We start from the raw sequence: 57,671 nt of genomic DNA, 5'->3' as shown, positions 1-57,671 counted from the left end.
TCCAGCCCGGCCGGTAGACGCCCCGGCTTTCGCCGATGAAGGCGCGGGCGACCCGCCCGGCAATCGACACCAGCATCTCGCCGCTGACGGGGCAGCTTTCATGCGCCAGCCAGCCGACGACGGGTGCGACAAGGTCCGGACCCATGGGCGGATAGGCCGACACGTCGATGCCCTCGGCCATGCGCGTGACCGCGCCGGGGACGATGATGTTCGACTTGACGCCTTCCGCCGCACCCTCGATCGCGACGACATTGTTGAGGCCGATCATGCCGGCCTTGGCCATAGCATAGTTGACGACGCCCTGATTACCGTAAAGGCCGCCGATCGAGGAGGTCAGCACCACCCGGCCATAGCCCGCCGCGCACATGCGGGGAAAGGCGGGCCGCACGACATGGAAGGCCCCGCGCAGATGGACGTCGAGCACCGCGTCGAAATCCTCCTGGCTCAAGTCCTTGAGCGAGCCGTATCGCACATTGCCTGCATTGTGGATGAGAATGTCGATCCGGCCAAATTGGTCGAGCGCGGCATCGATGATCGCCTGCCCCCCATGCGGTGTCGCGACAGACTCGGTGCAGGCCATGGCCTCACCCCCGGCAGCGCGGATCTCGCGGACCACCTCCTCGGCGGGGCCGACATCTCCGCCCTCTCCGCTCATCAGGCCGCCCGGATCGTTGACAATCACCCTGGCGCCGCGCTCGGCGAGCAGCAGCGCGTAGGCGCGCCCCAGACCGCGCCCCGCTCCCGTGATGACGGCCACGCGATCATCGAATCTCAACAGCGACATGGACAGTTCCTTGGCATGAATAGGTCCATGATCGGTGCGCTCCGGCGGGCGTGTCGGCAAGTCTCCCGCCAGCAGGCATCGCCCCCGCGTCATTTGCGGCCGGAGGGTCACTCCGCCCTGCGACTTTGGCTATGACCGCAGCATGACAGGAGAGGATTGGGAAGCGGGATGCAGGTAGCGATCATCACCGGGGCGGGCAGCGGCATCGGCCTATGTACGGCCAGGATGCTGCACGATGCCGGCATGGCGATCGTCGGCGTCGGGCGCGACCCCGGCAAGCTGGCGCAACTGGAGCAGGACATCGCCGACCCGTCGCGGCTGGCGACGCTGTCGGTCGATGTGACCGATGATGATGCGCCGGCGCGGATCGTAGCGCTGGCGCTGGAGCGGTTCGGGCGGATCGACTTCCTGATCAACAATGCCGGGGCGGGCAGCCCCAAGCCCCTGCACGAGACCGACGACGCGACACTCGACGCGTTCCTGAACCTGATGCTGCGCGCGCCCTTCCGCCTCTGTCGCGAAGTGATCGGCCATATGGGCGATGGCTGCGGCATCGTGAACGTCACCTCCACCTATGCGGTGGTCGGTGGCCGGCGCGGGGGCGCCTATTCGGCGTCGAAGGGCGGCCTCGACGCGCTGACCAAGCATATCGCCTGCGACTATGGCCCGCGCGGCATCCGCGCCAATTGCGTGGCGCCGGGCGTCACCATGACCGACATGGTGCGGCACCGGTTCGACGACGAGATGTTCAAGCGGGTGAATGTGGAGACGACGCCCTATCCGCGCCTGGGCGAGGTCGAGGATGTGGCGAGCACCATTGCCTTTCTCTGTTCTCCGGGCGCCGCATTCATCAACGGGCAGACGATCGTGGTCGATGGTGGCTGGACGTCGACCAAATATCTTTCGCCGCGTGCGCTCACCTCCACCTGGGTCGAGGCCGAATAGGGGGTGGCGCGGAGGCGGCGGTGGCGCCGTCTCCGGTCAGGCGAGCTGGGGTTCGCGTACCAGCATTGCGGCGAGCCGGCCGCTGATGATGTCCTCCGCCTCCGCCACGATCCGCGCGACCAGATCCTGGCAGGTCGGGATGTCGCGGATCAGCCCCTGCACCTGGCCGGCCCAGACCAGGCCGGCGTCGATGTCGCCGCTTTCGAGCGCCTGCCGCCCCTTGAGGCCCGACACGAGCGGCCGGATATCCTCGAATACCGCGCCATCGCGGGTGCTGATCTCCACCACCTGATCCGAGACGCTGTTCTTGGCGACGCGGCCGGTATTGTGGAACTTGCGGAAGATGAGGTTGGTCGAGCGCTCGTCATTGTCGACGAGGAACTGCTTGACCTTCTGGTGGATCGGCGCTTCCACCGTGGCGCAGAAGCGGGTGCCCATGTTGATGCCATCGGCGCCCAGCGCCAGCGCGGCGGCCAGGCCCCGGCCGTCGCCGAAACCGCCGCTGGCGATCATCGGGATGCTGAGCTGGTCGGCCGCTGCCGGAATGAGGATCAGGCCCGGAATATCATCCTCGCCCGGATGGCCCGCACATTCGAAACCATCGATGGAGATCGCGTCCACGCCCATCCGCTCGGCCGACAGCGCGTGGCGGACGGCAGTGCATTTGTGGATCACCTTGATCCCGTGTGCCTTGAAATCATCGACATGTTCCTGCGGCTTGTGGCCGGCGGTTTCGACGACGGTGATGCCGCTATCGATGATCGCCCGGCGATAGTCCGCATAAGGCGGCGGGCTGACCGAGGGCAGGATGGTGAGATTCACGCCGAAGGCCTTGTCGGTCATCGCCCGGCAGCGGTCGATTTCGCGACGCAGGTCGTCCGGCGTCGGCTGGGTGAGCGCGGTCAACATGCCCAGCCCGCCGGCATTGGAGACGGCGGCGGCCAGCTCGGCCCGGCCTACCCACATCATGCCGCCCTGGACGATCGGATGTTCGATCCCGACAAGATCGGTGAAGCGCGTCCGCATGGCCATCAGAGCGCCTCCACGATCGTGACGTTGGCGATGCCGCCGCCCTCGCACATGGTTTGCAGGCCATAGCGCTTGCCGCGCGCGCGCAGGGCGTGGATCATCGTCGCCATCAGCTTTGTGCCGCTGGCGCCGAGCGGATGGCCGAGCGCGATCGCGCCGCCATGGACGTTGAGCTTGTCCGGGTCCGCGCCGATCGCCTGGAGCCAGGCCATGGGGATGGCGGCGAAGGCCTCGTTGACCTCGAACAGGTCGATATCGTCCAGCTTCAGGCCTGCTCGCTCCAGCGCCCGGCGGGTGGCCGGGATCGGCTCCTCAAGCATGATGACCGGATCGCCCGCCGTTACCGTAAGATTGTGGATGCGCGCCAACGGGGTCAGGTTGAAGCGCTTGAGCGCCGCTTCGCTGGCCACCAGCACGGCTGACGCCCCGTCGGTCATCTGACTGGCGTTGCCTGCGGTGATGGTGCCGCCTTCGGCCAATGTCTTGAGGCCGGCCAGCGCCTCCATCGAGCTGTCGGCGCGCACGCCCTCATCCTGGACGAAGGGCCCCTGAAGTGTTTCGACCGGCACGATTTCCCGATCGAAGGCACCAGCAGCGATCGCGGCGGCGGCCTTGTGATGGCTGCGCATGGCGAAGCCGTCCATATCCTCGCGGGTGAAGCCATATTTGTCGGCGATCGCCTGGGCACCATGGAACTGGCTGAATTCCGCGATGCCGAAGCGCTGCTGGATGCTGTGAGGCCATGGCCCATCGCCCATGCCGGCCTGGGCATGAAGGGTGAAGTTCGACATCATCGGCACGCGGGTCATGCTTTCGGCCCCTGCGGCAACCACCAGGTCCTGCGTGCCGGACATGACCGCCTGCGCCGCGAAATGCAGAGCCTGTTGCGACGAGCCGCACTGCCTGTCGATGGTGACGGCAGGAACGCTCTGCGGCAGTTTCGATGCGAGGACGACATTGCGGCCGAAGGCGAAGGCTTGCTCCCCCGCCTGGGTGACGCAGCCCAGGATCACATCGTCGATCGCGGCAGGATCGACGCCGGTGCGATCGACCAGCGCATTGAGCACGACCGCGCCGATGTCGGCCGGATGGGAGCCGGCCAGCGCACCCTTGCGCTTGCCGCCGGGCGTGCGGACGGCTTCGACGATATAGGCTTGTGCCATGGATCAAACTCCCCTGAAATCGGGCCTGCGCTTTTCCAGCAGCGCGGCCAGCCCCTCTTCGCTTTCGGTCGCGGCGCCCGCTGTCGCCATGGACCGCAATTCCCGGTCGAGCTGGGTTTCAAGGCCCGTCTCGAAACTGTCGTAGAGCAACGCGCGGGCGGCGCTGAGCGCGCGCACCGGCCCGTCGGCCAGCGCCGTGGCCACGCGCAATCCTTCATCCGTCAGCGCGTCATCATCGACCATGCGGGTGATGAGGCCAATGGCTTCGGCCTCGTCCGCCTTGATGCGGCGGTTGGTCAGGATGATCTCCTGCGCCTTGCGCAACCCGACGAGACGCGGCAGGAGCCAGCTGAGGCCGCCATCTGCCGTCAGGCCGATCGCGCCATAGGCGGCGGTGAAATGCGCCGACCGGGCAGCAACGACCACGTCGCCGAGCAGCGCCAGGCTGAAGCCGGCGCCAGCCGCCGGCCCGTTGACCATGGTGACCAGCGGTTTGGACCCGCGAACGAGACGTTGGATTGCGGCATGGAGGGTGGCGATAAGTTCGCTCAGCACTTCAGGGCGGCGATCGCCCGCCCCGGCGAGCAGCGGGAGATCGCCGCCCGCGCAGAAGAGGCGGCCATTGCCGGTAATCAGGATGCAGCGCACCGCGGGATCATTCTCGCACCGGATCGCCGCCGCCAGCATCGCCTGCGCCAGCGGCAGGGTGATGGCATTGCCCGCGTCCGGCCGGTCGAGCGTGATCCGGGCGATGCCGTCCTCGACCGTAAAGGCGATGCCCGCCCCGCTCACCGGGGCGCCATGCGGATGGCGCCGTCGAGACGGATGACTTCCCCGTTGAGCATGGGATTGCGGACGATGGATTCGACCAGCTGCGCATATTCAGCCGGCTTGCCAAGACGGCTGGGGTGCGGCACCTGCGCGCCCAGCGCATCCTGCACATTCTGGGGAAATGCCTCCAGCATGGGGGTGAGGAAAATGCCGGGCGCGATCGTCATGACGCGGATCTTGTGCTGGGCGAGGTCGCGGGCCACCGGCAGGGTCATGCCGACCACGCCGCCCTTAGACGCCGAATAGGCGGCCTGGCCGATCTGGCCGTCAAAGGCCGCGACCGAAGCGGTGTTGACGATGACGCCGCGCTCCCCGTCCAGTTCGTCGGCCGCCGCCGCGCGGGCGGCGAATTTGGAGATGACGTTGAAGGTGCCGACCAGATTGACCGCGATCGTCCTGGCGAAGCTGTCGAGCGGATGAGCAACATTCTCCTTCCCCACCGTCTTGACCGCCGGTGCGATGCCAGCGCAGTTGACGAGGATGCGGGGGACGCCATGGGCCTGCTCGGCGGCGTCGAGGCCGGCGGCGACGCTGGCGTCATCCGCGACGTTGACGGCGACATGGACGCCTCCGATCTCGGCGGCCACGGACTTGCCCGCTTCCTCGTTCAGGTCGAAGATCGTAACCTTCGCGCCGTTGGCGGCCAGCATCTGCGCCGTCGCCTTGCCCAGGCCCGAAGCACCGCCGGTAACGATGGCGGCCAGTCCCTTGATGTCCATGTTCTTTCCCTCTCCGAAATCAGACGAGTTCGACCGCCATGGCCGTCGCCTCGCCGCCGCCGATGCAGAGGCTGGCAACGCCGCGCTTGAGCCCCCGATGCTCCAGCGCGCCGATCAGCGTCGCCAGGATGCGGGCGCCCGATGCGCCGATCGGATGGCCGAGCGCTGTCGCGCCGCCGTTCACGTTCAGCTTGTCCGCCGGGATGTCCAGTTCGCGGGCGGCGATCATGGCGACGACGGCGAAGGCTTCGTTCACCTCGAATAGATCGACATCCTCGACCGACCAGCCTGCCTTTTCCAACAGCTTGCGCATGGCAGGGACGGGTGCGGTGGTGAATTTCGCAGGTTCATGGGCATGGGCGGCCGTGGCGACGACGCGGGCGACGACCGGCAGGCCCAGCCTGTCTGCCACGCTCTGCCGCGTCATCACCAGGGCGGCGGCGCCGTCGGAGATGGAGGAGGCGTTGGCGGCGGTGATGGTGCCGTCCTTGACGAAGGCGGGCTTGAGCGAAGGTATCTTGTCCGGCCGCGCCTTGCCGGGCTGCTCATCGGTGTCGATCACACTGTCGCCGCCCCGGCCCGACACCGTCACCGGCACGATTTCGCGTGCGAAGGCGCCCGAGGCGATCGCTTCATTGGCGCGGGCGAGCGAGCGGATGGCATAGTCGTCCTGGTCGCCGCGCGTGAACTGATAGTCGCGCACTGCCTCCTCGGCGAAGACACCCATCGCCTTGCCGGGTTCATAGGCGTCCTCCAGACCGTCCATCATCATCGTGTCGATGATCCTGTCATGGCCGATCCGCGCGCCGGCGCGGTGCTTGGGCAGGGCATAGGGGGCGTTTGTCATGCTTTCCATGCCGCCCGCTACGACCAGGTCGGCGGTTCCGGCGACGAGCGCCTCGTGCGCCATGATCGCCGCCTGCATCCCCGATCCGCACATCTTGTTGACGGTGGTCGCTTGCGTGTTGAGGCCAAGGCCCGCACCCAGCGCCGCCTGGCGCGCAGGCGCCTGACCAAGGCCCGCAGGCAGGACGCAGCCCATATAGATGCGGTCGATCGCGTCGGCGGCGACCCCGGCGCGCGCGACCGCCGCCTTCACCGCCGCCGCGCCCAGATCGGTGGCCTTGAGCGGCGAGAGCACGCCCTGGAACCCGCCCATGGGGGTGCGGGCATAGCCCGCGATGACGACCGGATCATGTTCCATGATGGATTCCCTTCAAAGACTGCGCGCGATGACCATGCGCTGGATGTCGGATGTGCCCTCGTAAATCTGGCAGACGCGCACATCGCGGTAGATTTTGGCGACGCCATATTCCTCCAGATAGCCATAGCCGCCCAGCGTCTGGAGCGCGCCGGACACGATTGCCTCGGCGCTTTCGGAGGCGAAGAGCTTGGCCATGGACGCCTGGGTCAGGGCGGGTTGCCCTGCATCCTTGAGCACGGCGGCGGAGAGGACGAGTTGCCGCGCAGCCTCCAGCCGGGTGGCGAGGTCGGCGAGGCGGAAGCCGACCGCCTGATGATCGATGATCGCCTTGCCCATCGAGCGGCGATCCCTTGCATAGCCGACCGCGATCTCCAGCGCGGCCTGCGCCATGCCGACGCATTGCGCGGCGATGCCGATCCGCCCCGTCTCCAGATTGGCGAGTGCGATGCGATAGCCCTGCCCCGGCTCCCCGATCAGCAGGTCGTCCTCGACGAACAGATCGTCGAAGCGCAGGGCACAGGTGTCCGACGCGCCCTGCCCCATCTTGTGCTCGACCTTGTCGACAACATAGCCGGGACGGTCGGTGGGGACGAGGAAGGCGGACAGCCCCTTCTTGCCGGCCTGCGGGTCGGTGACAGCAATGACCATGGTGAGGCCGCCGATCCGGCCCGAGGTGATGAACTGCTTGGAACCGTTGAGGCGCCAGCCCCCTTCCACCTTCTCCGCCCGAGTGCGGATCGCGGCGGCGTCCGACCCGGCGTCGGCTTCGGTCAGGGCGAAGGCGCCGATGGTCCGGCCGGCGATCAGGTCGGGCAGGAAGCGCCGTTGTTGCGCGGGGCTGCCGTCCTTGAGCAGGCCGCCGACCATGATGCTGTTCTGGATCGACACGATCGTAGAGAGCGCGCCGTCGGCCGCCGCGATCTCCATCAGCGCGAGCGCATAGGACACCGAATCCGCCTCCGCCCCGCCAAAGGATTCCGGTGCGGTCATGCCCCACAGGCCCAGCCCGCCCATCTCCTCGAACAGGGCGGGCGGATAGCCGCCCTCCGCCTCGAATCCGGCGCTGTGGGGGCGGATCCGATCCTGCGCAAATCCTCTCACCATGTCCCGGATCGACAGCTGAATTTCGGTCAGCATAAACTCACTCGTCGTTTATATACTGATGAGTAGATTGCTTATGGCCGCGTTTTTTGTCAAGAGGAGGGCGAAGGAGTTTTCATTGTCCACCGCGTCCGCTTCGCAAGCCCCCTCCCCCTTTCGCACACGCGCCGAAAAGATCCGGGACCGCGAGGAAAAGCGCGAGGCGGTGCTGCGGGCGGCGGTGCGGATGTTCAATGCGCGCGGCTATCACGCAACCTCCCTGGACGATGTGGCGGCGTCGCTGGGGATCAGCAAACCGACCATCTATCATTATCTTGGCAACAAGGAGCAGGTGCTGATCGAGTGTGTGACGCGCGGGCTGGAGCCGCTGCGCCTCGCGGCGGAAGCAGCCAGGCACGAGCCGGGCAGCGGCCTTGACCGGCTGCGCAAGTTCCTGCGTCATTATGCGCAGATCAACATGGATGATTTCGGCCGTTGCGTGGTTCGCACCGGCGATGAGTCCCTCTCGCCCGATGGCGCGGCGCTGTTCCGCGCGGGGAAACGCGACATCGACCTGGCGCTGCGCGGGTTGATCGAGGCGGGAGTCGCTGACGGATCGATCGCGCCGGTCGACGTGAAGATGGCGGCCTTCGCCCTGGCGGGCGCGCTCAACTGGCCGGCCCGCTGGCATGATCCGGCTGGGCCGATGACTGTCGACGCCATCGCCGATGCGCTGGTCGACACGCTGATCGGCGGACTCGCGCCCCGGCCGTAGCCGGGACGCGTCGCCCGTCATCCCATGGTCGGGATGACGAAGCTCTGGTCGACCACAGCGCCGCCCGAGGGCCAGCGCTGGGTGATCTTCTTGGTGCGGGTGTAGAAGCGCACGCCGTCCATGCCATATTGATCCAGGTCGCCGAAGCCCGACCGCTTCCAGCCGCCGAAGCTGTGATAGGCGACCGGCACCGGGATCGGCACGTTGATGCCGACCATGCCGACCTCCACTTGGGCCGCGAACTTGCGTGCATAGTCGCCGTTGCGGGTGAAGATGGCGACGCCGTTGCCATATTGATGGTTGGTGGGGTAGCTGAGCGCTTCCTCGAACGTATCGGCGCGCAGGATCTGAAGCACGGGGCCGAAAATCTCCTCCTGATAGCTTTTCATCTGCGGTGTCACGCGGTCGATCAGCGTGGGCGCAAGGAAGAAGCCCTGCTCATAGCCCTGGAGCGAGAAGCCGCGGCCGTCGACGACGATCTCCGCGCCCTCATCGGCCGCCATCTGGATGTAGTTTTCGATCCGCGCCTTATGCTGGGCGGTGACGACGGGACCATAATGGGCATCGGGATCGGTCGAGATGCCGACGCGCAACCCCTCGATCGCCGTCACCAGCTTGGCGCGCAATATCTCTGCCGTCGCTTCGCCCACCGGGGTCACGACCGGCAGCGCCATGCAGCGTTCGCCCGCGCTGCCATAGGCCGCGCCGATGATGTCGGCCACCGCCTGGTCCATGTCCGCGTCCGGCAGGATGATGCCGTGATTCTTGGCGCCGCCCATGCACTGCACCCGCTTGCCGTTCTGCGCGCCCCGGCCATAGACATAGTTGGCGATGTCGGACGAGCCGACGAAGCTGACCGCCTTGATGTCCGGATGGTCCAGGATGGCGTCGACAATCTCCTTGTCGCCATGGAGGACATTGAGGATGCCCGCCGGCAGGCCGGCCTCCATCGCCAGTTCCGCGAGCCGGACTGGCACCGACGGATCGCGTTCGGACGGCTTGAGGATGAAGGCGTTGCCGCAGGCGATGGCCGGCGCGGCCATCCAGAGCGGGATCATCGCCGGGAAGTTGAACGGCGTGATACCCGCCGCGATGCCGATCGGCTGGCGCATCGACCAGACGTCGATGCCCGGCCCTGCGCCTTCGCTATATTCGCCCTTCAGCAGATGGGGGATGCCGCAGGCGAACTCCACCACTTCCAGGCCCCGCTGGATGTCGCCCTTCGAGTCGGCCACGACCTTGCCATGTTCGGACGAGAGAAGATGGGCGAGATCGTCCATATTTTGTTCGATCAATTCCTTGAACCGGAACATGACGCGCGCCCGACGCTGCGGGTTCATGGCGGCCCAGGCCGGCTGAGCGGCGCGGGCGGAGTCCACCGCCTGTTGCAGATCGACGGCGCGCGCCAACCGTACCTGCGCCTGAACCGCCCCGGTAGAAGGGTCCAGTACGTCCGCCGCGCGACCGCCCGAAAGCGCCAGTTGTTCCCCATGGATGAAATGATTGACCGTCCGCATGACACTCTCCTCACACCAATTCGCTGCGGCGGGACTAGACGATCCTGATTGGTGATTATACGGTAATCAACCCACAATCATTGTGTAGAAATACATATGCTGAACCCGGATGACCTGCGCCTGTTCCTGACCATCCTGCGGGAAGGCAACATGCTGGCGGCGGCCCGCCGGGTCGGGATGGACCATAGCACGGTAGCGCGAAGGATCGGCCAGCTGGAGACGGCGCTGGCCGTGCGCCTGTTCGATCGGTCGCCGCGCGGGGTGACGCCGACGCAGGCCGCCTTCGCGCTGCAACCCCATGCCGAACGGATCGAAAGCGAGCTGCTGGCCGCCGCCGCCAGCGTGCGCGATCGCGACCGGGCGGTCGACGGCACGGTGCGGCTGGCGACGCCAGAGGCCTTCGCCAGCCATTTGCTGGCCCCCAGGGCCGCCCAGCTGCGGGACCGGCATCCGGGGCTGGTGCTGGAGTTGGCGTCGGAAAGCCGGACGAACAGCCTGTCGCGGCGAGAGGCCGACATGGCGGTGATGCTGAAGCCGCCGCCGCGCGGCCGGCTGGTGACGCGGAAGCTGGCCGATTACCAGCTGGGCCTGTTCGCCTCGCGCGCCTATCTGGACCGGCATGGCGCGCCCGAGACGCGGGCGCAGCTCTACGACCATGTTTTCATTTCCTATATCGAGGAACTGGCCGGCTTCCCGGAGATGATCGCGCTCAATCAGTTGCTGCCCGGCGCCACCATCGGCTTTCGCGCCAGTTCGAGCGCCGCGCAACAGGCCGCCGCCGCCGCGGGCCTCGGCCTTGCCTTCCTGCATGTTTTCGCTGCCAAGGATGACGATCGGCTGGTGCAGCTGATGCCCGACGAAATGCAGTTGTCGCGCAGCTACTGGCTGGTGATGCACGCCGATCTTCAGCGCCTGCCGCGCGTGCGGGCGGTCGCCGATTTCATCGGGGAGGTTGTTCGCGCGGCGCGCGATCGCCTCTGAATAGGGGTCAGAGCGCGCGCGGGAGGAGAGAGAGAAGCTGGTCGCTGACTGCCGAAACAACCGGACTGGCATCGTCCTCCGGCTGGCAGCCGGAAGAACGCAAGACACCCATCATCGCGCTGGAATAAACGGCAGCCAGCAGATCGAAGGCCTCGCCCCGCAGGGCCACGCGATCGACCAGCGCCTGGCGGCTGGTGATGCCGCGCAGATAGCGCAACTGCAAAGTCAGCGCCGCATCGGTGCGGCCGCGTGCGACGGCCAGGATGAGTTCATCGATCGCGCGCAACTGGAGCCGTGCCGGCAGGTCTGAAACCGGCGCGACCGACGGCCCGTCCCTGTCCGACATCTCCTCCCGCTCGCTGGTCAGGCTGCGATAGACCTCGCCATAGGCGAGGCGCAGCAGATCGTCTGTTCGCCGGCAATTGTGCGAAACGACGCCCAGCGTCAGGCCGGTCGCCGCCGCCACGGCGCGATGGGTGATCGCGCCCACGCCCCCGTCGGCGAGCAGCGCCGCCGCGGCGCGCGCGATGTCGAGACGCAGGCCGTCAGGCTTGTCCAACCCGCCCGAACCAATGGCGCGCGCCATCAGCGACCGTCGCCATGGGGCGTGGCGGGGCAGTTCGCCCATCAGCCAACCCACCCAGGCCGCCGCCATTTCATCCAGGCTGGCGCGGTCGGCCGCACGGTTCCAGCGCATCAGGTGCAGGCCGCTTTCTCCATCGAAAAAATGGCGGCACAGTTCGGCCTTGTCCGCCATGTCGAAGTGCGCGCAGACCTGTTGCCAGAAATGCCGCCATACCGCGTCCCAGCGTTCGCTGAGGGTAGCGAAGCGCGCGGATCGTCCGGCCAGCATCTGGCATTCGCGCCAGGCGAAGGCGGTCATGCGCTCCTGGGTGCAGAAATCGTCGATCAGCGCGGCGAGTACTGGGCCCAGCGCATCGGCGGAAGGTGCATCGGCGCCGCACGCCTCGTCCAGCATGGCCAGTTTGGCGTCGCACCATGACTGGCCCATCGCCACAGCACGCTCTTGCGCGGCTTCATACAATCGTTCAATATCATCGAAGTGATAATAGAGAGCGGATGGACTGAAGCCGGCAGCGCTGCCGATGCTGCGCGCGGACATCTCCCCCGTCCCGCGCTCCATCCAGATGGCCAGGACCGTGTCGACCAGCAGTTGCGCCTTCATCGAAAGGCCGGAAAATTCGGAATTTGTCGCTGACATCCTGGCAGTCGCTTTGTTGGGGCTGATGCAAATCTACCAGATCATTCGCCACCGCCAACCCCCGCCGGTTGCACAAAACTGCAACTGTCCCGTCACTCCTGTTACATACAGACGTTCTAACCGCGCCCCGACTCACCATGACATCGGGGGAATATATGACGGTTCACAGGTCGCAGCGGACGCAGGTTCGCATCATGATGTTCGCAGGCGCGGCGTTGCTGGCGCTGGCGGCGACGAGCAGGGCTGAGGCGCAGCAGATGGCAACGCCCGCCGCCATGGAGGAAGATGCGTTTGACGGCGAGGCGATCGTCGTCACCGGTTCGATCGCGACGGCGCAGGCCGCCTCGGTCGAACTCAAGCGCAAGGCCGACAATCTGATCGACATCGTGGCGGCGGATTCGGTCGGCCGTTTCGCCGACCAGAACAGCGCCGCCGCCCTGTCACGACTCCCCGCCGTCGCTGTGCAGCGTGACCAGGGTCAGGAACGCTATATCCAGGTGCGCGGCGCGCCGAACCGCTGGACATCGGTCAGCATCGACGGCGTGCCTATGATCGGCGTCGATGAAGGCGGCACGACCCGCGCCTATCGGTTCGACGCGGTGCCCGCCGTGCTGCTGAGCGCGATGGCAGTGAACAAGTCGCTGACGTCGAACCTCCAGGCCGAGGCGATCGTCGCCAATATCGACCTGCGCACCTATTCGCCGCTGGCCAAGACCGGCTTCGACCTGCAGGGCGATGTCGGCTACGGCTTCATGGAGCTGGGTGACAAGGACCAGCGCCAGGCGTCGCTGCGCGCCAGCTGGTCCGACGGTACGTTCGGCGTCGTGGTCGGCGGATCGCATTATCGCCGAAAGCAGACGACCGACAATCGCGAGGTGGGCGCCTATGACGCCAAGGGGCCGACCGAGTTCGACATCCGCTCCTACCAGCTGGAGCGCGAGAATAATGGGCTGTTCGGCGCGATCGAATATGAGCCGGTCGAGGGGCAGCGCTTCTTCATCCGCTCCATCTACACCGAATTCAAGGATGACGAGCAGCGCAACCAGTATGAGTTCGACCTGGACAGCAGCAGCGCGATCGGTACGCGCGGCTTTGCCAGCGGCGACCTGGTCGGCGTGCCGGTCGTGTCGACCTTCAACTATGGCGAATATCGCACCCGCAACTATATCAACACGATCGGCGGCGAATATGAGAGCGAGGACGGGCTGAAGGCGTCGGTCAACCTCAACTATACCCGCACGGAAAATACCACTTACCTGCCGCTGACCCAGCTGCGCACGTCGGGCAATGCGTCGCCCTCGATCCATTATGACGCCAGCGATCCGCGTTTTCCGATCATCAGCCTCTACAGCACAGTCGGCACCGGTGCGAGCCGCACGCGCGGCGCGTCGCTGACCGCCATCGACCAGACGACGGTCAGCTCCAGCGGCATCGTCATTCCGGGGATGCAGGACACATTCTCCGACAGCTACACGGTGAAGGCCGACTTTTCCAAGGCGCTGGGCGCCGCCACCTTGTCAGGCGGCTTCCTCTACGCCGATCGGGACATCAGCGGCTTCACCTTCGCCACGTCGAACATCGTCTCGCTCGCCAGCGGCGCGAGCGTGGGCCAGCCCTTCAATATCGGCAAATATGTGACCAGCAAGCCGTGGGATACGAATTTCCCGCTCGGTTTCAGCTTCAACCAGATCGACAATGTCGCGATGCGCCGCGACGTCGACTCGCTGCTCGCGGCGTTGCAGGCCGCCGGCCTCTATGATCCGGCCAAGAATGTGCCCGCCGCCAACCGCTACCGCCTGAATGAAAAGACGCTGGCCGGCTATGTCATGGGCAAGGTCGAGTTCGAAGGCGGGCAGGTGGTCGCGGGCGTGCGCGTCGAACATTTCCGACTGGACAATGTCGGTACCGCCGTCACCGCGGCGGGCACCGTGCCGCTCTCCGCGCAACAGAGCTACACCGACTTCTTCCCCAGCATCAACGCCCGCTTCGACCTGACCCCGGACCTGGTATTCCGCATCGCCGGCCAGCGCGGCATCGCGCGCCCCTCCTTCGGCGAGATTCGCGTCGGCAGCTCCATCAACGACACCAATTCGCCCGGCACGATTTCCGGCGGCAATCCCGATCTGAAGCCCGAATATACCTGGGGCGTGGATGCCAGCCTGGAATATTATCTGTCCGGCGGCGGGCTGGCTTCGGTCTCGGCCTTCCATCGCTGGGTCGACAATGTTCTCTACCAGAACCAGCAGGCGGTGGGCAGCGACCTGTATGACAGCAACGGTGTCGACCGGTCCGGCTATCTGCTGACTTCGACCTTCAACGGGACGAGCGGCAGGCTCTATGGCGTCGAGTTCAATTATCAGCAGCAGTTCAGCTTCCTGCCGTCGCCGCTGGACGGCTTTGGCGTGCAGGGCAATATCGCGCTGCTGGGCGGTCATTTCGACACGTCGACGGCGAAGAAACTGCCCTTCCAGGGGCTGTCCGACACCGTGCTCAATGGCTCCTTCTACTATGAGAAATATGGCCTGTCGGCGCGCGTCAGCTATCAGTGGCGCAGCGACTGGCTCGACACGCTGGGCGGCCTGGGCAGCGGCGAATATCGCAAGGGCTATGACAATCTGGACGTGTCGGTCCGCTATGCGGTCAATGACAATCTGACTCTGTTCGCCGACGCCACCAACCTCACCGACGCCATCTACATGGCTTATGAGGATGATGAGTCCAAACCCACCGAAGTCGAACAGGTCGGCCGCCGCTACATGTTCGGCATCCGCTTCGCGCTCTGAACCAGAAGGACCAATGTGATGCGCTTTTTCCGTTGTTTACCGCTTCTGGCGATCGGGTTGGCCATGGCGGTTCCCGCCTTCGGCCAGTCCCAGGCCGCGCCCGTTCCTGCCATCGCGATGCCCGCGCACGACCGGCTTCTGCCACTGGAGGGCGGGCAGAATTTCCGGGATCTGGGCGGCTATCGCACCGCCGATGGGCGGGTGGTGAAATGGGACAGGATCTACCGGTCGGGCGCAATGTCGCGCCTGACCGAAAAGGACTTCGCCTGGCTCGCCGCGCATGACCTCAAGACGGTGGTAGACTTTCGCGACACCCGCGAACGCACCGCCGAGCCGGTGAACTGGCCCGCGACAGCAAAGCCGACCGTGCTGTCGCGCGACTATGCGATGGAGCATGGCATGTTCATGAACGCCTTGCTCAAGCCCGACCAGACCGGTGAGGAAGTAAGCAAGGTGATGGCCACGCTCTATCGGGACATCCCCAACCTGTTCGCCGACCAGTATCGCACGCTGTTCGAGCAGCTGCTCGCGACCGACGGGGCGGTGGCGTTCAACTGCTCGGCGGGCAAGGACCGAACGGGGGTCGCCGCCGCCATCCTGCTGTCGGTGCTGGGCGTCGATCGGGAAACGGTGATCCAGGACTATCTTCTGTCCAACGCCCATTTCCGGCCGCAGGCGATGAAGGCGGATGATCCCAACATGGCCATGTTCCGCAAGCTGCCGCCAGAGGCGGTCAAGGCGTTGATGGGCGTCGACCGCCATTATATCGAGGCCGCCTTCGCCACGATGGAAGCCTATCCCGGCGGCATGAAAGGCTATTATCGCGAGAAGCTGGGCCTGGACGATGTGAAGATCGCCAGCCTGCGGGCGAAATATCTGACCAGGGCCGGTGCCTGATCCGGCCTTCCGGGCGGGCGGGGCGTCATGCCCCGCCCGCTCCGTTTCATTGCGCCGGTGCCTGCACCGGAATGGCGAAGGACAAATGCGGCGGCTGGTTGTAGGCGCTGTTCTGCCAGGCGATGCCGAGCCGATAGACCGGATCGTGCATCAGCGTGGCGAGGCGGATCGCGGTCGGCCAGGGCGTGGTGTAGAGGCGCAACTCGCTGCTGTCGCTACTGCGCACCAGCAGTTCCTCGCGCCAGTCGCCGACGATGTCAGCCGACAGGGCCGGGTTCTGCTTGGTGCCGTTGTTGGATCCCACGGCGTCGGGCGTCAGCAGGGGTAGTTCCCGGCTCGCCCGCCAGTCCCATTTGCCGATGCGCGTGCCATCCAGCAGCTCGCGCAGGCCATCGCCGTCCCACCAGATGGCGAAATTGGCCGCGCGGGGATGGCCGCCAGGGATGACATTGCCCTTCGCATCCCAGAGGTCGGGCGAATTGGAGGCCCATGCTTCGGCGCCGGGGTGGCGCGGATCGATGTCCACGGCGATGCCGCGTCCGGTGTCGCGATCGGCCGGCTTGGTCCAGAGCCGTTCCCCGGTCCGCGCGTCGAGCATGGCGGCCCCGATATTGCCGTTGCTACGCATATCCTCATGCACGCCGAATTTCTCCAGGCCGGGGCGAGCGGGATCGAGGTCCGACACATGCATGGCGTCGCCATGGAAGAGACGCGCCGACCATAGCCCCCGGCCATCGTCATCCACGACCATCGATCCGTAGAAGATTTCGTCGCGGCCATCGCCGTCGACATCCGCCACCGACATCTGGTGATTGCCCTGCCCGCCATAGTCGCCATTACCCGGAACGGCGCTGTCGAACAGCCAGCGCTGCGTCAGCTTGCCGTCGCGCCAATCCCAGGCGGCGATGGTAGAGCGGCCATAATAGCCGCGCGCGAAGATCAGGCTGGCGCGCTGCCCGTCGAGCATGGCGACGCTCGCGAGATAGCGTTCCGATCGGTTGCCATAGGCATCGCCCCAGCTGGCGCTCATCTCCTCGGCCGCCGGGTTGTCGCCGCTGGGCCCACGCGAGGGAGCATAGGGCGCGGTGGCGAGCGCCTTTCCGGTCATCCCGTCGAACAGGGTCAGATATTCCGGGCCGCGCAGTATCCGCCCTTTGAGCCGCGCCACCTTGCGTCCGTCCGGGAGCACGGTCGCCCCGGTGCGATCGGCCTGCGGCGCTTCCCCATCATGCTCGCGCCAGTCCGCGCTGGCGTCGCCGATCGTCTTGCCCGCGCCGTCGATCGTGCCGTCGGCGGTCTTCATTGCCACCTCTGCGCGGCCATCGCCATCCAGGTCGAACACCATGAACTGCGTATAATGCGCGCCCGAGCGGATGTTGCGGCCAAGGTCGATCCGCCATAGCCGCTTGCCGTCGAGCGTATAGGCGTCCAGCAGCGTCTCGCCCGTATAGCCGCCAAAGGCATTGTCCTTGGCGATCGACGGATACCATTTGACGATGATTTCATAACGGCCATCGCCGTCAAGATCGCCCACGCTCGCATCATTGGCGGTATAGCTGTAGCGCTCGCCGTCTGGCGTCATCCGGTCTGCCGGCCGGTCGAGCGGGACAGGAAGATAGCCCGTGGCCCAGGGCGTAGCAGTCGCCACTGTCCGACCAGTCGCATCACGTAGGCTGTAGCGGCTCTGCGCGGTACCGGCGGGATCGGTGACGCTGCTCGCATCCTTCGCGCCGATGCGCTTGATAAGCCTGCCGTCGCGCAGCAGAGTGAAGCGCAGATCGGCCGCATCAGTGCGGAGAAGGCGCCAACTGACATGAATTCCCTGCCCCGCCGCCAGCGGGACGGCCACGAGGGCGCGATCGAGCCGCTCCATGTGGCGCGCAGCGGGCGCCGCCGCCTGGATCGCCGCGGTTCCCAGCAAAAGTCCCGCCATGCCGCCCAAACCTGCCAACGCATCTGCCAACCGCATAGCCGCTCCTCTCTCCTCTTTGGTGGCAGCTATAGATCGAGTACATGGACGCAGCAATAGCGTTCCATATTTACATATATCATCCCGCATTATGGGATATATATGACCTTCCCAGGCCGGGGACTGGCGATTAGGCTGGCCATAGCCATAAGAGGAGAGGATGGTCATGAGGCGCAAAAAGGCGATGGCGTTGCTGCTGGCTGCGTGGGGCTTGAGCTTGTTGCCGTTCAAGGCAGCGCAGGCCGCAGCGATCGACTGCCCGTTTCGCGATGCGCCTTTTTCGCAAGCGTTGCCGATCGTCGACATCCTGCTCAGCCCTCAGGCAAAGGCGGTCCTGGAACGCGATGTTCCCGATCTTTTCAAGGCGCTGCCGCCACGCTTCTTTACTACCCAGGCGCCAACCTTCGCCGCGATCCTGACTCTGGACGAGATGGTGGCTTCCGGGCGGGTGCCCGCCGCTCAGGTCGCGCGCGCCGATGCGGCGCTACGGCGGCTACCGGTAACGGCACAGGACGGGCAGGTCCGCTGCGCCCGCTATGATGACGACCGGCCGACCTTCACGCTGCCGGCGGGTCGGCCCCGCCTGCTTTTGTTCGAGAAGATGACCGGCTTTCGCGATGGTCCGTCGGTGGAGGCGGCGCGATCGGCATTTGTCGACCTTGCGGCGCGCCGGGGATGGGCGATCGCCGTCACCGACAAGGGCGGGGCGATGAATGCGCAGACTCTGCGGCAGTTCGACGCGGTCATCTGGAACAATGTCAGCGGCGACGTCCTCACTCTGTCTCAGCGGCAGGCGTTTCGGGACTATATCGAGCAAGGCGGCGGCTTCGTGGGCGTGCATGGCTCCTCGGGCGATCCCGCGACCTTCTGGCCCTGGTATGCGGACACGCTAATCGGCGCACGCTTCGCCGGCCACCCGATGAACCCGCAGTTCCAGGATGGGCGGATCATGATCGAGGACGGTTCCCATCCGGTCGCGCAGGGATTGCCCGATCAATGGATCATGAAGGATGAATGGTATAGTTTCCGCGCCAACCCCCGCGCGACCGGCGCGCGGATCGTCGCGACGCTTGACGAGAAAAGCTATCAGCCGGGCGCGGCGCTCATCATGGGCGACCATCCGATCGCGTGGAGCCGCTGCGTCGGCAAGGGCCGGGTCTTCTACTCAGCGATCGGACATCGGCCCGAAACCTACACCGATCCGAGATATAGTCGGATGCTGGACAATGCGCTGGCCTGGGTGGCGGCACCCCGGAGGAAGGGCCCGCGTTGCGACTGATCAGTCGATCAGGCGGAACGCCATTTCGACACGCAGTCCCAGCACCCAGGCATCGTCGATCGTCGGATCGGCAGACGGATTGCGGACATATTGCAGGTTCGGCTGGACCGTCAGCCAGGACGTCAGTGGCGCACGATAGGTCGCCTCCGCTACCATCTCCGCCCGCTCGGAGTCATTCGCGCGGCGATATTCGGGCGAGGTGAAGGCGCCTATAACGGCAAAGCCGATCTCGTCGTCCGGCCGCCCGCCGACCCAGCCGCCCAGCTTGATCCCTGCGCTGGCGAAGCGATCGAACATGTTGAATTTCTTGTCGGCGATGCCGAGGCGGAAGAAGCCGTCGACCTTCCGATCACCATCCTCGGCCAGCGTCTTTTCGCCCCGCAGATAGAAGCCGTCGTTGCCGTCGGCCGTCACGCCGTCGAACCGTTCGAAGGAGGATGTGTAGCGCCAATGGCCGATGAGCAGACGACCGCCGGCGACCGGCGCTTCCACTTCGCCGATCAGCAGCGCGCCCTCCCCCTTGCCAAGCCGGATGCTGGTGCGGGACGGATGGTCGGGGTTGCCGGGCACGCCATCGAGCACCGCCGCTCGCACCGCCCAGCCCTCCGCCGGCCGGTAGAGGACGCGCGCGGCAAGGCCCGTTGCGGGGAAGATCGAGGGGCCGTTGCGGCCCGACATGCCGATGTCGCTGCCCATGCCATGCGCGCCGCCGACGAAAAGGGTTGCCGTTTCCAGCATATCGAATTCGGAATTGAGGTCATAGATGCCCGCGCGCACCGACAGGTTGGGCGCCAGCATCTGGTCGATCCAGGCTTCGTAGAGCTTGAACGCCTGGGCATTGGCCTCCATTTCGCTGACCATCTGGGCGTCGCCCACCACCTCCGAAATGGACTGGCCATTATTGTAGAGGCCGTAGACATGCATCTCGGCTCCGCGCCAGCCGACCAATTCCTCCAGGTCGACTTCCATTACAAGGTCGAGATTGTCGAGATAGCGGGCGCGCCGCTTCAATCCGCCCGCCACCGTGCCCATGATGTCGCTGCTATAGCTGAGGTCGAAGACGATCGGCCCCTCACCGGGCGCATGTTCCCCGGCATGGATATGCGAATGTGGCCGGATCGGCGTGATCCGCGGGCTGATTGCGCCGGCGTCCATCGTTGCCTCGGTCGCGGGCGCGGCGGCCGCAGCGGCCAGCAGTAGTGCCGCGCCGATCATGTCAGTCGCTCCATGGGCGGGACGGGGTTGTGGGCCTTCGACATCATGGTGACGTACAGTAGGCGGGCGCTATCCGATCGGATAGCGCGGATTTCAGGCCCGGCACGCCATGGATGATCGAATTTCCGTGGCGGTTCAGCAGGAAACGCCGCAGCGACAGGCTGCCGGCCTGGCCCATCGGGCGGCCGGCATGACAAGGCGAGGACGGAAGCATTTGACGCCGGCGGGCCGAACGCATAGGCGCGGCGGCACAGCCAACCCACGGGGTGTCCTGGCGCAGTCAGGGCTGAGACGCGGATCGGGCGCAGGGGGCGTCTAGGCCGCGGACCCGAGAACCTGATCCGGTTCACACCGGCGGAGGAATAGGGACCATGAAGCGTTACGTCACCACTGCATCCATTTGCGCGATCTCCCTTGCCTGCGCCATGCCGTCCACAACCCGTGCCGCGGACGCGAGCATCACCGTGACGGCGCGCGGGCGCGAGGAAGCGGCGATCGCCGTGCCGGACAGCGTCACCGTCTTCGGCCCAGCCGACATCATCGCGCGCAAGCTCACCACGATCGATGATATTATCGCAGCAACGCCCGGCATCTTCCTGATAAACGACCAAGACCCCGGAACCAACCTGATCTCGATTCGCGGCGTGTCCACCAATCGCAACCAGTCGCCCTCCATTGCGATGATCGTCGACGGGCTGGCGCTGCCGGATTCAGAGCTCTTCACCTTGCGTCCCTATGACATGGCCCGGATCGAGATATTGAAGGGTCCGCAAGGCGCCCTGTTCGGCCGCTCGGCCTCGGGCGGCGCGATCAACGTCGCGACCAATGATCCGGGACCGGACTGGGGCGGCGAAGCGGCGATCGGGATCGGCAATGGCTTCACCTGGACTGCCGACGGAGTGGTCAATGCGCCGGTTTCCGAGCAGGTGCAACTGCGCCTTTCCGGCTCCTACCGCAACAGCGATGGCTTCATCCGAAACAGCTATCTGGACAAGAAGGTCGACGGCGCGATCAGCCGCAACCTGCGGCTGAAGGCGAAGGTGGCGCTGACCGAAACGGCGACGCTGAAGCTGCGCCTCGGCTGGGCCGATGAGGAAGGCGGCGCGGCCTATATTTCATCCGGCAATGTCACCGGCCTTTATGGCGGTCGCCTCTCGGGCAAGGCGCTGACCAATCCCTTCGGCGATTTCGAAGGGCGCGCCGATCGGCAGTGGTGGGGCGCGCAGGCCAGCTATGAGCAGGAACTGGGCGATACCCTTCTGCTCAGCTGGACTGGCGGCTATGATGAATATCACAAGGATTTTGTTGAGGAACTGGATTTCCGCAATGACACGCCGATCACGCTGAACGGCGTACCCTTCTTCCCGGACGGTATTCAACCCATCGTCCAACCGGTTGATATCAAGGCCTGGACCAGCGAATTGCGCCTGACATCGCGCGCTGCGTCGCCGTTACGCTGGCATGTCGGCCTTTTCTTCCAGCGGCTGGAGCGCGACCGGACCGACGATTTCGGACCGCTGCTGTTCGGCGGCGAGCCCCTGCGGGCGGAAACCCGGTCCAGCCAGGTCGGGATTTTCGGCCAGGCAAGCTACGACCTGCTGCCCCGCGTCGAACTCACGGCCGCGTTGCGCTACGACCGCGACCGGCGCAGGGAGGACACGGTGGGCACGGCCAGCGGCGCGCTGCTGGCGGCCCGCGCCCGCACCTTCGACAAATGGCAGCCAAAGCTGTCGATTGCCTGGCGCCCTTCGGCAGACCTGACCGCCTATGTGACCGGCGCGGTGGGCTTCAAGGCGGGCGGCTTCAATCCCCTGCCCGGCCCGACGGATGTGTGGCAGGCGGACTTCAAGGCCGAAACCACCCGGTCGGTCGAGGCTGGCATCAAGGCACAGAGCAGCGACGGCCGTGTTCGTGCGACGCTGGCGGGCTTCGTCACCGACTATGACAATTTCCAGAATACCGTATTCCTCGGCAATTCTGTGGTGCTGTCCGTCCCGCAGGTCAATGTCCATGGAATCGAGGCGTCGGCCGATGTGGCGCTGGGCGCGGGCTTCCGCGTCGACGGCGGGCTGGCCTGGACCCACAGCCGCACCGGGCGTTACCTGACCCCCAATCCCACCCTCGAGCCGGGCGAACCGGCGATCGTCGACATGAGCGGCAAGCGCACGCCCAACGCGCCCGACTGGACGGCGAATGGGGGCGTCGGCTGGCGCGGAGCGGCCGGTGCGGCCACGGTCGATGCGCGCTTGTCCGCCACCTACGTCTCCCGAGTGGATTTCGAGATCGACAATATCCTATACTCACCCGGTTATATATCGGTTGACGGCCGGGTCGGGGTGAGCGTGCAGGACTGGACGCTGGAACTCTGGGCGAAAAATCTGTTCGACCGCCGCTGGGCGATCTCCGCCTTCGGCCAGCAGCAATTGCCGCTGCTGCTGGGGCTGGGGCCGGGCGGTCCCTATGACAGTTTCACGATCAATAGCGGGCGTCAGTTCGGCGCCAGCGCCAGCCTGCGCTTCTGAAGGAGCACGCCATGGGATTTTGCGACGAAATCTGGGCCGATGTGGCGCCGCTGCGCCAGGCGATCCTGACGCAGCCCTTCCTGGAGGAACTGGCGCAGGGCACGCTGCCACCCGAAAGTTTCCGCCATTATATCGTGCAGGACAGCCTCTATCTCGCCGAATATGCGCGGGTGCTGGCGATCGCCGCCGCGCGCGCGCCGACGGCCACAGGCCGCCTGGAATTTTCCGACGGCGCCAAGGTCGCGGTGCAGGTGGAGGAAGCGCTGCACCAGGCCTTTTTCGCGCAGTTCGGCGTCACACCCGACATGGCACGGGCCAGCGCGCCCAGCCCGGCCTGCCAGAATTATACCGGCTATCTGATGACGCTGGCGGCGACGCGCAGTTACGAGGAACTGATTGCCGGTATTCTTCCCTGTTTCTGGGTCTATTGGGAGGTTGGCTGCGCCATCAAGCCGCGCGCCGCCAGCCCCAATCCCTATGCGCCCTGGATCGATACCTATGCCGATCCGGGTTTTGGCGAGGCGACCGCCCGCGTCCGCGCGCTGGTCGACCAGGCGGCGGAAACAGCGCCCGCTCTGCTGCGTGACGCCATGGCGCAGGCCTTCCGCATGGCGACCCGCTATGAATGGATGTTCTGGGATTCCGCCTATCGGCGCGAAAGCTGGCCGATCTAGAGCGCGCTGCATTAAATTGAACGCAGGACGCGCGCTCTAGATGTTTGTTGTCGCATCGGTTTTTCGCAAAACCGGTGCCCACTTTTGCGCAAGATGCTCTAGCCGCGAAAGCCCGCCAGATGGAGCGCCCCGTCCAGCGGGTCGCCCAGCATAGGGCTGAGCCGCGCCACCGTCCGCGCCTTGAGCCAGGGGCGCATTCGCGGGGCAAGGCCGCCGACCAGCGTGCAGCGGCTCGCGCCGCGCTCGAAGATCGTCTCGATGAAGCGCTCGACATGCGCCACCGCATCCTCGACGATCGATCGCGCGATGGCGTCACCCGCTTCGGCATAATCCATCACCAACGGCGCGAAGCTGCCATAATCCCTCGGGCTTGCCTGATCCATCCAGCCGATGGCCTGCGCCGTGTCATGGCCGAAGCGGTCCGTCACGGCGCGGCTCAACGGCGTCGCCTGCGTCCGCCCGTCGAGCGCGCGCAGCGCATGGCGCATGGCGCTGAGGCCCAGCGCCGCGCCGCTCCCTTCGTCGGAGATAGGAAAGCCATAGCCGCCGATGGTGAAATCCCGACCGCCTGCGCGCACCTGAGCGATGCTGCCGGTGCCCAGGATCAGGATCGCGCCGTCCGCACCGCCATGGGCACCCAGATTGGCGATGAAGGCGTCGGTTTCATAAGTGACCGAGGCGAAGGGAAACGCGAAGTCCCGCAGCGCATCACGCACGCCGGGGCGCGAGATGCCGGCGATGCCCATGCCCGCACGAATGGTTGCAACCTGCTCCGTCGATAGCCCGGCTGCGGTCGTCGCCTGTTCGGACACAGCGCGCAACGTCTCGTATAGCGCCTCCAGCCCGATCCGCGCATTGGCGGTCCCGCCCTGTCCCGTGCCGATCACCGTGCCATCCGCCGCGATCAGGCGCGCCCGGCAATTGCTGCCGCCAGCGTCGATGCCCAGGTAAAAGGTCATGAACCGGCCATCTCCTTCTGTTCGTCGCCCCAGTGACGATCGCGCGTCGTGTGGCCGATCCCCGGATTGCACTGGTTGCGCGGATCGATATGTCGATAGAAACCCTCCAGCGCAGGCTTGGCCCGGTAGAGATGGCCGACATTATGCTCCGCGGGATATTCCGCGCCGCGCTCGTCGAGCAGCGCCCATAGCCGATGCTCGAACGCCAACGGATCGACGCCCTTGCGGACGATATAGTCCTGATGGAACACATGGCAAAGGAAATGGCCGTAATAGAGGCTGTGGATGCTCTGCGCCGCGAGGTCGGGGGGCAAGACCTCCTGCCAGTCCAGCATGTTGCGCGGCAGGGCTACGTCCAGCGGGACGATGTCTGCCACCTGTTCGGGATGCACCGCGCGATAGCGCACCGCGGCTCCTGCGGTCACGAAGCGATGGAGGAATGCCTTGGCCGCCAATTCGGGCGTACATTCGAAATAATCGCCCTCGCCCTCGGCCAGCAGATTTGACAAGAGTGCGCGCGTTTCCGCCAAAGCCAGTCGCGGCATCTTGAGCAGCAGATGATGGGCGAAGCGGTCGCGATAGTGCCGCATCTCTGGCGGCAGATGATCGGGCAGAAGCCGTCCGATCCGCTGCATCATCCGATCGCTGAAACCCTCGCCCAGAAAGCGCATCCCGTCCACGCGCGACTTTAGCGCGAAAAGCGTCGGCAACCGGTCCGTTCCCAGCCGCTCGATCGCGACGAACATATCCTTGCCATAACGGTCGGCGATGTCGAACGCATCCCGGTGCATATATTCGCCCGCGATCGGTAGCGTGGCGAAATGGCCCAGGATCGCGCGGCGGATCGCCGTCAGTTCCGCCGGATCATTGGTGCCGATATAGAAGGTCGCCGCCCCTTCCTCCTTCGCGAAGCTATCAAGCCGCACGGCAAAGACGATCAGCTTGCCCGCACTGCCCGCCGCCTCGAACAGGCAGCGGCTGTCGGCGTTGAAGCGGGCCGGCGTCTCGCTGTCTATGTCGCGGACATGCGTGGCGTAGGCGCGATCATGCGCCCAGCGATCCACCGCCGGGTCCACGTCCCCTTCGTCGAAATCGCCCTGTTCCAGCCGCCGCAGCATCTCTTCGGGATCATTGCCCAGCGCAACGCCCAGATGGTTGACCAGCCGCAGCGTCCCGTCCCCGCCGACCACGGCATGAAGGCTCAACTGGGTGAAGGCCGGCCCCCGCTGCACCAGCGAACCGCCCGAATTGTTGCACACGCCGCCGACCACCGATGCGCCGAAGCAGGAGGAGCCGATCACTGAATGCGGCTCCCGGCCCAGCGGCGCCAGCGCCTTTTCCAGGGAATGGAGCGTGGTGCCCGGCAGGCAGATCGCCTGCCGCCCGTCGCCGATCAGGTGCAGCCCGGCGATCCGCGTGGTGCTGATGATGACGCAGCCGCCGGGATAATCCTCGCCATCGGGGGTCGACCCTCCGGTCAGTCCGGTGTTGGACGCCTGCATGATGATCGACACGTCGGCGGCCACGCAGGCCTGCGCCACGCGCCATTGTTCGACGAGACTGCCCGGTCGCACGACCGCCAGCGCCGCGCCCGAGCCGGTGCGATAGCCATGGCGATAGCGCGCCGTCGCCTGCGTGCCCGTCAGCACATGGCGCGGCCCGACGATCACGCGCAGCGCGGCGATCAGGTCGCTCATTCGCCGGCCTCGCTCAACTGTCCGCCGATCCAGGTGCGCCGCACCCGCCGGTCCGCGTCGAGATGCACCAGGTCTGCGCGCAGCCCCGGCGCGATGGCTCCCGTCTCCCCGTCAAGCCGCAGGAAGCGCGCCGGATTGCCGCTCGCCAGGCGTGACGCCTCGACCATCGAGCAGCCCATCAGGTCCATCGCATTGCGGAAGGCCTGCGCCATGCTGAGCGCCGATCCGGCCAGCGTGCCGTCCGGTCCCCGGCAGGTTCCGTCCACCACATGGATGGGCTGGCCCATCAGGGTAAAGCTATCCCGCTCCCCTCCGACCGGCGGCATGGCGTCGGTCACCAGCATCGCGCCTTCCAACCCCCGCGCGGCCAGCGCGACGCGGAGGGCGGCGGGATGCACATGCAGCCCATCGACAATCAGGCCGAAATAGCTCCCCCGGTCCAGCAGCGCGGCCGCAACCATGCCCGGCTCCCTGCTCCCCATCTGCGTCATCGCGTTGAACAAATGGGTGAAGCCGGCCAGCCCCTCGGCGAGCGCCGCGACCGTCTGCGCATAGTCGGCCAAGCTGTGCCCCGCGGCAACCAGCACACCCGCCTCGGTGAGGGCGCGGATCGCGCCGGGCGGGGCCAGTTCAGGCGCCAGCGTGACGATCCGCCGCCCGATGGTGGGCCGCGTCAGTCGCTCCAGCACCGCTGGATCGATGGCGGTGAATTTGGCCGCGTCATGAATGCCCTTCTTTCCGGGATTGAGATGCGGCCCCTCGATATGGACGCCCAGCACGCCCGGCACACCCTGCCTCAGCGCCTCCTCCCCCGCCGCGATCGTCGCATCCACGACATCGGCATCGTCGCTGATGAGGGTCGGCAACAGGCCAGTGGTGCCAAAGCGCCTATGCGCCTGCGCAATCGTGCGGATGCCGTCCACGTCCGGCCGGTCATTCAGCAGCACGTCTCCGCCGCCGTTGACTTGCGTATCGATGAAGCCCGGCAGCAGCCAGCCGCCATCCAGGTCTACTTCCACGCACCCGGCCGGCAGCGAGCCGCGCGGTACGACCGGCCCTATGCGCGCGCCGTCGATCAACAGCGCATCGTCAGGCGCTATCCCGTCCGGCAGCACGATGGCCGCGCCGACCAGCGCCTGGATCGTCATAGCGTCCGCGTCACCTTGGCCAGATGCGGGGGCGTGTCGGGATTGCGCCCGCGCGCCAGCGCCAGGGCGTTGGCGAGGCCATAGAAGCTCTGGATCTGGGCGATGGCGCCCAGTACCGGATGGACCTCCCAGCGACTGGGCAACGCCAGCGTCGCGGCAACGACATCGTCGGGATGGCCCGCGGCGATCACCTGCGCGCCGCGCGCGCGGAAATCCTCCAGCCGCTCGCGCAGCCCCGCCCGCGCCGCGTCCGTCGGCCCGAGCGCCAGCACGGGGTCGCCCGCCCCGACCAGGGTCATCGGACCATGCGCGACCTCGGCGATGCTGAAGGCCTCCGCGTGCAGATTGGATGTTTCCTTGAATTTCAGCGCCGCCTCGCCGGCGATCGGCAGGGTCGGGCCGCGCCCCAGCACGAGCATGGTGCGCGCGTCGCGCAGCAGCGGCACCGCCTCGCCCCAGTCTGCCGCCGCCGCCGCGCGCAGCGTATCGCCCACGACGGGCAGCGCCTCGCCCAGGGCTTCGTCGCCGCTCCATTCGGCAACCAGATGCGTGATCGCGACCAAGGTGGCGATGAAACTCTTGGTCGCCGCCACGCTGGTTTCGGGTCCGGCATGGATGGGGATGCAGATGTCTGCCATCGCCGCCAGCGGGGAGGCTTCGTCGTTGACGACCGCAACCACCAGCGCACCCTGCCGCTGCGCGTCCTGCGCCGCCGCGATCAGGTCCGGGCTTCGGCCCGATTGCGAGATGGCGATCAGCGGCACACCCCGGAAGCGCGGAGATGTCGCATGGTAGAGCGATCCGATCGAAGGCGCATGGCTGAGCGTCGGTATGCCCGCACGCGTTTCCAGCAAGAACTTGGCGAAAGAGGCCGCTTGGTCCGAACTGCCCCGCGCCAACGTCGCGGCAAAGGGCGGCGCCAGTGCCCGCAGCCGCTGTCCCGCCTGCCGCATGAGGCCGGCATTGCGTGCGACCTGCGCTTCGCAGCGGCCGGGCGCTTCCGCAGCCTCGCGCGCCATCAGCGTGGCGATCCGCTCGTCTCGGTGGTCGATCATGCCGAAACAATACCAAATGCCGCTGAAAGGGCAATTGGAATTAATTTGGTTGCATCAGACCAAAGGAGGGATAATACCAGATCAACGAACGGCTGCGCGCGCCCGTCGTGTCCCGGCCGCTCGTCGATGAACCGACCACACCGCCGGCGCCAATGCCCCGTCCCGGAGTATCCATGAGTACCGAAGCCATCGATCCGCGCTATGTCGATATCGACCAATGGCCGACCATCCGCGCGGTCGAGGCGATGCTGGAAGGGCAGATGGCCGCCATCGCCGCGATCGGATCGCAGACCGGCCGGATCGCGCAGGCCGCGGAGGCCGCCGCCCTGCGATTGGGCGCGCGGGGACGATTGGTCTATGTCGGCGCCGGCACCTCCGGCCGGATCGCGGTGCAGGACGGCGTGGAACTTTACCCGACCTATAACTGGCCGCAGGAACGGCTGATCTTCCTGATGGCGGGTGGCCTCGCCGCGCTGACCGAGGCGGCCGAAGGCGCCGAAGATGATGCGGACGCCGCGCGCGCCGAAATCCACGCCGCTGAAATCGGCGCGCAGGATGTGGTGATCGGCGTCGCCGCGAGCGGTCGCACCCCCTATACGCTCGCCGCCATCGCCGCCGCGCGGGAAGCCGGGGCGCTCACCATCGGCATCGCCAATAATGCCGGCACCGCCCTGCTCGACGCCGCCGACCATGGGCTGGTCGCGGAAACCGGGACGGAGATCGTCGCCGGCTCCACCCGGATGAAGGCCGGGACCGCGCAGAAGGCGATGCTCAACATGCTGTCGACCGCAATCATGCTGCGCATGGGCCTCGTCTATCGCGGCCGCATGGTCAACATGCGAATCTCCAACGAAAAGCTGCGCTTGCGCGGCCAGGCGATGGTGCGCGACATTGCCGATGTCGACCTGGGAACGGCGGCGCGCGCGCTGGACTCGGTCGGGCAGGACATCAAGCAGGCGGTGCTTGTCGCCATGGGCATAGCGGCGGAAGAGGCGCAACGGCTGCTGGAGGCGCATGGCCAGAATCTGCCGGACGCAATGCGGGCCGTGCAACAGGGGGGATAGCGGAGATGCGGGAAAAACTGGTTCCTCGCAGCGAGGACGGCACGCCGCTCTACCTGCAACTGGCGCGCAACCTGCGCGATCATATCGAAAGCGGGGCCATCACCCCCGGCAACGCGCTGCCGTCGGAGCGCGACCTCAGCGAAATGGCCGGCATATCCCGCGTCACCGTGCGCAAGGCGATCGAGCAGCTGATCGAGGAAGGCGTGCTGTTCCGCAAGCAGGGATCGGGCACTTTCGTGGCCCGACGGATCGAGGCGCCCGCCTCCGTCCTCTCCAGCTTCACCAGCGACGCCCGATCGCGCGGCGAGGATCCCGGCGTCATATGGATGATGAAGAATTACGCCCAGCCCACCGAGGAGGAAGCCGCCATGCTCGCCATCTCCACGTCCGCCCGTGTCGCCCGGCTCGGCCGGGTGCGGCTGTCGGGCGGGGAGCCGCTGGCGATCGAACATGCGGTCGTGCCCGCCGACTGCCTGCCCGATCTCTCGACCATCGGCGACTCTCTCTACGAGGCGATGGGGCGCAGCGGCTTTCGCCCCACTTCCGGCACCCAGCGCGTCCGCGCCTCGCTCGCCACTCCCACCGAAGCGGGGCTGCTAAGCGTCCGCCAGAATAGCGAGGTGCTACGGATCGAGCGGCTGACCCGCATCCCCGGCGGCCGGGCGGTGGAATTCACCCGGTCCGTCTATCGCGGCGACCGCTATGACTTCGTGACCGAACTCAAGGAAATCGGCTGATGACCGCCACGATCGCCGCCGAGGCACATGATCTGGGCGAAGGACCGCAGGCCAGGCGGCCACCACTGCGCACGCTGGGCCTCTATCTGCTGCTCGGCTTTTCGGCCGGCCTGCCCTTCTACATGTTCAACGCGGTACTAACCCTGCGGCTCGCCCGGCACGGCGTCGACATCGTCATCATCGGCTTCTTCGCCTGGATCGCGCTGCTGCCGACGTTCAAGTTCGTCTGGGCGCCGTTGCTGGACCGCTACAGCGTCCCCGGCTTCTCCCGCTTCTGGGGCAGGCGGCGCGGCTGGATCATGCTGTCGCAACTCGGCATCTTCTTCTCGATGGTCGCGATGGCCTTCACCTCCAGCGACCAGAGCCTGCCGCTCACCGCCCTGTTCGCGATTCTGCTCGCCTTCTGGACGACCACGCTGGAGGTCGCCGCCGACGGCTGGCGTATCGAACTGGCGCCCACGCAGGCCGAACAGGGACCGATCGTCGCCGCCAATCTCTGGGGCTATCGCAGCGCCATGGTCGCGGCGGGGAGCGGCGCTGTGCTGGTCGCGGCCTGGGCCGACTGGACATGGGCCTATCTGGCCATCGCCATCGCTGCCTTCCTGCCCTTCCCCATGCTCGCGGCGATGCGACCCGAGCAGGAGGGCGCGAAGGGGCGGGCAAGCGCGCTCGCCAGCGGCACCCTTGTCAGCCTCACCATCCTCGCCGTCACCGGCGTCGCCACCGCCCTGATCGGCTGGGCGCTTCTTTCCGCCGTGCAGGGCGCGGGCTTCTCCGCCCAGACCAACGTGACGCCGATCGTTCTGGCCGTGGCGCTGCTGCCCTTTGTCGCGCTCGCCATCGCCCTGCCCCGCATCCGCCGACTGCCCGCCGACGCCCCCTCGAAAATGCCGGGCTTCATCGCCCCCTATGTCGAGATTTTCTGGCGCTACGGCTATGCCGTGCTGCCGGTGCTGGCCTTCGTTTCCTTCTACCGCATGGGCGATGTGCTGACGCTCACCCTCTCGCATCCGCTCTGGAATGCGGCGGGCTACAGTCTCGAACAGATCAGCATGGCGGACGGCGTCGTCGCGCTCACCTGCTCCATGGCCGGCGTGGCGCTGGGCGGACTTTGCGCCGCGCGACTTCCGATGACGGTCGCGCTCATCATAGGGGCCTGCGCGTCGGCGATCGGCAACTGGGTGTTCGTCTGGCTCTGGTATGCCGAACCCTCCTCCTTCGTCCTCTATGTCGCCGCCGGTGTAGACCAGTTCGGCCATGGGCTGGAGGGCGCCGTGTTCGTCGTCTATCTTTCCATGCTGGTCAGCCCCCGCTATCCCGGCACCCAATATGCGTTTCTTTCGGGCTTCGCCTTCCTGTTGCCGCGCCTGATCGGGGGCGCGGCCGGGGCGATCCAGAAGCAGATCGGCTATGACGGCTTCTTCATCCTGTCGGGCGCGCTCAGCTTCGCCGCCATTTTCTTCCTGCCGATCGTGATGCGCGTTCGGGCCAGAACTGCTTAGAGGCCAATGATGATCGAGCAAATCTGCGAAGCCGCCTTCGCCCCGGCCGCAGCCGCCGTGAACAGCGGCCGCATCCCCGGCGCGACGCTGGGCGTGGTAAGCATCGATGGCCGCAGCGCCGTCCGCTTCGCCGGAGCGGCGGCGATCGTGCCGGACCGGGAGCCATTGACCCGCGACCACTGGTTCGACCTTGCCTCCGTGTCGAAGGTGATCGCCACCACCACCATGATCCTGCACCTGGCGGAGCAGGGCCGGCTCAACCTTGACCGGCCGCTGACCGATGCCATCCCTGACCTGCGCCAATATGATGTGGCGAACGCCGCGGAACGCAGACTGACCTTCCGCGATTGCCTTGCCCACCGCAGCTTCCTGCCGGCGGTCGAGCCCATCTACACCTATGGCGACGATCCCGCCCGGCTGCGTGCCTTCGTCCTGCAACGGGAATGGCGCCATGGCCCGCCGGTCTATTCCGACATCAACTTCATCCTGCTCGGCATCGCGATCGAGCGCATCACTGGCGCGCCGCTTTCCGCATGGCCGCTGGGTGAAGGCCTGTCCTACGGGCCGCCCCCCGGCCCCGCCGTCGCAACCGAAGCGTGCAGCTGGCGCGGCCGGGTGCTGAAGGGCGAGGTGCATGACGAAAACGCGTTCGCGCTCGGCGGGGCACCGGGCCACGCCGGGCTGTTCGGCACGGTCGATGGCGTACTCGGCTTTGCCCGGGCGATGGTCGACGGATCGATCCTGTCCCCAGCGATGCTGGCGGAGGCCCGGACGGCGCAGGAAGGGCACCGCACCTGTGGCTGGGAGCGGGCATTCGACGGCTGGTCGGGGGGCGACGCCTGCTCAGCCGAAACCATCGGCCACACCGGCTTTACCGGCACGGGCCTCTGGATCGATTTCGAACGCGGTCTCGCCTGGACCCTGCTCACCAACCGCGTCCACCCCACCCGCCACGCCGATAGCGGCATCTTCGCCCTCCGCCCGGCGGTGGGCGACGCGCTGATCCGGGCTTGGGAGGCGCAGTGAAGGGGATGTAAGCGCGCGAAACTGCGCCAATTTGTCGCCAAGCCCCCTCTCCACCTTATTGCCGCAGGTTATGGGTTGCGGCCTTCGTGCCTCTGTTTCACCGGTCTGGTTGCGGTCTATAGTCCGCCTCATGCGCCTTGCCTTCCCCCTGCTCGCTCTCGTCCTTCCCCTGACCGGTGTCGCCGCGCAGGAAGCTGCGCCGCCGCTACAGGTCCGGATCGAACGGCAATTGGCCCAGGGTCCGGCCGGCGCCCGATACGGCCTGCTGGTCGCCACGCTGGAGGGAGAGCCGATCATCGCGATCGCGCCGGACCAGCGTTTCATTCCCGCATCCAACACCAAGATGTTCACCACCGCAGCGGCCTATGCGGATCTCCCGGCGCTGGACCGAGCCGCGCAGGGGACAGGCGTCCGCATCGAGCAGGGCGATCTCATCCTGGAAGGTCGCGGGGACGCACGCCTGTCCAGCGCGGAGGATTGCGCGAGCGACTGCCTCCAGACGCTCGCCGATGCGATCGCCGCAAAAATCCGGCAAGTCCGCCACATCGTAGGCGACGACAGCTGGTTTCCCGATGAGCGTTGGGGACCGGGAATGAGCTGGAACAATATCCAGTCGCGTTATGGCACCGGCATTTCCGCGCTCACGCTGGACGACAATGAATTAGCCGCCACAGTGATCCCCGGTGCAATCGGCGCTCGTCCGGCGATTAAGGCGTCCACTTATTATGCGATCGACAATCGCATCACGACCGTCCCAGGCAAGGTCGCGGCGATCGTCGCCGACCGCGCGCCCAACAGCCGCCTCCTGCGTCTGACCGGCACGATCGGTGCGGAGGCGCAGCCCGTTTCGCTCCATTTCGGTGTCGACGATCCCGCGCATCATGCCGCCTGGCGCCTGAGCGAACTGCTCCGTGCCCGCGGCGTGCGCGTCGACGGCGATATCCAGACCCGCCATCGCCCGCTTGCGCCTGCCGATGACCCGACGATCCGCAAGGGCGCGCCCGCTGCCCGGCCGCCCGCACCGGATATGGTGGCCCAGCTTCCCGCCCTGCCGCTGGCCGACGACATGCGTATCATCAACAAGCAGAGCCAGAATCTGCACGCCGAGTTGATGCTGCGCCGTGTGTCGCGCGCGACGGGCAGCGGCTCGATCTCTGATGGACAGGCTGCGCTGCACCGGCTGATGGCGCAGGCGGGCCTGACCGAAGGCAGCTACAGCTTCGCCGACGGCTCGGGGATGTCCTCCTACAACCGTATGACCCCGCGCGCCGCCGTTACCTTGCTGGCATGGATTGCGCGTCAACCCTGGGGCATGGCCTGGCGCGAGACGCTGCCCATAGCCGGGCAGGACGGGACGTTGCGTAACCGGTTCAAGGGTACGACGCTGGAAGGCAGGCTGTTCGCCAAGACCGGCTCGCTCAACGCGTCACGCGCACTGTCGGGCTATCTGGTGACGAAAAGCGGCCGGACGCTGGTCTTTTCCGCGCTCGCGAACGACATGCCCGACGGCACCGATGCGCAGGCCAGCGACGCCGTCGACCGCATATTGGTGGAGATTGCCGGGGCGTTCTGACCCTCGTCAGATCACGCCGGCACAATCTCCATCCGCCCGGCCGCGTGTCGATCCACCGCCTCCCGGCTGAACCAGAGCGGCTGCATCTCGCCCGCCACCCAGCGCGGATAGAAGTCGCGATAGCGCGCCGAGCGAGGGTCGCCCGACTGGCCGGGCAGCAGCAGGAAGCGGCTATTGTCCCACGCGCCGACATCCGCCACCAGCAGATAGCTGGCACCGTGCGACACCTGATAGCCCCGCTTCCCATTGAACCCACGCGCCATCGGCGTATAACCGTCGCCGCCCGACCGGCCGCCGTCGATTTTGGGGAAGGCCGCACCGATCCCCGGCAGCGACGAGAGCGGATGGGCGATCGTGACCCGGTGCAGGTCGCCCCAGCGCCATTGCGCCGGATCGGGACCGCCCTGCTCCAGCGCCTTGTTCCAACCCGCCACCAGCGACCGCTCGATCAGCGCGTCGCGCGCCAGATTCGGCACCGGACCGAGGCGCTTGTCCGGTGTCGCGAGAATACGCAGCATCTCGAACAGGTTGACCGACGGTATGAACTCTCGCGCGGCGGCGGGCACGACGAGATCGCGGAAGCCCGCCTGCAATTCCGGCATCACCATTTCATAAAGCAGGGCTGCCGCGCTGTCGGCCTCCAGCCCGCAATCCCAGCGCTTGAGCATCGCTGCGGCCGGAGCGGCCTCCGGCAGCAGCTTGTCCGGGATCAGCTTCACGAGCGCGCGCGCCGGAAGCGACCGAACATCATGCTGGAGCGCGATGCTGTCCTCGATGCGATGCCTGGGCTGGCTGCGCAGCACGTCGGAAATGCGGTCGTAGCGGAAGGGGTCGCTCCAGTCGAAGCTGATGACGTTGCTGGCGTGGGGATAGTCGGGAGGGATGTTCAACTGGTTGGCCGACGCGAACCAGCCTTCCTTGGGGTTGTATACATGGGGCATCTCCTCGACCGGCATGATGCCCGTCCAGTCGAAATCGCCGTCGCCCGGCGCCGGGAACAGCCCGTCATGCCGGGGCCGCCGGGGGGTGAAGCCGATCGTCTGCCACCCGGTATTGCCGTCCACATCGGCATAATGGAAATTGGTCGGCGACACATGGATTTTGAACGCCTGCCGCAGCGACGTCCAGTCCCTCGCCAGGTTGATCGCGATGATCGCGAAGCGCATGTTGGCGCCGGGCAACATGCTGACCGTGGCGAATGCGCTGGCCCGCTGGCGCGCTGCGTCCTGCGCCACGATTGGCCGCCCCTGTGCATAACGCAAGCTCACGCGCTGCGCCGGCCCGTCCTTGACCGCAATCTCGTCCTCGAACGTCTCGAACCGCCTCCATCGCCCCTTGTGCCAGTATCGCTCCGGATCGTCCTCGTCGGTGCGCAGGATGAACAGGTCTGTCTGGTCGATGTGGAAATTGGTCCGGCCGAAGGCGAAGCGATCCGTGTGCCCCTGCATGATGCCCGGCAGGCCGGGTGCCCCCGCACCGATCACGTCCAGCCCCGGCGCGGTCAGATGGACCATGTGGCGGGGACTGAATCCGCCGATGCCCAGATGCGGATCGTTGGCAAGGATCGGTCGCCCGGTCGCGCTGCGGGACGGCGCGATCGTCCAGGCATTGCTGCCCTGGGCAAAACGATCGGCGCGGCGCTCGGCACGATCGAGCGATGCCTCCTGGATGGCGTCAAAGGGCACGGGCCGCGCCGATGGGTCCAATATTCCCAAATCCGCATCGCTCACCGCAGCGCAGTCCAGCCCCTCCGGCACGGTGAATGACCAGGCCGGGCGCAGCGGCGCCATCAACTGATCCGCATCCAGCAGCCCTAGCGCCTGCATCTGCGCGCGGCGCACCTCATCATCGGCATCGCCCATGCCGATGCCCCTGTTGCGCACCAGGTCGCGCACGTCCCAGCGCAGCGGCTGAAGGTTCAATATCCCATATTCGAGCGGCAGTTGCGTCGGATCGGCCGCCAGTTCGGAGATCCGCGCATTCACGCCGGCGACATAGCCCTTTGCACAGTCCAGCACGCCGGGCGGCAATGCCGCCAGTTCCGCGTCAATGTCGCCGCGATAGAGGAACAGCCGCGCCGCCTTGTCCGCCGCCACGAAACGTGGGCCGAAGGCTTCGGCCATGCGCCCCATGTCGCGGCGATACTCCATGTCGATCTGGAACAGCCGGTCGCGCGCCACCAGATAGCCTTGCCCGAAATAGGCGTCATGCGGCGACCGTGCCCGCACATGGGGCACGCCCAGCTCGTCCTCGATGATCTCGATCGGCGCCCTCGCCCCTTTCGCCCTGAGCTGCGAGGCCTTGCCGCCCTTTACCAGCGACTTCGCCATCACCTTGCCCGGCAGGGCCAGGGCGGCCACGGAGGCCAGAAGAAACGCTCGACGCTGAATCAACTCAGCCTCCTTGACTAGGGGATTGTTATGCGACGATTATCGCAGGATGGCCGGCCGCACATATAGCAAGCCGCCCAGCGCCCATAACTGCAAGCTATCAACCAGCGTGATGGCCGTTGCGGTTCGCCGCCATTCCCTCAGGCTATACCTTTATACGATCAAAGTAATACCAAATCTATTGACCAGCCGCGACCACCCTGTAACCTCCCCGTCATGGAACCGGCGTCTGCCCCCGTCAAGTGAGGGGCGCGGCGGGGATCGTGATGACGGCAGGGCGGGGATCGGCAGAAGGCTTGAGCCCGCCCTGCGGTCATGTGGTGAAGGGAAGGGTCGGGCCAGATCGGCGCTCTGACGCCGCGCGTGCAATCACTGCGCGCAGCCCTGTCCCGTGACAAGGGGGTTCTGTACATGCGTGATTTCAGGCGAATTCGTCGGTCGTTCGGCCGCTCGCACGGCCTTGGTCTGGCGATGACCGCGCTGGCTCTGGTCCATGGCGCGCCCGCCCTGGCGCAGGATTCGGCCGCCCCGCAGCAGGGCGTCGAAGCGGATGCGCCCGACAGCCAGATCGTCGTCACCGGCACTCGCATCATCCGCAACGGCTTCCAGTCTCCTACCCCTCTGACAGTCATGACGCAGGAGGACATAGAGAACCAGTCGCCGACCAATAATATCGCCGACTTTGTCAATCAGATCCCGGCGCTGGCGGGCAGCACCCGTCCGTCCAACTCACGGCTCGCGATCAGTTCGGGTCTGGCGGGCGTCAACACGATGAACCTTCGCAATCTGGGTGAGGTGCGTACGCTCGTGCTGCTCGACGGCCGCCGCTCGGTCGGATCGACCATCACCGGGCTGGTCGATATCAACACCTTCCCCCAGTCGCTGGTGAAGAGCGTCGAGATCGTGACCGGCGGCGCTTCGGCCGCCTATGGCTCCGACGCCGTCGCCGGCGTCGTCAACTATGTGCTCGACAAGACGTTCGAAGGCCTCAAGGTGGAGGCCGACAGCGGCATCACCGACAAGGGTGACGGCTTCAACTACAGCTTCTCCGGCGCGGTGGGCAAGAGCTTCGCCGGCGGGCGCGGCCGCATCCTTCTGGCTGGCGAATATGCCCATCGCGACGGCATTTTCGAAGTGGATCGCGACTGGAACCAGCTAGGGTATCGGACCGTGGCGAATACCGCAGCCGCCATTGCCGCTGGCGGCCCGGCCAATCTGGTGGTTCGCGGCGCGGGCACATGGAACGCCACGCCCGGCAGCATCATCCGCTCGCAGGTCGGCGGATCGACAGCGCTGCGCGGCACCTATTTCGACCAAGGCGGCGTCGCGCGGCAATATCAGTTCGGTTCGCTGACCGACAGTTCGCAGACGGTCGGCGGCGACTGGGCGATCAACGACACATCGCGTCGCATCGGCCTCGATGCCACGGACGATCGGCGCGGCGTCTATGGCCGCCTCAGCTACGAACTGGCCGACTGGATCGGGGTCTATGGCGAAGCGTCCTACAACTGGAACAAGACGCTGTTCAATTCCGGGCCGCAGGCGGCGACCTTCACCCTGACCGCCGACAATGCCTATCTGATCCAGGCGCTGGGCAGCGCCGCGCTGGCGGGCGTGACGAACGTCACGCTGGGCACGTCGGCAGCCGATATGCCCTATCGCAAGAACAACAGCAGCCGCGAGGTGCAGCGCTACACCATCGGTGCGGGCGGTGAATTCCAGATGTTCGGCAACAAGGCGATATGGGATGCCTATGCCCAATATGGCCAGACCGACACGCATGAACTGCTGCGCGACATCATGAACACGTCGCGCCTGGCCCTGGCGACCGACGCCGTGTTCGCCCCGGCGGGCAATGCGCTGGGCGTGGCGGCGGGCACGATCGTCTGCCGGTCCACCCTGACCAGCCCGACCAATGGCTGCATTCCGCTGAACCGCCTCGGCGTCGGCGTCGCGAATCCGGCGGCGGTCGAATGGGTGCTGGGCGATCCCTATCGCGACCAACGGTTCAAGCAGACGGTGGCGGGCGTCAACCTGTCCATGACGCCCTTTGCCACCTGGGCCGGCGATGTCAGCGTCGCAGTGGGCGGCGAATATCGCAAGGAAGAGGTTTCGGGCTATGTCCCGATCGAATATCAGAGCGGCTGGTCGGTCGGCAATTTCCGTCCCACCTTCGGCAGCTACAATGTCAAGGAAGCCTATCTGGAAACGGTCGTGCCCCTGGGCCTGGGCGCGGAATTCAACGGCGCGGCGCGCATGACCGATTATTCCACCTCCGGCACGGTGACGACCTGGAAGGCCGGCCTGACCTGGCAGCCGATCGACGACATTCGCCTGCGCGGCACCCGCTCACGCGACATTCGCGCGCCCAACCTCAACGAACTGTTCCAGTCGGGCACGTCGCGCACCAACACATTCAGCACCGGGTCGGCTTATGGCCAATATGCCGGCGCGACCTTCCGCGAACTGACTACCGGAAATCTGGCGCTGAAGCCGGAAAAGGCCGATACGCTGACGCTCGGCGCCGTGCTGCAACCCCGCTTCCTGCCGGGATTCTCCTTTTCGGTCGACTGGTTCCGCACCAAGGTGTCAGATGCGATCAGCCAGTTCTTCGCCGACGACATCGCCCGCCGCTGCACCGAAGGACTGCAATCCTTCTGCGATGCCATCGTCCCCGATCCGGATGGCGTGCGCGACTATTTCGTTTCGGCCAGCCCCTTCAACTTCGCCAAGGTCAAGGTGCGCGGCATCGACTATGAAGCCAGCTACCGCGTCCCGCTCGACCAGATATTCAACAGCAGTTCCAGCAACCTGACCTTGCGCGGCACCGCGACCAACTATCTGGAAAACCTCGTCGACAACGGCGTGTCTGTGGCGGTCGACACGGTCGGCCAGAATAGCGGGCAGACCAGCGGCACGCCGGAGTGGATCTTCCGCCTGTCGGCGACCTTCGACACGCCGAGCTACTCGATCACCGCGGTCGGGCGCGGCGTCAGTTCGGGGACCTACAACAACACCTATGTCGTCTGCACGTCGGCCTGCCCGACCAGCACCGCGGCCAATCCGACGATCAACAGCAACCATATCGACGGTACATTCTACACCGACCTCAACTTCACCGCGAAGATCAAGGTTGGCGGGTCCGACGGTCAGTTGTTCTTCAACATCACCAACCTGTTCGACAAGGATCCGATCCTGCTGCCAGAAAGCGGCCTGTCGGCCAATTCGACCTTCAGCGACCTGTTGGGTCGCGCCTTCCGCGTGGGCGTGCGCTTCAAGACCAACTGAAGCGAGGCAAAGGACAAGGGGGTGGAGGAGCAATAGGCCTCTCCACCCCCTTTTTCGTCGGCCAATGTCGCGGATGCTATTGGCTGACCAGTTGCTGGACCATGGCGTGGACCGCCGAAAGCTGCGCGCCGCCCTTCGTCTGGAAGTTCAGCCCACTATAGCCCCACCAGTCCCAGCACCCCTGCGGATTGAAGGGAATGCTGCTCTTGTCGACCTGCGGATAGAGGATGATGATGCCGTTGCTATCCGCCCATTCATTATAACCCAGCTTGCCATAGACTGCGTCGCCGACCGCGTCCGCGCTCTGGAGGCAGCCATGGAAAACGACATGCACCGCGCATTTCGCGGCGCTTTGCTGGCAGCTTTTGGGGACATAGAGATAGCCCGAGGGCGCCATGCCGCTCAGCGCACCGGCGAACTGAGCCTGATCGAACGCTATCGGCGAGGACGACAGGCTCGCGGCCTTGGGTTTCAGCGGCCCGTAGATCTGAGTCAGGATCGCCGCCGGCTGGTCGTAGAGCGCGCCGGCCACGGTGCATTCGTTGACGAACGGCGCCTGGGTGATGGCGCAGCCATTGCCGAAATCGTCCGAGATGAACGCATGGCCGGCCGCGGTTCCCTTGACATATTGGATGCTGCTCGCCGGCACGTTCGCCGCTCGATAAAAATCATGCACCGCGTCCATCACCGATTGCCTGACGGTAGTGTCCTGGGTGCCACTGAACAGATAGATTTTCTGACCGGCAATGTGATTGACCGGATCAATCTGACCCAGGCCGGCAAAGCCGACCGCAGCCTGGTAGGACGATTGCCCGACAGGCGCCCCCTGCATGCAGGTGTAGATTCCGCCCAGATTGACATAGACGCAATTATAGGGACCGCCAGCAACCACGCCCACGCCGATGGTGCTGGCGGAGAAGGCGACATCATATTGCACCGCCATGAAGGCGCCGGACGACAGGCCCGAAATCGAAATTCGGGCTGGATCGGCGCCCAGTGCGGGCAGTTTTTCCGCAGCGGATACACCTTGCGGAGCAAGGAGAACGAAAATCGAAAGAAACGACAGGGTTAGTCGGCCAATACGCATGATTGCCTCCTAAATATCTATAAATTTTCATGAATAGACGAATCGCCCTTCACGCCCTCTCACATCCGTTTCTTATGAATATTCTTCCATCCTTTTCGCACAGAATCGTTGCGAGCAGGATATGAAATATTCCGAATCGGGGTTAATTATGGATAAGGCACGAGGATGTGCCGGAAATGGGTACAATGGGTCGCAATTTATTTGCAGGGTGGGGGATAGGTATCGGCTCCGCCGCAGCCCCGGCAATCGTGCCACCCTTGCTAAAACTTTACCGACCGTTGTTGAGTGATTTCACACCCTCAAGGGCAGGCCGTCGGCCGAGGCCGCAGCGATGCCCGACCCGCCGCCGCGCCGGTCGCCTGGCTGTCGCTGACCGCCAACTGGCCGTTCACGAACAGCCTGGCTACGCCCACGCTCAGTTCGCGCGGATGCACATAGTCCGCGCGCGGGGCATAATGGGCGGGGTCGATCACCACCACATCGGCATGATAGCCCGGCTTCAGATAGCCGCGACGGTCGAGCTTGTAGATGTCTGCAGTCAATCCCGTCGACTGACGAACGAAGGCCTGGAGGCTGATGACCTTCCGGTCCCGGACATATTGGACATATTTTTCGGGGAAGGTCGCGAACATGCGGGGGTGCCCATCGGACCCGTCCGAGGAGGTCACGACCCAGGGCTGTTTCATCAGCAGGTCGACATCGGCCTGCGCCATGTTGAAGGAGGCGACGGCCGTGCCCTTGCCCTTCTTTCCCGGTTCGCTGGACTCGATGCTCTGGCGAATGATGCGCAGCGCCGCATCGCGCGGATCGACTTGCCACTCGGCCGCCACCTGCTCCAGCGTCCGGCCGGTCCAGGGGAAGCCCTGAGCGATCAACAGCAGCGCCTTCGCACCGCCGCGCCGCCGCAGATTATTCTGCATCTCATCCCGAATCTTCGTCAGCGTCGCAGGATCGTCCAGCCGCCGGACCAGCGCCGTGCCGCCGCCATCCACCGCCCAGCCCGGCAGAAGCGATGCGTCCAGGCTCGATCCCGATGCCAGCCAGGGATATTGGTCGGCCGTCACATCCTGCCCGGCCTTCCGCGCAGCCTCGATTTCCGCGATCACCGCAGGCGCCTGGCCCTGCACATCCACGCCCAGCGCCTTGAGATGCGCGAAATGGACCGGCATTCCCGCTTGCCGGCCGATGGCGATGGCTTCCTTCACCGATCCCAGCAAACCGATGGAATAGCTGGACTCGTCGCGCTGGTGCGTGTCGTACAGGCCGCCCCGGATCGCCGCCTCCCGCGCAACAGCCACCACCTCTTCCGTCCTGGCGAAGCTCTGCGGCGGGTAGAAAAGCCCGGCCGAAAAGCCGGTTGCGCCCTCGCACATGCCCTTGGCGACCAGCGCCTTCATCGCGTCCAGTTCATTCGGCCGGGGGGGGCGTGCATCCTGCCCCAACACCCGCTGCCGCACCGCGCCAAAGCCGATGAAGGGCACGATGTTCGTGCCGATCCCCGACGCTTCCAGCTTCGCCGCATCCGCGCCGACGTCCGGCGTGCCGAAACCGTCCACGCCGATCATCACGGTGCTGACCCCCTGGTTCAGCCAGGCGGCATTGACCCGCGTCGCGGCGTCGGGCGAGCGGATGAAGCTGTCGGCATGGGTATGGGCGTCGATGAAGCCGGGGGCGACGATCATGCCCCGTGCGTCGATCACCTGCGCCGCCGTCATGGGCGCGGCGCGGCCGACATAGATGATCCGGTCTCCCTTCAGCGCGACATCGCCGACATAGGGTTCGCTTGTGCCGCCATCATGGATGGTGCCGCCTCGGATAAGGATGTCGGCTTTCTCGCCCGGTGCCGGGCCTGCCACCGCTGTTCCGGCCGCCAGTCCCCCCGCTAGCAGTAGCGTCCGAAGGCGGCGGAGAACGACAGACGAGGGCATACAGCGAAGTCCTTGGAAGGTGAGCCTTATTGGCAACATGGCCCCGATAAGTCGCGCCCGTCCAGAGCGGCGTGTTGCGCGGCCTATAACCGGATGTCATAGCGGCTCGCAGCGCCGCTGTCGTTATCGCAAGGACGGGCCGCAGCCAAAGGGGACGCGCCGATGAACCTGCGCCAGATCGAAATTTTCCACGCCGTCTATCTCCACGGCACCGTCAGCGCCGCCGCGCGCGCGCTGAACGTGTCCCAACCCGCCGTGACGAAGGTACTGCGCCACGCGGAACGTTCGATTGGCCTGCCGCTGTTCGAACGGGCCAAGGGCCGCCTGATCCCGACGCAGGACGCCCGCACGCTCTTCACCGAAGTGTCAGACATTCAGGATCGGGTCCGCTCGCTGCGCCAGGCGGCGCAGAATATGCGCCATGGGCGCGGCGCGATCCTCCGCGTTTCCGCCCTGCCCTCGCTGGGCCTCGGCGCGATCCCGGATGCCGTAGCGCGCTTCCTGCGCGGACATGAGGACATCATGTTCGACCTCCAGACGCTGCATCATGATGAAATGGTGCGCAAACTCTATGAGCGCGAAACCGACATCGCGATCAGCTTCGAGGTACCTCTGTCCGCGCCGGTCGCCCATCAGGTGATCGGCGAAGGCGAACTGGTCGTCCTCTACCGCGAGGAGGACATGCCTGACGCGCCCGGCCGACTCCATCTGGAGGAACTGCGCGACCAGAAGTTCATCAGCCCGGTGCAGAGCGGCCCGATCGGCCGCGTCCTCTCCGGCGAACTCAACCGTCTCGACGTCGAACTGGACGAGGTGGTGTCCGCGCGCACCTACTATATCGCAGCCGCCCTCGTCCGCGCCGGGGTGGGCATGGCGATCGTCGATAATTTCACCGCCCACGCCGCCACCGCGCCGGGTCTGTCGAGCCGCCCGCTCCAGCCGGCCATCACTTTCGACATCAACGCCGTCTATCTCCAGAACCGTCCGCCGTCCAAGACCGCGTCCGAATTTCTGGCCCTGTTGTCAGAGGTAATCGAAAGCCTATAGCGTCAGGCTATAGCCTATGCGGGCCTTGCTATTGGGGTTGGACCCGCCGGGACGATACAGCGGACGTCCCATCAGCACAGGTTCGAGACATCCATGATCGCCACGCCCTATCTCCTCTATCTCGGCCACAGCAATGACGAGATCGGCATCAAGACTTCGCGCGGCCTGGCGGTGTTCCGGCCGGATGTCTGCGTGGGGGAATTTCGCCACGACGAGTGCCGCCTGACACTCGGCCTGCGCAGGATGGACTTCGCGACGGCTTATGCCACGGGTGCGCGGACGCTGGTGCTCGGCATCGCCAATGCCGGCGGCCGGCTGGGCGAGGATCTGGTGCAGGACGCGCTCGCCGCGATGGCGGCGGGGCTGGACATTGCATCGGGGCTGCACCAGCGACTGAAGGATGAACCCCGGCTGGTGGAAGCGGCCGCGCGGCTCGGCCGCACCCTGCATGACGTGCGCGATCCCCGTCCCGACATCCCGGTGGGCAATGGCAGGCGCCGCGCGGGCAAGCGCCTTCTGACCGTCGGCACTGACTGTTCGGTCGGCAAGATGTATACGACGCTCTGCCTCGCCCGTGCGCTCGCGGCGCGCGGCGTGGTGGCCGATTTCCGCGCGACCGGGCAGACGGGCATCCTGATCGCCGGGGACGGTGTGCCGCTGGATGCGGTGGTCGCCGACTTCATTTCCGGCGCGATTGAGCAGATTTCGCCGGATCGCCACGATGGCGGCTGGGATCTGATCGAGGGTCAGGGTTCGCTCTTCCACCCCTCCTTCGCAGGCGTGTCGACCGGGCTGCTCCATGGTGCCCAGGCCGATGCGCTGGTCATGTGCCATGATCCGCTGCGCCGGACCATGCGCGGCCTGCCGCATTACAGCCCGCCATCGCTCGCCGATTGCGTGGAGGCGAACCTGCGAACTGCGCGCCTGACCAATCCGGACGTCCGCGTCGTCGGCATCGCGCTCAATACCTCCGCGATGGAGGAGGCCGACGCCGTTGCGCTGTGCGCCCGCACGGCGCAAGAGTTCGGCTTGCCCTGTTCCGATCCCTATCGCATGGGTGTGGAGGCAATCCTGGACCGTCTGCTGGAATCATCTGCCGCGACAGTCGCCCACGCAACGGAGAATGCCTGAATCCCATGCGCCGCACGCTGACCGCTCTGGGGGAAGTCTTCCCCCTCGCCACCCCCTTCCGCATCTCGCGCGGGGTCAAGACCGCCGCGGAAGTGGTCACCGTCACCCTTGCCGAAAACGGCGCCATCGGTCGGGGCGAGTGCGTGCCCTATCCCCGCTATGGCGAAAGCGTCGATACCAGCATCGCGGAGATCGAGGCGGTGCGCGAGGCGCTGGAGAAGGGCGTCAGCCGCCGCGGGCTGCTCGAAATCCTGCCGGCGGGCGCAGCGCGCAACGCGGTCGACTGCGCGCTCTGGGATCTGGAACTGAAACTGGCGGGCAGCGACATCGCCACCGAATTGAGCCTGCCCAGGCCGCTGCGTCCGATCGCGACCGCCATGACTGTCGGCCTCGACACGCCAGACGCCATGGGACTGGCGGCCGCAGCACTGGCCCATGTGCCGCTCATCAAGGTCAAGGTGGACCGGAACGATCCCGCCGCCCAGCTTCGCGCGGTCCGGGCCGCTGCGCCCGCGCCGCGCCTGATCGTCGATCCCAATGAAAGCTGGACCATCGCGGAGGTCAGCGACCTTCAGGGATTGATGATCGACTTGCGCGTCGACCTGCTGGAACAGCCGCTGCCAGCGCATGAGGATGGCGCGCTTGATGGTTTCCGGTCCGCCATCGCCATCGCCGCGGACGAATCCGTCCATGTCGCAGCCGACCTCGACGGTCTGCCCGATGGCTATCGCGTCGTGAACATCAAGCTCGACAAGGCAGGCGGGCTGACCGCAGCACTTCACCTCGCCGACGCCGCGCGCGTGCGTGGCCTGGACGTCATGACCGGCTGCATGATCTGCTCCTCCCTCTCGATCGCGCCCGCCTGGGCGATCGCGGCGGGTAGCGCCTTCGTCGATCTCGACGGGCCGCTTTGGCTCTCGGCCGATCGCGACGGCGGCGTCACCGGCAATCGCGGTTATCTGCTGCCGCCGCAGCCGGGCTTTTGGGGCGGGCTGTAACCCCCATGACCGCGTTCGCCCGTCGCTGGTTCGCCGTCCCGCTCTGGCAGCGCGTGCTGGGCGGACTGGCCGTCGGCGTCCTGCTGGGCCTCTATTGGCCCGCCGCCGCATCCTGGATCGCCTTTGTCGGCGAGATTTTCGTCCGGTTGATCCGGATGCTGGTCGTCCCGATCGTCTTCGTGTCGATCGCTTCGGGCGTGACGGCCCTGGCTGATCCGCGCCGCCTGGGATCCGTCGGCGGACGCACGGTGCTTCTGTTCGCGCTCACCACAATCTGCGCCGTTTCGGTCGGGATGGCGCTGGGTCTTCTGGTCGGTCCCGGCGTGGGCACTGCGCTGGGCAAGGCGGTGCCCCATGCGCTGGGCGAAGCCAAGTCGTTGCACGACCAGCTGGTCGGGATCGTCCCGGTCAACATCGTCCAGTCGCTCGCCGAAGGGGACATGCTGGCAATCATCTTCTTCGCCATGCTGCTGGGCTTCGGCGTCATACTGGCCGGCGACGAAGGCCGGCCGATGGCGACCATGCTCCAATCGGCCAGTCGCGTGCTGTTCCACCTCGTCCGCATCGTCATGGAAATCACGCCCTTCGGCGTCCTTGCCCTGATCGCCAAGGCGGTGGCGGACAATGGCGTTGCCGTCTTCGCCAATATCGGCTGGCTGGCGCTCTGCGTGCTGCTGGGCGTGATCGCGCAGATACTGATCGTCCATCTGCCGCTCATAGCGCTCGTCGCGCGCCTGTCGATCCGCCGCTTCTTCCGCGCCGCGATCGACCCGTTGCTGGTCGCCTTCTCCACCGCTTCGTCGGCCGCGACCCTGCCGGTCGCGTTGCGGGTGGCGCAGGATACGTTACGCATCGAACCGGCGATCGCTTCCACCGTGCTGCCGATCGGCGCCAGCATCGGCAAGGACGGGACTGCCATGTATGTCGGGCTGCTCAGCGTCTTCAGTCTTCAGGCGCTGGGCGTGCATCCCGATCCCGCGATGCTGGCGATCATGCTGCTGACGGGATCGCTTGCAGCCTTCGGCACCGCGCCGATCCCTTCCGCTTCACTCTTCATGCTGGCCGCCGTCCTGTCTGCCGTGGGCGTCTCGCCGGAACAGACCGCACTGGTGGTAGGCTTCGTCCTGCCCTTCGACCGGCTGCTCGACATGACGCGTACGGTGGCCAGCGCCAGCGCGAATCTGACCGTCACCGCGGTCGTCGCGCGGCAGGAAAAAGCGATCGACGGTTAGCGGCCGCCCCGTTCCGGCACGATCCTGCCGGCACAGCCGCTCCGGTCCTTCTTGGCGGCGCAACCGGCAACATGGCAGTAGCCACCCGGCCTGTCGGGCAGGGCCGGCCTGCGCGGGCCGGGGGGCGTCCAGCCGGGCGGCGGGGTTCCGCAAAAGGCGATAGGGCGGCTGGCGGCAACCGCCGGTCCGGCGCCGATGGCCAGATTCAGGCAGGCCAACAGGGCAAGACTATATCGCATGGCTGAACCGCTTTTCCTGCGGCTCCAGATAGGCGTCGAAGCAGGCGGCGATGGCGCGGGCATAGGGCCGTCCGGCCGGCGTCAGCCGCACATGGTCTCCGCTGCACCGAACCAATCCCAGGGCTTCGAAGCGAGAAAGGTCGACGGGCGGAACCATGCCCAGATGCGCCTCCCCCTGGCACAGCAGCGCTTCGATGATCCGCCCCCGGCGCCGGTCATCGCCGGTGCGGACGAGCCCGCGCGTCGCTGCCAGCTGGCCCACGGCGATCCGCTCGCGATACGGGCCAGCGCGCTTCTCGTTCTGGATGATGAGGTCGGGAAACTGGCTGATCGCGCTCGCCCCCATGCCGATGAGGACATCGGCGTCATCGTCGGTGAAGCCCTGAAAGTTCCGCCGCAAACGCCCCTGCTGCGCAGCGCGCGCGAGGGAGTCGCCCCGACTGGCGAAATGATCGAACCCGATTGCGTGATATCCGGCCGCGACCAGCCGGTCATGTCCCTCGGCCGCCATGGTGAAGCGCGTCCGCAGGTCCGGTAGGTCGGTGACGTCGATACGGGCCTGGCGGGGCAGCAGGCGGGGCATATGGGCATAGCCAAACAGGGCGATCCGCGCCGGCGCCATAGCGATGCTGGCGTCGAGCGTCGCGACGAGATCGTCCGGAGACTGGCCCGGAAGGCCGTACATCAGATCGAAACCGACAGCGACATTGACAGCAGCCAGTCCCTCGACCGCGCGTTCCACCATGTCGAGCGGCTGGATGCGGCCGATGCGAGCCTGCACCAACGGGGTGAAGGTCTGCACGCCCAGATTGACCCGATCGACGCCCATGGCCGCCATCGCGTCGATCCATTGCCGGTCCAGCCGACGCGGGTCCAGTTCGACCGAAATCCGGGCATCCTGCGCGTCGAAGCAGAGCAGCAATTGCTGGAGCAGCCGGATGAAGTCGACCAGCGGCAGCGAATTGGGGCTGCCCCCGCCAAAGGCGATGCGCCGCACCCGCCCCCGCCCGCCAAGCCGCCGCGCCACCAGCGCAATCTCCCGCTCCAGCGCCTCGACATAGGCGGACAAGCGTTGCGCCTTGTTCGCCGCGCCGGTGTTGCAGCCGCAATACCAGCAAATGTCATGACAATAGGGAATGTGGAGATAGAGCGAGAGCGGCGTTTCCGCCTCCACCCGGTCCAGCCGCTCCGCCATCTCGATAATCCCGACAGCGTCAGTGAACTGGGCCGCGGTGGGGTAGCTGGTGTAGCGCGGCACCGGTCGGGCGAGCAGGTCGGGGTGATAGGTCCACATCAGGCTGTCTCAAGACCGCTCTCAGGGGCCTGCCAAACTGCATTTTTATCATCCTTGTCACTCTGCCCCGCCCAATTTTCCAATTGGGGAAAAATCGCGATAGCGATAGACATGCTGAGTAGCTCCGGCTGAGATGTCCTGTCACCAGAGCCGATGTCGCCCCTGCGCAGAGACAGGCATATAAGAGACGGATTTTACCCGTACCTTGATTTATCTCAAGAACCGTCGTCAACTTTCAGTTCTTGATATCACCGGACCAGTCGAGGAAGCATTTACGCGTTTACGTAACGCTGGGCAGCATGTGCTACTTGTCGAATGCGATGACCTTAGGGATACGACCCGATCCGTTCAATCAGACAGCCGGCCAGCTGAAATAGCGATCTTCCATGACCTGAAAGATACACATCTTCCAAGTTCGGCGGGACATGGACGCCTCCGGGCACCTTCCGATTTCGCCCGGCCGGCTGGTTGAGAGGCGCGGCCGGCTGATGGAGTATAATCTTCGGCTATTTTGATGGCCTGATTTTCGATCTGGAGCGACTGGCGGGCCTGATCAGGTCCCAGGATCATTGCCATTGGCTGCGCTGGCGCCCCAGGCACGGATCAAGCGGTGGGGTTGTCAATGCCGATGCGATTTTGGTGGCCGGACATATGGATGGTAAGATCAACCGGCTTTGTCGCCTTCGGGTCGGCATCTCGCGGACCTTAGCCTTGTCGTATTTGATCGACCAGCGCACACCACAGTCCTTCTGCCGCGCCTTGGCCGGCGTCGAGGCCTCGGGCGAAACGCCCCTTCCTGATTGCACCTGCTCTTCCAATGGCAGGCCCCGTATCAGAATGAGCGAACGTTCGGGGAGCAGGTCCGGGGTGTTTGCCGGCAATTAGGTAAAGTCCATGTCATCCTTCAGTCGAATGGTTCAGCCGTTGAGCCGGTACGCCGAGAGCGGCAGCAGACATCTTGTTACGCATTTCCGCATTGGCTGATGAATTGCGCCTTCGGTTTCTAAATTGCGGGATCGCGGCGACGGCAGGGCTGATCGCCAGCAGCATCGGGAGGATCAATGACCGTGCATAGACGTGGGTATAGCCCATGCCCATCCCCGCGAAGACCACTGTGGTCGCGAATGCGGCCAATGCGACGCTCCCAGCTGGAGAGCCTCCTCGCTGTGTCAAGGGAGCGGCGATGATGCATAGCAACAAAATGACGAAGCCCAGCATCGCAACCAAGCCGCCTTCGACCCACAAGAGCAGGTAGGTATTGTGAACCGGCAAATTATATTCGCTCAATAACCGATACTGATCTGCCCCGACTCCGAGAAAAAGATGATCCTCTGTCCAGCGCATTGCTTCGACGGCAAGATCGTGCCGCCCCTGGTATGTTCCAGCCTGCGTGATATCTTCATTGAGTATTGCGTTAAGAACCCTATCCTTGAAAACTTGAGGAAGATATGGCTGACCCCATGTCGCTATCACAGTTGCGAGGACACCAACAAACGATAGCGCAAAAAGATTTCGGCGCCCTCCAAGCAATATTATTGTAACAACGGCGAGCCCTATAAGTCCTGTGTTTGAACTGGTTAATATAAGTGCGGTGATAAGGATGATCAATATTATAAGAGCATACTTGGAACTCAGGCTCCGTTGCTGCCACAAAAGCCAAAGCAGCGGTAGCGTGAGGACGATATAGCCCGCCATACCATTGGCATTGTCGACGAAGCCAGAGAGGCGGTTTCCGCCCGTCACGATTGCGAGGCGACGTGCCGTTCCACCATTATAACCAGAAGCATAAAATGCGATGCCAATGGCACTCATGACCGCCATCGCGACCACGAAACATTTCACAAGACGCCACGCCTGATCATTTGTCCGTCCGAGCAGGGCGAAAGGCAGGATCATGAATGCGAACACATACTGGGCATCAACAATCAGTCCGCGGAGCGGATCGCCACTTACAAGGCTGCTCGCCATCAGCCCCCCTGTCAATGCCACCAAGCCAGCAAACCATACGCCAGTCAGGGCCCCCAACGGAGCGATCGGGATCTTGCAACCCAGGCGAAGGATGATTGCTATGAGAAACAGATAGTCGCTGACAGTGAAGAAAATCGTCGAGTGACGGATCGCGGGAAAGGGAGCCATTAAAACAGCCGCCTGGATCGCCCAAAACTCGGCCTTCTGAAGTCTCGTTGGCAAGGACGATGCCATCATGATGAAACTGCACCTGTATTCGAGAGGCTACCGAAACCGGCGATAACAGCCGCGATGAGGACGACTGCCAATGCCGCCAGAGTCCAGGGACGCGTCACGCTTCCTTCGGTCTCTGCGACACTCGAACCCGCCAACGAACGTCGATGCGCATAGTCGAGAAACTCGTCGAGATTCCGCCAACCATCATGGTCGGCATCAGCCCATGCGTCGCTCCTTCCGGCGTCGGCACCGTTCGTTCGCTCCCATTCGTCCGACATCCCGTCCTTGTCCGAGTCCGCATAGGGCGTACCATCGGCAATTTCAGGAAGGATGCCGGGGGCGTTGCGGATCCTGCCGGTACCATTCTTCACCTCTTTCACCAACCTCATGTCCACTGTGTCGCGGGGAAAGGCTCCAGCCTCCTGCAAAGCGCGACCAAAGGCTTGCCGTGCATCAAGGACCGGCGCCCCAAGCGGACAGGTTGGAGTATCGACCATCGCTTCGCGCACATAGGGCGGAGGCTCGCGCTCGATCTTACCTTCGATATGGTTGCCTGCTTCATAGATCCGAGCGCGACCAGTCGATTTCACCGACTGTCGGGCAATAATGTATCTGCCTGGCACCATATTAGGCCCTGATTTGAAATAATTTCCGACAATATTGACTGGGCTGCCACCATGTTGCTCCCATACTTCAACAAAATCAGAACGAGCATTATATATTACATTATTTACGACATCTACACAGGATTTTGGAAAGAAATTAACGTCTGGATTTCGATCTCCGTTATGGGCACAGATATTCCCGATAAATGTCATATTCTGACTGCCAAGCGGGTCGCTGCTCAGAAGCGCGCATTTGTCGTGCCTGCGCAATCCCTCCGCCAGGATAGAGTTGGATATGGTTATATTGTCATTCTGCCCCTGACCGCCAATCGTTTCGTCCTCCGCCCATGAAACGCTGACATGATCGACAATGACATTCTTGCTATTCTCGAAAATGATCCCGCTGTTCACCGCGCGTGTAGCGCCCCTGTTATCCAGTCTTACCCGGATATGACGGATGACGACATCGTGCGTGTTCTTCGCGACGAGCGGCGTGACGCCGTACCTGCCGCCACCATGGGTAATCAGGATTCCGCCCCCCGGCGCAGTCTGTCCCGCGATGGTGATATAGGGATTGCGGATTATCGGGCGCTCAGATGTCCAGCGGATGATGCCGCCGACCCGGAATATGCAGGTGCGCGGACCTTCTGCGTCAATGCAGGCGCGCAATGTTCCCGGTCCGCGATCCGCAAGGCTCGTGACGAAGATGATGGCGCCGTCTCGTCCGCCCTTAGCGTACCGACCATAACCCGACGCACCGGGAAAAGCCTCAAGGTTCCGGGCCTCGGCGGCGAGCGGGCCAATCAACAACAAGGCTGCGCAAGCGTGGGAAAGCCGCCGCAGCACATTGGTCAAGGGAATAGCACCCCGGCTCGCGAGCCCGGACGCGACGGCCCCGGGGCAGGGAGTCGCCCCGCTGCGGACTGATTCTAGCGCCGATTTCATAGGCCTATCATTGCGAATGGCGCGAGGATCGGAAGAACTATTCCAGAAACTATCCAAAGTGCCATAGCCATCATCCAAAGGGGTCAAGTTCACCCGGAATTGCGCATGGGGATCGGGAAGCGCTGCGATACAAAATTACGAACAAGTTCCAAAGACGGAGGCCTTTCCGTGACCGCCATATCCCAGAGTCCCAGCCTCTCGCTTGACCGATTCAGGCAGACCTTTGGTGTCCGCTCTGAAGCGCTCGCCTAGGGGTTGCCGGACTATGTGGAGCAAAAATCCGACGGACGCGCATCGCAGGCTATTAACCCCGATCTTCTTGACGGCCATTCTCGCAGCCGTTGTTCTGCCGATGTTCTTCGACGCCTACAGGACCGCCTATTATGGCACCATGTCGTTCGATAACTACTCGCGATACCTGTTGTGGTTTCTGGGAGAACCGGGGGGCGAACTTCCACCGAGTCCTCATGTATACCGATTAGGTTCGGTGATCATGGCCGCACCATTCTACCATCTGCCGCTCGTTTTGTTTTCCGGCGAAGGCATTTCGCATCCGCTGGTTAATACAACACCGGAATATGCCAAGGCGTTGCAGGCGATGTGCGCGGCCAACGCGGTATATGCTTCGCTTTCGGCGGTTCTCGCGACGCTGTATCTCACGCAACGGCGCGATGTACCGTTGGGATGGGCTTTTTCCGCTGCGCTCGTATTTCTTATGCTCACCCGCTACCTTGGCATGGGCTCGGCGGACGGGATAGCGACGCCGCTGCTCATGATCACAGCCATCGCTATGATTGAGCGCAAGGTCGCGCTTTTTGCCATAGTGGTCATACTGGGCACCGTCGTGAACGAGAAGGTGGCGCTGATCGCGCTCCTTTGCGCTGGATTCCGGGCACTACTGGTACCGGAGCATCGCAAGGCCCATTTCTTGATGGCAGGCTTTGCCGCGATCGCGCTTGCGGCCTATGCCGTCTTGGTGCTGGCCCTCGCTCTCCCTGGGCTTGAAAATCAGCGAGATCCGAGCACTTATTTTTCGGCGATCGCCAGTTCCGTTCGCCATCTGACTAACCCCAAGGGAGTTTATCAGAATCTCTGGCCAGTGATGCTTCTCTTGCTGATGTGGTGGGCGAGCCTCAGTCGGGATCGTAATCCGATAGTCTATGGTTGCGATGTCGGTGTCGTAGCCGCCCTTTTCCTCTTCGCCTTGGCGCTTGACGTCCAGTACAATCTCGGTCGGATTATGATGTTCGTCGTGCCGCTGTTTCTGCTTGGCGCCATCGCGAATGTTTCACGGCAACGTCCAGGCGTTTGCCCGCCCGAAGATGAACATTCAGCATATGATCGGACGCCCTCTGCGCCGCCCACCGCGCCACTCCGCTATTTTGCCGGAGCAGGCATGTCCAAACAACCGTAAGACGTAAGCTAGGAGTAGTTCGTCATGGCCAGTCGTTCCATGAGCACATGGACTCAAGAGGCCAAGCCTCTTGAACGGTTTTCGTCAAATAATGAGACCGAGCGGCTCTCGGCGACTGCGCCAATTTACTCCGGTCTGACAGACTTTATCCGCTTGCTGCGCAGGCGTCGGCGTATCATCGTGTCAACAATAGCCGTGATTATGGCGATAACAATAATTGCACTGATGCGGATCACGCCGATCTATGAAGCCACGACTACGGTATTGGTCAAGCCGTTGTTGGAGCAGGCCAGTGTGGACCAACAAGGCGACACCCCTATCACCGCACCGCCCAATGAGGCTGCCCGCATTGCGACAAGGGTCCGTCTGCTCCAGTCCCGGTCGCTGGCGCGCCAGGTCGTCAAGTCTGCGGGCCTGCAGAATATCGAAGAATTTGCGCCTAACTCGGAAAAGCCGGGCCTGATTGACAGCATCTCCAACTGGTTTGGGGCAGCGCGTTCGAGCCAAAATGAGCCTAAAGTATCCTTGAATGACAAGGACGCGATAGAGGAAGCGCAGCAGAAGTTAATTGAAAATGTAACGGGAAAATTCCTCAGCAACTTGTCCGTGGATCGTGTCGGCGATTCCAATCTTGTCGACATATCCGTCAAGTCTGAGGATCCAATGCTCGCACGGATGCTCGCCAATCGTGTGGCACAGACATACATCAAGGGGGTGACCGAAGGTCAAGACGATGCTGATGAAGCATCACACAAATGGCTGACCGAGCGTGTGACAGCCCTCGATCGCCAACTGCGCGAAACGGAAACCGCCATCGCACAATATCGCGCTAGCCATGGTCTCATCGCTGAAGACCCCGCGGGGATGCAACAATCGCAACTCAGCCAAGCCAGTATAGCGCTGGCACAAGCGCGCGCCGATCGCGCTGCTATCGACAATCAACAAAATGGCCGGGGTAGCGCTGTCAGCGCCTCCTCCGCGCTGTTGGAGAGCTTGCGTGGCCAGGAAGCTACCGTAGCTCGGCGCCTTCTGGAACTGGAGGTCAACTACGGCAGCGCTCATCCCGAGGTTGTGGCGAGCGTATCTCAATTGAGCGAAATCCGTCGTCGCATATCAGTGGAAACCGCCCGTGTCCAAACAGCTGAGCGGCAGGAGGCCGCAGCCCTGACTGCTGCAGCGATGGCTCGTGAATCTGCTTTGAGCCGTGAAGTCGGCTTGGTCAGCGGGAGCACGATTCAGGCTCGCCTATCGAACGTCAATCTGCAAAGCTTGGAACGCGAAGCCGCTGCGACCAGGACGCTATATCAGTCCCTCCTGGAGCGTTTGAAGCGGGAAAGCGAACGTCAATCAAAAGACGCCGATATCTCTATCGTTTCTCGCGCATGGCTACCGGACAGCGCAAGCTTCCCGCAGACCAAGCAAATCCTTGCTGTTGCGTTGATTTCGGCCCTCGCCTTTGCCGTCATCCTCGCTCTGGCAGCGGAGGCCGTTGACGATCGCATCCGCAACGCTGACCAGGTTCAGAGACTTCTGAACCTCCCGACTTTGGCGATGGTGCCACTGCTTTCGCAGGAGATGCGCAAGCTTCCGCCCGCTGAGATGATCACGCATCAGCCTAGAAGCCTGTTCTCGGAAGCGATGCGGAATCTGGTGATCGAACTGGAGACGAGGCGAACCCAGCCCGGGTCGCAAGTGGTGGTGATTACTTCACCCGTGCCCGACGACGGGAAGTCGACAATTTCTGCAGCACTAGCCGCCGCCGCCGCTTCTCTCGGACGACGCGCCATTGTCGTCGACCTGGACATGCGCCGACCTGGAAACCAAGCGGATGACGACGCCAGCGCTGGAGCGGATCTGATCGCGTTCTTGGGCGATCATGCGAACCTGGACGAACTGCTGGTCGATGGGGAGCATGGCTTTTCAACGATAAGTATCCGCCAGAAAGTTGTGGATCCGCGCGGGCTGCTTGAATCGCCCCGTTTGCGCGCTCTGATAGAAGAGTTGAGGAATCGCTTCGATCTGGTCGCGCTCAATGCGCCTCCAATAATTCCAGTTCGCGATGCAAAGACTCTTACCTCGATTGCCGACAGCGCCATTCTTGTCATCCGTTGGGGGGTGACGGATCCGAGCGCAGCCGCCACTGCGGTCGATATCTTCGGCAACGAACTAATGGGTGTAGTCATCAATGGCGTCGACTATACTGAGCACGCAAGACGTGCCTATGGCGATGCGATCGATCATGCTTCGCGCTATGGCGGCGGATATTATATTCAACCGGAGAAGATAGCGAAGCCTTGGTTACGCCTGGGCCGGCAGCACAGCTAAGGGCTACCATAGTCCGAACCGACATGGGTGACGAGAAAGGAATGGAACTTTGGCAAAGCTGATGTTGATGGGACTGGTATTAGCCAGCGTCCTCTTGGCGGCGGCCGCTCAGTTGATCCTCAAGATAGGAATGTCGGGCGAAATCGTACAGCGCGCCCTCACCCAAAACGACCTGCCGCCTTTTCGCGCAGCGATTGTCGTCGCAACTTCACCGTTGGTGATATGCGGGCTCACCTGTTTCGTATTGAGTGCCGTCATTTGGTTGCTCGTTCTAGCCCATGTTGAACTCTCGATTGCGTATCCCTTTGTAGGTTTGGGCCTGGTCATCACCGTGACCTCCAGTCATTTTGTTCTGGGCGAAGCGATGACCGCGAGCAAACTCGTTGGTGTTGGCGCTATCGTTTTCGGAGTGATGCTGATCGGACTGTCCGCGCCATCGAAGACACGATCGCAACATATGACCGGCGGAGTGGAAACAGCCCGCAGCCTGTGACATTCGGGATGACCTGCTCGCCGAAACTTCCCTCATTCCGATGTATGGTCTGCCAATGAACAGACGTAATGCGAAAGAGGCATTCGGCATAAAGGTCGCGGCATGTCAAAGGCATCGAGCATCCGCGCCATTGGATTGATCCGATGGAGCTGGCCTTTGAGAGGCGAAGCCGCCGCCATCGAATCCGAGGCGCCAGCCCCGCTTGCAGCGTCGAGGGCCGATGCTTCGCCATTTGAACGGAATCGGCCCGCGCACAAGCCCTTGCCCGAGCATTTTGCTGCGCGAGCGCGTTGTCGCCGCCGCAGCCGAGACTGGCCCCTGTTGCAACTCGGACCGGCTGTGCAACCTGGGCAAGGATAACACCGAGACGCTCGCTCTCAGGTCGCGCCAGAGGAATGTGGTCCCGTGCGGGAGGACTGCTCCTGCCAGATCACCCGGTCGCAGACGCCATGTCATGTCACGCCCCTGAGGCGCTTCGGCCCCAGCTTCCTGGTGATGCTGCTATGCGAGACGTTCGGCGCGCATCAACCCCTTAATCACCGGCGTAAGACGTGGATCTGAGCCGATCCATTGGGAGACTGCGCCGCTACACTGATACCTGCTGATCAATGCGCCTGCGGAAAAGCCTTATCTCGATGTCCTTCCAGCAGGCAGCATGCCACATTTACGCAAACAGCGGTTGAAACAGCGCATCCGAGAAGGAGGCAAACTGATTGGCCTC

The 57,671-nt window shown here is 64.8% G+C and carries 44 protein-coding genes and 1 pseudogene (2 of these 45 cut by a window edge); 21 read left to right on the top strand and 24 right to left on the bottom strand.

Annotated features, from left to right (window positions below; genetic code table 11):
• Positions 1 to 784, bottom strand: the 5' portion of a protein-coding gene (locus K3M67_RS17010) for an SDR family NAD(P)-dependent oxidoreductase (protein ID WP_285833534.1). It extends 125 nt beyond the left edge of the window; the window shows 784 of its 909 coding nt (coding positions 1–784); it begins with the start codon at positions 782 to 784; its stop codon lies beyond the left edge, outside the window.
• 168 nt (positions 785 to 952) lie between these two features.
• On the opposite strand from K3M67_RS17010, the gene K3M67_RS17005 reads away from it, so the two are divergent.
• Entirely contained in the window at positions 953 to 1,729 is a 777-nt protein-coding gene (locus K3M67_RS17005; protein WP_066859020.1) for an SDR family NAD(P)-dependent oxidoreductase, read from the top strand.
• Between the two features lie 36 nt (positions 1,730 to 1,765).
• Here K3M67_RS17005 and K3M67_RS17000 read toward each other — a convergent pair whose 3' ends face one another.
• From K3M67_RS17000 to K3M67_RS16975, 6 genes are read right to left on the bottom strand one after another with little or no spacing between them, the layout of a single operon-like run.
• Positions 1,766 to 2,761 (bottom strand): NAD(P)H-dependent flavin oxidoreductase, encoded by a 996-nt coding sequence (locus K3M67_RS17000; RefSeq protein ID WP_285833533.1) that lies wholly within the window; start codon positions 2,759 to 2,761, stop codon positions 1,766 to 1,768.
• The gene (locus K3M67_RS16995; RefSeq protein WP_285833532.1) at positions 2,761 to 3,921 is read right to left on the bottom strand and encodes an acetyl-CoA C-acetyltransferase; all 1,161 of its coding nucleotides are present in this window, start codon (positions 3,919 to 3,921) and stop codon (positions 2,761 to 2,763) included. Before K3M67_RS16995 ends, K3M67_RS17000 begins: the two co-directional genes overlap by 1 nt.
• A gap of 3 nt (positions 3,922 to 3,924) precedes the next feature.
• Complete coding sequence (locus K3M67_RS16990) at positions 3,925 to 4,713, bottom strand: enoyl-CoA hydratase/isomerase family protein (RefSeq protein WP_285833531.1); 789 nt, start codon at positions 4,711 to 4,713, stop codon at positions 3,925 to 3,927.
• Positions 4,710 to 5,471 (bottom strand): SDR family NAD(P)-dependent oxidoreductase, encoded by a 762-nt coding sequence (locus tag K3M67_RS16985; protein WP_285833530.1) that lies wholly within the window; start codon positions 5,469 to 5,471, stop codon positions 4,710 to 4,712. Before K3M67_RS16985 ends, K3M67_RS16990 begins: the two co-directional genes overlap by 4 nt.
• A gap of 19 nt (positions 5,472 to 5,490) precedes the next feature.
• Positions 5,491 to 6,675 (bottom strand): acetyl-CoA C-acyltransferase, encoded by a 1,185-nt coding sequence (locus tag K3M67_RS16980; protein WP_066859015.1) that lies wholly within the window; start codon positions 6,673 to 6,675, stop codon positions 5,491 to 5,493.
• 12 nt (positions 6,676 to 6,687) lie between these two features.
• Positions 6,688 to 7,812: an acyl-CoA dehydrogenase family protein gene (locus tag K3M67_RS16975; protein ID WP_285833529.1), complete on the bottom strand. Its 1,125-nt coding sequence runs from the start codon at positions 7,810 to 7,812 to the stop codon at positions 6,688 to 6,690.
• Positions 7,813 to 7,894: 82 nt separating this feature from the next.
• Here K3M67_RS16975 and K3M67_RS16970 point away from each other — a divergent pair, with 82 nt between their 5' ends.
• The gene (locus K3M67_RS16970; RefSeq protein ID WP_285833528.1) at positions 7,895 to 8,530 is read left to right on the top strand and encodes a TetR/AcrR family transcriptional regulator; all 636 of its coding nucleotides are present in this window, start codon (positions 7,895 to 7,897) and stop codon (positions 8,528 to 8,530) included.
• 17 nt (positions 8,531 to 8,547) lie between these two features.
• Here the strand turns inward: K3M67_RS16970 and K3M67_RS16965 are convergent, their stop codons facing one another.
• Positions 8,548 to 10,047, bottom strand: coding sequence for a CoA-acylating methylmalonate-semialdehyde dehydrogenase (locus K3M67_RS16965; protein ID WP_285833527.1), 1,500 nt, complete (start codon positions 10,045 to 10,047; stop codon positions 8,548 to 8,550).
• A 96-nt stretch (positions 10,048 to 10,143) separates the two neighbouring features.
• On the opposite strand from K3M67_RS16965, the gene K3M67_RS16960 reads away from it, so the two are divergent.
• Entirely contained in the window at positions 10,144 to 11,028 is an 885-nt protein-coding gene (locus tag K3M67_RS16960) for a LysR family transcriptional regulator (protein ID WP_285833526.1), read from the top strand.
• Positions 11,029 to 11,035: 7 nt separating this feature from the next.
• Here the strand turns inward: K3M67_RS16960 and K3M67_RS16955 are convergent, their stop codons facing one another.
• Positions 11,036 to 12,250 (bottom strand): TetR family transcriptional regulator, encoded by a 1,215-nt coding sequence (locus tag K3M67_RS16955; RefSeq protein WP_285833525.1) that lies wholly within the window; start codon positions 12,248 to 12,250, stop codon positions 11,036 to 11,038.
• A 194-nt stretch (positions 12,251 to 12,444) separates the two neighbouring features.
• Between K3M67_RS16955 and K3M67_RS16950 the strand changes: the two genes are divergently transcribed.
• Entirely contained in the window at positions 12,445 to 15,033 is a 2,589-nt protein-coding gene (locus K3M67_RS16950; protein ID WP_285833524.1) for a TonB-dependent receptor, read from the top strand.
• A gap of 18 nt (positions 15,034 to 15,051) precedes the next feature.
• Positions 15,052 to 15,930, top strand: a complete 879-nt coding sequence (locus K3M67_RS16945; RefSeq protein WP_285833523.1) for a tyrosine-protein phosphatase — start codon at positions 15,052 to 15,054, stop codon at positions 15,928 to 15,930.
• A 46-nt stretch (positions 15,931 to 15,976) separates the two neighbouring features.
• Here K3M67_RS16945 and K3M67_RS16940 read toward each other — a convergent pair whose 3' ends face one another.
• Entirely contained in the window at positions 15,977 to 17,899 is a 1,923-nt protein-coding gene (locus K3M67_RS16940; RefSeq protein ID WP_502958917.1) for a rhamnogalacturonan lyase, read from the bottom strand.
• 166 nt (positions 17,900 to 18,065) lie between these two features.
• Here K3M67_RS16940 and K3M67_RS16935 point away from each other — a divergent pair, with 166 nt between their 5' ends.
• The gene (locus K3M67_RS16935) at positions 18,066 to 19,178 is read left to right on the top strand and encodes a ThuA domain-containing protein (protein ID WP_084439047.1); all 1,113 of its coding nucleotides are present in this window, start codon (positions 18,066 to 18,068) and stop codon (positions 19,176 to 19,178) included.
• Here the strand turns inward: K3M67_RS16935 and K3M67_RS16930 are convergent, their stop codons facing one another.
• Positions 19,179 to 20,393 (bottom strand): carbohydrate porin, encoded by a 1,215-nt coding sequence (locus tag K3M67_RS16930; RefSeq protein ID WP_285833522.1) that lies wholly within the window; start codon positions 20,391 to 20,393, stop codon positions 19,179 to 19,181.
• Positions 20,394 to 20,764: 371 nt separating this feature from the next.
• Between K3M67_RS16930 and K3M67_RS16925 the strand changes: the two genes are divergently transcribed.
• Together K3M67_RS16925 and tenA are read left to right on the top strand one after the other, a co-directional pair.
• On the top strand, positions 20,765 to 22,915 hold the full coding sequence (locus tag K3M67_RS16925) for a TonB-dependent receptor (RefSeq protein WP_285833521.1): 2,151 nt from the start codon (positions 20,765 to 20,767) through the stop codon (positions 22,913 to 22,915).
• 11 nt (positions 22,916 to 22,926) lie between these two features.
• Positions 22,927 to 23,589: a thiaminase II gene (gene tenA / locus K3M67_RS16920; RefSeq protein WP_066859007.1), complete on the top strand. Its 663-nt coding sequence runs from the start codon at positions 22,927 to 22,929 to the stop codon at positions 23,587 to 23,589.
• Positions 23,590 to 23,687: 98 nt separating this feature from the next.
• On the opposite strand, the gene K3M67_RS16915 is transcribed toward tenA, so the two are convergent.
• The 4 genes from K3M67_RS16915 to K3M67_RS16900 are packed head-to-tail and all read right to left on the bottom strand — an operon-like array spanning position 23,688 to position 28,448.
• Positions 23,688 to 24,548 (bottom strand): glucosamine kinase nucleotide-binding domain-containing protein, encoded by an 861-nt coding sequence (locus tag K3M67_RS16915; RefSeq protein ID WP_066859006.1) that lies wholly within the window; start codon positions 24,546 to 24,548, stop codon positions 23,688 to 23,690.
• Positions 24,545 to 26,245 carry a D-lactate dehydrogenase gene (dld, locus tag K3M67_RS16910; RefSeq protein WP_285833520.1) on the bottom strand — a complete coding sequence of 567 codons (1,701 nt, stop codon included), beginning with the start codon at positions 26,243 to 26,245 and terminating at the stop codon, positions 24,545 to 24,547. Before dld ends, K3M67_RS16915 begins: the two co-directional genes overlap by 4 nt.
• Positions 26,242 to 27,393 (bottom strand): N-acetylglucosamine-6-phosphate deacetylase, encoded by a 1,152-nt coding sequence (nagA, locus tag K3M67_RS16905; protein ID WP_285833519.1) that lies wholly within the window; start codon positions 27,391 to 27,393, stop codon positions 26,242 to 26,244. The genes dld and nagA overlap by 4 nt, the downstream gene beginning before the upstream one ends.
• A complete protein-coding gene (locus K3M67_RS16900; RefSeq protein ID WP_285833518.1) occupies positions 27,390 to 28,448 on the bottom strand; it encodes an SIS domain-containing protein in 1,059 nt (352 codons plus the stop codon). Before K3M67_RS16900 ends, nagA begins: the two co-directional genes overlap by 4 nt.
• A gap of 173 nt (positions 28,449 to 28,621) precedes the next feature.
• Here K3M67_RS16900 and K3M67_RS16895 point away from each other — a divergent pair, with 173 nt between their 5' ends.
• The 5 genes from K3M67_RS16895 to dacB all read left to right on the top strand — a co-directional run bounded on the left by K3M67_RS16895 (position 28,622) and on the right by dacB (position 34,350).
• A complete protein-coding gene (locus K3M67_RS16895) occupies positions 28,622 to 29,512 on the top strand; it encodes an N-acetylmuramic acid 6-phosphate etherase (protein WP_285833517.1) in 891 nt (296 codons plus the stop codon).
• A 5-nt stretch (positions 29,513 to 29,517) separates the two neighbouring features.
• Positions 29,518 to 30,249 (top strand): GntR family transcriptional regulator, encoded by a 732-nt coding sequence (locus K3M67_RS16890; protein ID WP_066859001.1) that lies wholly within the window; start codon positions 29,518 to 29,520, stop codon positions 30,247 to 30,249.
• Entirely contained in the window at positions 30,249 to 31,751 is a 1,503-nt protein-coding gene (locus K3M67_RS16885) for an MFS transporter (RefSeq protein ID WP_285833516.1), read from the top strand. Before K3M67_RS16890 ends, K3M67_RS16885 begins: the two co-directional genes overlap by 1 nt.
• A 9-nt stretch (positions 31,752 to 31,760) precedes the next feature.
• Complete coding sequence (locus tag K3M67_RS16880; RefSeq protein WP_285833515.1) at positions 31,761 to 32,777, top strand: serine hydrolase domain-containing protein; 1,017 nt, start codon at positions 31,761 to 31,763, stop codon at positions 32,775 to 32,777.
• Positions 32,778 to 32,907: 130 nt separating this feature from the next.
• Positions 32,908 to 34,350 carry a D-alanyl-D-alanine carboxypeptidase/D-alanyl-D-alanine endopeptidase gene (dacB, locus tag K3M67_RS16875; protein ID WP_285833514.1) on the top strand — a complete coding sequence of 481 codons (1,443 nt, stop codon included), beginning with the start codon at positions 32,908 to 32,910 and terminating at the stop codon, positions 34,348 to 34,350.
• Positions 34,351 to 34,361: 11 nt separating this feature from the next.
• On the opposite strand, the gene K3M67_RS16870 is transcribed toward dacB, so the two are convergent.
• Positions 34,362 to 36,743: a penicillin acylase family protein gene (locus K3M67_RS16870; protein WP_285833513.1), complete on the bottom strand. Its 2,382-nt coding sequence runs from the start codon at positions 36,741 to 36,743 to the stop codon at positions 34,362 to 34,364.
• 408 nt (positions 36,744 to 37,151) lie between these two features.
• On the opposite strand from K3M67_RS16870, the gene K3M67_RS16865 reads away from it, so the two are divergent.
• On the top strand, positions 37,152 to 40,028 hold the full coding sequence (locus tag K3M67_RS16865) for a TonB-dependent receptor plug domain-containing protein (RefSeq protein ID WP_285833512.1): 2,877 nt from the start codon (positions 37,152 to 37,154) through the stop codon (positions 40,026 to 40,028).
• 76 nt (positions 40,029 to 40,104) lie between these two features.
• Here K3M67_RS16865 and K3M67_RS16860 read toward each other — a convergent pair whose 3' ends face one another.
• Positions 40,105 to 41,115: an extracellular catalytic domain type 2 short-chain-length polyhydroxyalkanoate depolymerase gene (locus K3M67_RS16860; RefSeq protein ID WP_285833511.1), complete on the bottom strand. Its 1,011-nt coding sequence runs from the start codon at positions 41,113 to 41,115 to the stop codon at positions 40,105 to 40,107.
• A gap of 299 nt (positions 41,116 to 41,414) precedes the next feature.
• A complete protein-coding gene (locus K3M67_RS16855; RefSeq protein ID WP_285833510.1) occupies positions 41,415 to 43,043 on the bottom strand; it encodes an N-acyl-D-amino-acid deacylase family protein in 1,629 nt (542 codons plus the stop codon).
• Between the two features lie 162 nt (positions 43,044 to 43,205).
• Between K3M67_RS16855 and K3M67_RS16850 the strand changes: the two genes are divergently transcribed.
• From K3M67_RS16850 to K3M67_RS16835, 4 genes are all read left to right on the top strand, one after another.
• Positions 43,206 to 44,090, top strand: a complete 885-nt coding sequence (locus K3M67_RS16850; protein ID WP_066858994.1) for a LysR family transcriptional regulator — start codon at positions 43,206 to 43,208, stop codon at positions 44,088 to 44,090.
• Between the two features lie 93 nt (positions 44,091 to 44,183).
• Entirely contained in the window at positions 44,184 to 45,221 is a 1,038-nt protein-coding gene (gene dgcN / locus K3M67_RS16845; RefSeq protein WP_285833509.1) for an N-acetyltransferase DgcN, read from the top strand.
• A 5-nt stretch (positions 45,222 to 45,226) separates the two neighbouring features.
• Entirely contained in the window at positions 45,227 to 46,219 is a 993-nt protein-coding gene (gene dgcA, locus K3M67_RS16840) for an N-acetyl-D-Glu racemase DgcA (protein WP_285833508.1), read from the top strand.
• Between the two features lie 5 nt (positions 46,220 to 46,224).
• Complete coding sequence (locus K3M67_RS16835; protein WP_066858991.1) at positions 46,225 to 47,451, top strand: dicarboxylate/amino acid:cation symporter; 1,227 nt, start codon at positions 46,225 to 46,227, stop codon at positions 47,449 to 47,451.
• Here the strand turns inward: K3M67_RS16835 and K3M67_RS16830 are convergent.
• The 5 genes and pseudogenes from K3M67_RS16830 to K3M67_RS16810 form a co-directional block, all read right to left on the bottom strand.
• Positions 47,448 to 47,690, bottom strand: coding sequence for a hypothetical protein (locus K3M67_RS16830; RefSeq protein ID WP_285833507.1), 243 nt, complete (start codon positions 47,688 to 47,690; stop codon positions 47,448 to 47,450). The genes K3M67_RS16835 and K3M67_RS16830 overlap by 4 nt on opposite strands.
• Positions 47,680 to 48,984: a radical SAM protein gene (locus tag K3M67_RS16825; protein ID WP_285833506.1), complete on the bottom strand. Its 1,305-nt coding sequence runs from the start codon at positions 48,982 to 48,984 to the stop codon at positions 47,680 to 47,682. Before K3M67_RS16825 ends, K3M67_RS16830 begins: the two co-directional genes overlap by 11 nt.
• A gap of 565 nt (positions 48,985 to 49,549) precedes the next feature.
• A pseudogene (locus tag K3M67_RS16820) lies at positions 49,550 to 49,757 on the bottom strand (IS5/IS1182 family transposase); the annotation flags it as partial.
• Between the two features lie 124 nt (positions 49,758 to 49,881).
• The gene (locus tag K3M67_RS16815) at positions 49,882 to 51,189 is read right to left on the bottom strand and encodes an O-antigen ligase family protein (RefSeq protein WP_285833505.1); all 1,308 of its coding nucleotides are present in this window, start codon (positions 51,187 to 51,189) and stop codon (positions 49,882 to 49,884) included.
• A complete protein-coding gene (locus K3M67_RS16810; protein ID WP_285833771.1) occupies positions 51,186 to 52,619 on the bottom strand; it encodes a pectate lyase family protein in 1,434 nt (477 codons plus the stop codon). Before K3M67_RS16810 ends, K3M67_RS16815 begins: the two co-directional genes overlap by 4 nt.
• Positions 52,620 to 52,983: 364 nt before the next feature.
• On the opposite strand from K3M67_RS16810, the gene K3M67_RS16805 reads away from it, so the two are divergent.
• Genes K3M67_RS16805 through K3M67_RS16795 form a run of 3 tightly spaced genes read left to right on the top strand, consistent with a single transcriptional unit; the run spans position 52,984 to position 56,950 of the window.
• Positions 52,984 to 54,132, top strand: a complete 1,149-nt coding sequence (locus K3M67_RS16805; RefSeq protein WP_285833504.1) for a hypothetical protein — start codon at positions 52,984 to 52,986, stop codon at positions 54,130 to 54,132.
• 24 nt (positions 54,133 to 54,156) lie between these two features.
• A complete protein-coding gene (locus tag K3M67_RS16800) occupies positions 54,157 to 56,457 on the top strand; it encodes a GumC family protein (RefSeq protein WP_285833503.1) in 2,301 nt (766 codons plus the stop codon).
• Between the two features lie 49 nt (positions 56,458 to 56,506).
• The gene (locus K3M67_RS16795) at positions 56,507 to 56,950 is read left to right on the top strand and encodes a DMT family transporter (protein ID WP_285833502.1); all 444 of its coding nucleotides are present in this window, start codon (positions 56,507 to 56,509) and stop codon (positions 56,948 to 56,950) included.
• 664 nt (positions 56,951 to 57,614) lie between these two features.
• Here the strand turns inward: K3M67_RS16795 and K3M67_RS16790 are convergent.
• Positions 57,615 to 57,671, bottom strand: the 3' end of a protein-coding gene (locus K3M67_RS16790; RefSeq protein WP_285833501.1) for an HAD family hydrolase. Its footprint extends 642 nt past the window's final position; 57 of the gene's 699 nt are visible here — the last part of the coding sequence; the start codon falls outside the window, past its right edge; the stop codon is at positions 57,615 to 57,617.

The organism is Sphingobium sp. V4, assembly GCF_029590555.1.
Classification (GTDB): domain Bacteria; phylum Pseudomonadota; class Alphaproteobacteria; order Sphingomonadales; family Sphingomonadaceae; genus Sphingobium.
This window is presented reverse-complemented; position numbering and strand designations above follow the sequence as displayed.

Excerpts from the sequence above, each read along its gene's own strand:
- K3M67_RS17005 (WP_066859020.1), top strand. The coding sequence starts at position 953 with ATGCAGGTAGCGATCATCACCGGGGCGGGCAGCGGCATCGGCCTATGT.
- K3M67_RS17000 (WP_285833533.1), bottom strand. The coding sequence starts at position 2,761 with ATGGCCATGCGGACGCGCTTCACCGATCTTGTCGGGATCGAACATCCG.
- K3M67_RS16995 (WP_285833532.1), bottom strand. The coding sequence starts at position 3,921 with ATGGCACAAGCCTATATCGTCGAAGCCGTCCGCACGCCCGGCGGCAAG.
- K3M67_RS16985 (WP_285833530.1), bottom strand. The coding sequence starts at position 5,471 with ATGGACATCAAGGGACTGGCCGCCATCGTTACCGGCGGTGCTTCGGGC.
- K3M67_RS16980 (WP_066859015.1), bottom strand. The coding sequence starts at position 6,675 with ATGGAACATGATCCGGTCGTCATCGCGGGCTATGCCCGCACCCCCATG.
- K3M67_RS16975 (WP_285833529.1), bottom strand. The coding sequence starts at position 7,812 with ATGCTGACCGAAATTCAGCTGTCGATCCGGGACATGGTGAGAGGATTT.
- K3M67_RS16965 (WP_285833527.1), bottom strand. The coding sequence starts at position 10,047 with ATGCGGACGGTCAATCATTTCATCCATGGGGAACAACTGGCGCTTTCG.
- K3M67_RS16960 (WP_285833526.1), top strand. The coding sequence starts at position 10,144 with ATGCTGAACCCGGATGACCTGCGCCTGTTCCTGACCATCCTGCGGGAA.
- K3M67_RS16955 (WP_285833525.1), bottom strand. The coding sequence starts at position 12,250 with ATGTCAGCGACAAATTCCGAATTTTCCGGCCTTTCGATGAAGGCGCAA.
- K3M67_RS16950 (WP_285833524.1), top strand. The coding sequence starts at position 12,445 with ATGATGTTCGCAGGCGCGGCGTTGCTGGCGCTGGCGGCGACGAGCAGG.
- K3M67_RS16945 (WP_285833523.1), top strand. The coding sequence starts at position 15,052 with ATGCGCTTTTTCCGTTGTTTACCGCTTCTGGCGATCGGGTTGGCCATG.
- K3M67_RS16940 (WP_502958917.1), bottom strand. The coding sequence starts at position 17,899 with ATGCGGTTGGCAGATGCGTTGGCAGGTTTGGGCGGCATGGCGGGACTT.
- K3M67_RS16935 (WP_084439047.1), top strand. The coding sequence starts at position 18,066 with ATGAGGCGCAAAAAGGCGATGGCGTTGCTGCTGGCTGCGTGGGGCTTG.
- K3M67_RS16930 (WP_285833522.1), bottom strand. The coding sequence starts at position 20,393 with ATGATCGGCGCGGCACTACTGCTGGCCGCTGCGGCCGCCGCGCCCGCG.
- K3M67_RS16925 (WP_285833521.1), top strand. The coding sequence starts at position 20,765 with ATGAAGCGTTACGTCACCACTGCATCCATTTGCGCGATCTCCCTTGCC.
- tenA (WP_066859007.1), top strand. The coding sequence starts at position 22,927 with ATGGGATTTTGCGACGAAATCTGGGCCGATGTGGCGCCGCTGCGCCAG.
- K3M67_RS16915 (WP_066859006.1), bottom strand. The coding sequence starts at position 24,548 with ATGACCTTTTACCTGGGCATCGACGCTGGCGGCAGCAATTGCCGGGCG.
- dld (WP_285833520.1), bottom strand. The coding sequence starts at position 26,245 with ATGAGCGACCTGATCGCCGCGCTGCGCGTGATCGTCGGGCCGCGCCAT.
- nagA (WP_285833519.1), bottom strand. The coding sequence starts at position 27,393 with ATGACGATCCAGGCGCTGGTCGGCGCGGCCATCGTGCTGCCGGACGGG.
- K3M67_RS16900 (WP_285833518.1), bottom strand. The coding sequence starts at position 28,448 with ATGATCGACCACCGAGACGAGCGGATCGCCACGCTGATGGCGCGCGAG.
- K3M67_RS16895 (WP_285833517.1), top strand. The coding sequence starts at position 28,622 with ATGAGTACCGAAGCCATCGATCCGCGCTATGTCGATATCGACCAATGG.
- K3M67_RS16890 (WP_066859001.1), top strand. The coding sequence starts at position 29,518 with ATGCGGGAAAAACTGGTTCCTCGCAGCGAGGACGGCACGCCGCTCTAC.
- K3M67_RS16885 (WP_285833516.1), top strand. The coding sequence starts at position 30,249 with ATGACCGCCACGATCGCCGCCGAGGCACATGATCTGGGCGAAGGACCG.
- K3M67_RS16880 (WP_285833515.1), top strand. The coding sequence starts at position 31,761 with ATGATCGAGCAAATCTGCGAAGCCGCCTTCGCCCCGGCCGCAGCCGCC.
- dacB (WP_285833514.1), top strand. The coding sequence starts at position 32,908 with ATGCGCCTTGCCTTCCCCCTGCTCGCTCTCGTCCTTCCCCTGACCGGT.
- K3M67_RS16865 (WP_285833512.1), top strand. The coding sequence starts at position 37,152 with ATGCGTGATTTCAGGCGAATTCGTCGGTCGTTCGGCCGCTCGCACGGC.
- K3M67_RS16860 (WP_285833511.1), bottom strand. The coding sequence starts at position 41,115 with ATGCGTATTGGCCGACTAACCCTGTCGTTTCTTTCGATTTTCGTTCTC.
- K3M67_RS16855 (WP_285833510.1), bottom strand. The coding sequence starts at position 43,043 with ATGCCCTCGTCTGTCGTTCTCCGCCGCCTTCGGACGCTACTGCTAGCG.
- K3M67_RS16850 (WP_066858994.1), top strand. The coding sequence starts at position 43,206 with ATGAACCTGCGCCAGATCGAAATTTTCCACGCCGTCTATCTCCACGGC.
- dgcN (WP_285833509.1), top strand. The coding sequence starts at position 44,184 with ATGATCGCCACGCCCTATCTCCTCTATCTCGGCCACAGCAATGACGAG.
- dgcA (WP_285833508.1), top strand. The coding sequence starts at position 45,227 with ATGCGCCGCACGCTGACCGCTCTGGGGGAAGTCTTCCCCCTCGCCACC.
- K3M67_RS16835 (WP_066858991.1), top strand. The coding sequence starts at position 46,225 with ATGACCGCGTTCGCCCGTCGCTGGTTCGCCGTCCCGCTCTGGCAGCGC.
- K3M67_RS16830 (WP_285833507.1), bottom strand. The coding sequence starts at position 47,690 with ATGCGATATAGTCTTGCCCTGTTGGCCTGCCTGAATCTGGCCATCGGC.
- K3M67_RS16825 (WP_285833506.1), bottom strand. The coding sequence starts at position 48,984 with ATGTGGACCTATCACCCCGACCTGCTCGCCCGACCGGTGCCGCGCTAC.
- K3M67_RS16815 (WP_285833505.1), bottom strand. The coding sequence starts at position 51,189 with ATGATGGCATCGTCCTTGCCAACGAGACTTCAGAAGGCCGAGTTTTGG.
- K3M67_RS16805 (WP_285833504.1), top strand. The coding sequence starts at position 52,984 with ATGTGGAGCAAAAATCCGACGGACGCGCATCGCAGGCTATTAACCCCG.
- K3M67_RS16800 (WP_285833503.1), top strand. The coding sequence starts at position 54,157 with ATGGCCAGTCGTTCCATGAGCACATGGACTCAAGAGGCCAAGCCTCTT.